We start from the raw sequence: 57,671 nt of genomic DNA, 5'->3' as shown, positions 1-57,671 counted from the left end.
AACTATCAGCATTGAACAAACCTATTTTAGATCGTTTACAATAAGTAGACGTTTTTATAGCTCAGGTGCCAACTGGCAGCTTTTAGGCAAAAAATGGCTCGAAAAGCACCCAGTCTGGGGAGCTCTTAAAATCAATGACTTAACCCTGCTCTGGCGAGTAGGGTTTTTTGTTTCTCAAAATCTTATCAAAGAAGAAACCCTAACGAATTAGCCAAGTAAACAATTTATTATGATTCTTTATCACTTTATTTGCTCACCTCAATTTAGAGGAATCAGGATTCACTTAGTGTGCTGAATGTTTGGAAAATAAAAGAATGCAATCCCGATTGTTTCAATAATTTTCTTTTTATAGCTAACTATTTATCAACTTTAAACAATTAAAGGGATAATTTGCATTGATTCTCCGTTATTCTTTCTGCATGATCCCAAAAGGCTTTTAATTTAGGTATGCCAAAAACAAAGTTTGCTGCTACTAATTATAATATTTTAAAAAGAATTAATGATCTGTGGTTTAGGCTAATAGGAAGTCCGTCTATGTTCTCTTTAGAGAGCAGAATATTTCACTCAATTAGTGTAGGCTTAATTATCCTGGGTGCTGTTTATGTACCGTATAATTTTTTTGAAGGGCTTTATATTGGTTCTGTATCAAGTTTTTTAATTGCGGTATTTTTTTCTTACCAGTATTACAATTCCCGTTTTTATGGCAGGAAACACAGTAGCGTTTTATTTGGTTTAACGGGTATCTTTATTTTTTCAGTCAATTATTTTGCCAATTCGGGCATCAACGGTTCAACAGATTTAATATGGCCTGCATACCTGTTGCTGGTATTTGCCATTTCGCCTTACCGGCAGCATATAGCTTGGTTAATTGCCTATATAATATGTTTCCTGGTACTTCATATCGTAGCGTATCAATATCCATTATTGGTAAAATATCCTTTTAGCGCAGGCAAGGGTGAGCTGATAGACAGGGTCACAGCCTTCCCCATACCTGTGATAGCAATTTATATCATTATCAGGTTCATCAGGAAAAGCTACGATAAAGAAAAAGTTACCGTAGAAGAAAAAGCATTAGCTATTGAAGTACGAAATGAACAGATATTGCTGCAAAAAAATCAGTTGGAGCAAAGCGATGCCGAAAAGAATAAGTTATTGTCTATCATTTCACATGACCTGCGAGCTCCTCTTATTCAAATACAATATTACCTCGAATTACTAAATGAAAATGAGGTTGATAGCCTGGCACGCCCTGCATTAGAGAGAGATTTGCTTGCAGCCACCAACAATACCATGGATATGCTGTCGAACCTGCTGCATTGGTCCAAATCTCAAATGGAAGGTCCAGCCGTTAATTTATTAAGCCTAAACCTGTTTTCGGCAATAAAAAGCACCTTGGAAATGGGTAAAATACAGGCCGAAAAAAAACACATTTCTTTCAACTACCATATTGAACCTCAGGTAATGGTAGTTGCCGATACGGATATGCTGCAATTGGTGGTACGTAACCTTATTAGTAATGCCATTAAATTCACTTCTGATGGAGGTGTTATCAATATACTAACTCAATTGGTAAATCACGAATGTAAACTAACCGTTAGTGATAACGGAAAGGGTATTGATCAGCACAAACAGGAAAAAATATTTTCTATTAACACCGAACCCGGTTTTGGCACAAATAACGAAAAAGGCGTTGGTTTAGGCCTGCTGTTATGTAAAGAATTTATTGAGCGCCAAGGCGGCAGAATAGGTTTCGAAAGTGTTTTTGGGCAGGGCTCCAGCTTTTTTATTTTTATACCGTTGGCTTGATACGGATAAATCTCAATTGTTTATGCCTGCGAGTTCTTCGAAATTTTTTTTTGGTGCGCCGCAAGTAGAACATTCATAGCTATCTAAACTTTCAAAAGGTATTCCCGGTGCTATTTCATTCAGCGTATCGCCATATAATTCGTCATAGATGGTAAAGCAGCTTTTACACTGATAGACAGTTTTTTGACTAGTTGTTATAATTACATCTTCAACTTTTTTAGGCGATGAAGCTATATGAGCATTGCTTTGCTGCTCATAAAATACGTTGCAAAGTGCAATCAAGTGCCTGCTAAGATCTGCCCTGGAAACGCCCTGTTTATAGCTCACAAATTCGCGGGTATTGTGGTTAAAGTCACGCGTATGCACAATTTCAAAAATATCGGGCTTACGCTCACGGATCATTATAGAACCATAAATGCCCGATTTTGGTGATCTTTTTATGGCAAAGCTCAACCGGTAAGTCCGGAGGTCGGCCTCCTCAAATTCGCGTACCAATTGTTGTTTCAGGCTTAGGCATTGGTCGCAAAGGTCTTCTACCTGCCAGTTAAGTTCATTTGAAGCATGCCGTATGTTTATCCTGTATTTGTTTAGCAGGTTGCCCCATAATGGCCGGTGTTTTGTTTCGATATTTTTTATGAGCAACGATTTCCAGGGGCTTATATATAGCTGGCCTACACGGGTTTGCATACACAGGTTGCATATTTCCATTAAAAAACCAATATCGAACAGTTCATTACGACGGTATATGCCCAGCCAGTTTTTATTTCCATGCCTATTAAAGCCTTCATAATAAGGTAAATGAAATTCGGGGATTAGGAGTGGCTGATCTATCTGCTGAATTACAAACTGGTTATCGGCAGTAACCAGCTGGTATAACCTATCGGCGGCAATCTCAGCCTGATCATAAAAAAGTTGTTTGTTGGTAAATATCACTTCCTGCACCGCCTTGCTCATGGCCGGGATATCGTCTGAATATACCAGTACCGGCCAGTAGTACAGGGTGTTGGTTTTAGGGAATCTGATATACAAATACCAGTAATTACTTACCGGCGAAGCAATAAAATTTAGGTTGCCGGAAAAGAAGGGCACAAAGGTTTGGTTGCTATCAACCAGGTTTATTTTGAGTAGGGGCTTGTGGCTAAACAGGTCAAAAATGTCTTTATAAACACCTTCTTTAAGCCAGTTTTCGTGGTTGAAAATGCCGTCGGCTATGTATGAGCTGGTGATGTTGGGATGTATGTCGGTATCAATTTCATATTCAATGCCCGCGCTTAGCATATCAAACTCCATGTTCTCGAGTTGATCTGTACTGATCTCAAAATACAACTGCTGCCGGTTTCCAAAACGTACATCAGCCGCTCCGGCATTTTGGGCAATAACCAAAAACTCATAAAAATCGCCTGCAGATGTTACCCCGCCGGGTAGGTTCACCTTAATGAGTTGTTTTTTGTTCATGCCGATTATGCTTTAATTAGTTGTAGTTGCAAAACCTCTTCAAGTAAACGTTTAACCTCTGGGCGACATGAACCGCAGCCCGTGCCCGCACCTGTTTGGCTGCAAACATCGGCAAGCTGGGTGCAGCCCGATGCCACTTTATTGCGGATATTATCGGCCCCTACGTTATTGCAGCTGCATACCAGTTTACCCAAAACGGGTTCGGCTGTTTTGCCGCTGCGTAAAAGTTTCAGTCGTTTATCACTTAGCTCGGTTTTGTTGGCTATTAATTCTTTGAACTCCTGAAACTCTCCTTTATCACCTATGAGTATGGTGCCAACCAGCCTATCCTGGTGAATTATGCACTTTTTGTAGTACCGCTTTGCCTTATCAATAAATACCACTTCCTCGTAATCTTTATAATCCGGACAGTCGGATAAGCCTATGCTGCACAAATCAAACCCGTGAATTTTTATGATATTCATAAAAAGACTGCCTTTGTAGTAACTGGCAATATCGCCGTTCATGTAGGCAGCCACTACGGCGGCTTGCTGCTCGGCGGCTGCAGTAATGCCGTAAAGTGTTCCGTTAAATTCGGCAATTTCACCAATGGCGTAAATAGAAGGGTCGCTGGTAAGCAGGCGCTCGTTAACAATAACGCCGCGCTTGCAATCAAGGCCACATTCTTTGGCTATCTCCAGGTTGGGCGTTGTGCCAATGGCCAGGATCATAGCGTCGCAATCAATCTTATGGCCGCTTTTTAAACCTATCCCCGTTAATTTCGACCGGCCATAAAACAGCTGCACTTCATCGTCATAAAAAATATCACAGCCCTGATCTACCATTTCCTCGTGCAATAGCCTGCTGCCCAGTTCATCTAACTGCCGGTTTAAAAAGCGCGAGGTACGCTGAATTATGGTAATGGTGATCCCTATTTCGCGCAGCGAGGCAGCCATTTCCAAACCGAGCAAACCACCGCCCACAATTACCACATGGCCGTTGCGGGGTACGTGCTTTTTAAAGTTATCGGCATCGTTGCGGCTGCGCATACTGAAGATGCCCGGTAGGGTTGGTACGTTTTTTGGAATTGCCGCGCGGCTACCGGTTGCCAGCAGCAATACATCGTAATAAGTTTTTATGCCCCTGCTATCCAGTACATATTTATTGGCGCGGTCTATGCGTTCAATACTTACGCCGCGTAGCAGGCGGATGTTAAATTCAGGTTCTTCTTCGTCTGTCATTTTCACCAGCTGTTCCCAGCGCTGCTCTCCGCTAATGTAATCGGGCAGCATAACGCGGTTGTAAAAGGGATGGTCCTCCTTACTAAAAATGGTGATCTCATCGTCGCGGTTCAGTTCCCGGTATGATCGCACAAAGCCATGCGCGCCTGCGCCTGCACCAACCACTACAATCCGCTGAAACGGCTTTTTATATTTTTGAACGCTTACTGCGCAGTATTTAAAATCGGGCTCTTTGGATATTGGGTCTACCATATCATTGGTAACATTGTTAACCCGGTGCATATCGTTATTTAAAATTTTGCCCCAATGCATGGGCATAAAAACAACACCCTGTTTTATTTCGGGGGATATTTTAGCTTTTACCCTAACCTCGCCGCGGCGCGATGTGATGATGGTAACATCACCTTCCTGTACGTGTAACGCGGCGGCATCGGAAGGGTTTATTTCCATAAACGACTGCTTAATATGCTGGTTAAGCTTGTTCACCTTACCGGTTTTGCTCATGGTATGCCATTGATCGCGGATGCGGCCCGTGGTAAGGATGAACGGAAAATCATCATTGGGCGCTTCGCTGGTTAAAGTATCGGGAACGGCGCTGATGAGGGCGTTGCCATTATAGGTATAAAACTTTTTGTCGGTAAATAAACGCGGTGTGCCGATTACCGCGTTGCGCTTTTTGTAGGGCCACTGTACCGATCCCTGTTGTTTAATAATATCATAACTCAGTCCGCTGATATCGATGTTGGTTTTGGCGGTGAGCCTGGCGTGTTCTGCATAAATTTCTGAGGGGCTTTTAAAATCAAAACCTTTATAGCCCATTTTTTGCGCAAAACGGCAAATGATCTCGCTGTCAGCAATAGCCTCGCCCGGTGGGTCGAGCACTTTGTTGAGATAGCTGATGCGCCGTTCGGAATTGGTCATGGTGCCTTCCTTCTCGGCCCATGCTGCGGCCGGGAGTATCACATCGGCGTAAGCTAGGGTTTCGGGTTTGTTGCTGATCTCCTGTACTACCACAAATTTTGCTTTTTTTAGGGCTTCCTCGGCCAGCCGAACATTGGGGAGGCTGGTTAATGGATTGGTACACATGATCCAGATGGCTTTTAACCGACCGTCATTTAGCGCCTCAAACATTTCTGTAGCGGTGAGCCCTGGCTTGGCGGCAATCTCAGTTCCGCCCCAAAACTTTTGTACCTCTGCCCGGTGAGTTGCATTGGCCAGGTTGCGATGGGCAGGCAGCAGATTGGCTAATCCGCCTACTTCGCGCCCGCCCATGGCATTTGGCTGTCCGGTTAATGATAAGGGGCCCGAGCCCGGCTTACCAATATGACCGGTTATTAAATTGAGGTTTATAAGACTTAAATTTTTGTTTACCCCAATGGCGCTTTGGTTAAGCCCCATAGTCCACATAGTGATAAAGCCCTTGGCTTCGCCGATATATTTGGCTGCCAAACGGATATCCTGCTCGCTAACACCGCAAATACCTGCCGACTGGGCAACGCTGCGTTCAAATACAACTTTGCTGTATTGTTCAAAACCATCGGCATGGTTGGTAATAAAATCAACATCTATATCGCCATTTTCTATTAAAACCCTGCCAATAGCGTGGTTAAGGGTAATATCCGTACCGGGATTTAGCTGCAAATGCAAATCGGCAATGCCGCAGGTATCCGTAACACGCGGATCAACCACTATGAGCTTAACATGAGGGTTGGCTGCTTTGTGCGCTTCAACCCTTCGCCATAAAATAGGATGGCACCAGGCCGGGTTGGCACCGGTTACATAAAAGCAATCGGCCAGTTCAATATCATCATAACAAAGGGGTACGGTATCTTCGCCCAAAGCTATCTTATAGGCCGCCACCGCGCTGCTCATACACAGGCGCGAATTGGTGTCGATGTTATTGCTGCCGATGAAGCCCTTTATCAGCTTATTAACCACGTAGTACTCCTCAGTTAAACATTGCCCCGAGGCATAAAACGCCACCGAATCTGGTCCGTATTTATAAATAAATGTTTTAAAAACGGCTGCCGTACGCTCCAGTGCCGTATCCCAGCTTACCCTTTGCATGGGCATATTTTTACTGTAGCGCATTTGGGGGTACAGCAGCCTATCTGTTTTATCATTGACGGTGTAGTGCAGGTTCATGCCTTTGCTGCATAACATCCCCTTGTTTACAGGGTAATCCTTATCGCCCTCAAGGGTAATGCTTCCGTTTTTCTCCTTATTTATAACAACGCCGCAACCCACACCGCAATAACAGCAGATGCTTTTTAACCCATTATTTGATCGCTTTTTTAATGACATTGTTTTTTTGGGGAGCTGAAAGCTTATTTTAATTTTATAGCCCCTCTCCTTTGGAGAGGGGCTGGGGTGAGGCTGTTAAGCCATACTACCAGCCAATACAGGTTCGGCAGTTTTTATTGTTTGTTTTTGAAAACGAGTGATGAGTATTATTACCGATACCACCATAACCGTAATGCCGATGTAGGTGAATGCCTGTACATAGGTTATAGACTCGGATTTGAACAGGAAACCAAACAGCATACCACCCAGGTTACCGCCCGCGCCAACAATGCCACTCACCATACCCACATTTTTGCTGTTGATGAAGGGCACAATACCATAAGTAGCCCCATTTGACATTTTAAGGAACAGCGCAAACGAAAGCATGGAAATAATGGCAGCCACCAATGTGCCAGAATGCGCGAAAAGTACCAGTCCGGCACCCTCCAACAATAATACACCGGCGAGCAATAAACCTTTGCCCCGCATCCCAAATTTACCGCCTACTTTATCAGATACCATACCGCCCAGTGCACGGGCAAACAGGTTCATAAAACCAAAGATGCCGGCCCAGAAACCGGCCGAACTTTGCGACAGGTGAAACGTATCTACAAAATGCAGCGAAGCCACGTTATCGAAAGTTATTTCCATACCAAAACACATGGCGTAAGCCATAGTTAAGGCCCATACACGCCAATCGCCAAGGATAGACCAATCTGTTTTTGAGGGATTAGTTTTTGTGTAGCCCACCTCATCATAATTGCCATCGGGGGTATCCTTTGTATATTTCTGGTAGAGGAAAGCAATGATGAGCATCATTACACCCGGCACTATCATGGCATAGCGCCATGCCTCGGCCTTAGTGTATCCAAAGCCAACTATAGCTGCGAATATAAGTGGCATTACCATATTGGTTACCCCGCCGCCCAGGTTACCCCAGCCACCTGTTACCGCATTTGCCGTTCCTTTTATTTTGGCGTCAAACATCATTGATGTATGGAACTGCGTAATTACAAATGACGAACCTACAACACCTATTGCCAATCTGAACAATAAAAAAGAAGTATAATCATGTGCAAGGCCCACTAAAAATACGGGTAATGAGCCTACAAGCAATAGCCTGACAGCCGTTTTTCGCGGACCCCAGGTGTCGCAGAGCTTACCGATAATGAGGCGGGCTATAATAGTAGCCGTTACCGATGCAATAATGGTATTGCCTACCTGTGCCTTGGTTAAATGCAGCTCGGCGCGGATAGTTGGCATCAGCGGCGCCAGACCGAACCAACCAAAGAAGCACACAAAAAACATGAGCCAGGTAATATGAAAGGTTTTCATTTGAATCCCTTTCAAAGAGAATATATTGAGTTTAGTAAGTTGATTTTCCATAATGGTTTTTTTAGCGAAAAGCTGAAAGCATAAGGCCGAAAGCTTTTAGTGTTTTAATTTAATTGTTACCATTTTTTAGCCTTGAGCCTTGTGCTCTTAGCTTTAAGCTTATACGTTATTTATTCAAAAATTCGGGTTTGATATTTATTTGCAGATAAGCCCATACTGGGTTTAGCTTGCTGGTGCCGGGTGTTAATGCCTTGGCATACTCCATGCTGCGGGTTGCCGCCATGTAGGATAAACCCAAATCAACATTGGTAAACTTGTTGAGTTTATAACCCGCGGTAGCATCGAACTCGGTACCCAGGTATTTGCCGATAGCTTTACCGTCTGTCCCTTTTTGGTCCTGCGCCAACAGGAAGTAATGATTATCCAGTTCGGCATTAAAGCGTTTGTTATCTGAAATATATTTTATTTTGAAGTAAGGGTTGCTCAAACCACCTGTGGGTGAGCCGCTTGAGGCATAAAAATAGTCCATGTATCCCCAAAATTTGTGCGGGGTGCCATACAGCGGATCAAAACGGTGATTGGTTTTTGATGTAGATAACGCGTCATTGCCCGATAGATAATCCCAGCCGGCGATGTAGCTTAAATTGGCGCCTTTGTATAATAAGGATGCGGTGTAGGTGTAGGCACTTAGTTCCAACCCGTCCTTATCATGGCCGCCCTGGTAGTAAAAACCACCTGTCAGTGCCCATTGATCTTTACCGCCAAAAACAGGATTGATTAGTAAGCCGGTGGTGTAACGGGTGTTTACGCCTGTCTGGTTATAATGCCTGCCGTACACATAGCCCTCGTCTGTACCCGAAATATTTTTTACCGAGTCGAGCTTATACTTGCCAAACTGGTCTGTTAAAAAAAGGCCCGAAACTTTTGTTTTACTGATTTTTTTGGCAACGTATAGATATTCAAGCGCCTTATAATTCTGATTTAATCCGTTTGTTCCCGGCGGGTTTAAAAAAGCCGGGTTGCCGGTTTTTGAGCTAATGCCTGCCGCGTTTATCAGGGGGATAAAGCCGGCTGGGGTATTTACGAGGTTGCCTTTGCTATCCTTTACAGTAGCGGGCACGTTGGCCGGGGTATAATAGGTGCCATTATAATTAACAGCATCAGACCTTTGGTTGAAGGCGGCGCCCAGGTCTGCCTGCCAGCCGTGCTCAATCATTTTAAAAACAATGGCATCGTGCCGTCGGCCCTGTTGTATCCAGTCGGTAGCGCCTAATAGGCGTTCATCGTCATATGATAATTCCTGGCGGCCAATTTTTATGGCGAAGTAATCAAGCGGGGATATTTTAAAGGCTGTATCTTTTTTATTGGAGAGGATAAGCTCGGCCCAGGCCTCGTGAAGACTCAGCCTGCTGCCGTCATTTACGGTTATGGTTGATGCATCCTGGCCCCAAAGCCTTACATCCTGCATCGTTGTTTGAAAAATAAGCCTACTGCTTTTATAATTGAAGGTAAGCCGCGTTCGCTGGGAGATAAAAGCGGCATTTTTGTTACCTATTGGCTCTAAAGTTCCGTAACCATCACGTAATTCGCCCCTCGTTTTTAGCTGACCTGATAAGGTTAGCTGTGCCGAAGCGTTATAGGAAACAAAACATGATATAATTAATAGAATTTTGCCAAGAGTGTATTGATTACATACATTTTTGTACATTTGAAATGGTTTTTTATTTGTTAAAGCGATTAAAAACTATACTAACCCTGTCTGGGAATGCGACCTCCCGGCAGGGCTTTTTTTATATTTTTTTGATTTTCATCATAGGCGACTTCTTTTTTAATTATTGATGCAATTAATTATCATAAATATATCTTATTTAATGGATAATTTCAAATAATTGAATTGTAAAGTTGATTTTTGTGATTTAAATCATGTAAATATCTAATTTTTACAAAAAAGTTAAATTTACTGTGGTAAAAAATAGTCAAAATATGGCTTTGGTAATTTTTTATTGAATTTTAAATAAAATTTATTCAATAAAATCTCTTTGAAGTGATTATTTATCTAAAGTAGAATGCTAAAAGCGCTAAAATTTCAAAATAATTATAATTTTAATGCACTTTTGCATTGAAAAATATTATCAGAACTACAATATTTAATGAAGAAGACTACACAATGCGATGTGAATACTTGTTTTTTGTGTAAAAACTGTATTAAAGAATGGCTGCCGGCTATTTCGGCCAACAAAAAGAATATCAACGTTAAAAAAGGGCAGGTTATTTTTAGTGAGGGTGACCCGGTTACCGGGATATATTTTGTTTACGAGGGTAATGTAAAGGTTCATAAAAAATGGGGGGCGGATAAAGAGCTTATTATTCGCTTTGCAAATAAGGGTGCGATATTTGGTCACCGGGTTTTGGGTGGACAGGCATCGCATTATCCTATTTCGGCAACAGCGCTGGAGGCAGGGGTTGTTTGCTATGTTGATATGGAGTTTTTTGAAAGTACGCTGAAGGTAAATTCGCAATTTATGTATCAGTTGATGCTGTTTTTTGCTGATGAGCTGCAGGAGGCCGAGCGGAAGATGCGCAATCTTGCCCACATGTCGGTAAAAGGAAGGGTTGCCCAGGCGCTTATCTCCCTGAAAAAACAGTACGGTGTAAACCAGGAGGGGCATGTTGATATTGAACTTACCCGGCAGGATCTGGCATCTTATGCGGGGGCTACTTACGAAACTGTTTTTAGGGTAGTAAATGAACTTACGCAAGAAAAACTGATTACTACAAACGGAAAAAAGATAAACATCACCAATGAGGGAAAGTTATTTCTTTTAACCCAGGATACCGACCTGTAGCCTCAGGCTATGCCGACAAAAACTTTGCCGTCGGCCACTTTTACCGGGTAGGTTTTAATCGCCAGCTCTTCTTCGCCTATGCATTCGCCGGTAAGTAATGAGAATGCTTTTTTGTGAAAGGGGCAGGCTACCTTTGGTTCGCAGGCATCGCCGGTGCTGCCAATCATACCGCGCGAAATTGCCATTTGCTGTTTATGCGGGCAAAGATTTTGCGTGGCATACCATTCGCCACGACGGGTGAAGTTGAATATCGCTATTTGCTCATCGCCATGTTTTATGCATGAGCCGCCATTTTCGGGTACGTCATCAACATAACAAGCAAGTATCCATTCAGTTGCTATTGCTGTTTCCATTTAACATTTGATTAAAAGGGAGTAAAGTGGTATTATTTTCACCGCCTCGTTTTTTGAATTTTAACTTTTGAATTTTTAATTAACACCCTACCATTCCCTGGCCTTAACCTGTTGGCGCATGGGCTCAAACAGTGCATGTGGGTCTTTTTCGTCGGGTGCGTTTATGAAATGGGCAAAACGTTTGCGCATGGCTGGGTCATTGATGGCTTCCTTCCATTCGCAATGATAGGTATCAACCAGTGATTGCATTTCTTCTTCCAATTGTGCCGCAAGGCCCAGGCTGTCATTTATAATTACATTTTTCAAATAGCTCATGCCGCCGTCGAGCTTATTTAGCCAGGTTGCGGTACGGGTTAGCTGGTCGGCGGTTTTTATGTAAAACATCAGGAACCTGTCGAGGTATTTTACCAGTGTTTCCTTGTCAATATCGGTTGCCAGTAATTGCGCGTGCTGGGGTTTGGAGCCGCCATTGCCGCATACGTATAAATTCCAGCCTTTTTCTGTGGCTATAATGCCAAAATCCTTTGATTGGGCTTCGGCGCATTCGCGAACGCATCCGCTTACGCCGCCTTTTAATTTGTGAGGTGCGCGGATGCCTTTGTACCTGTCTTCTATTTCGATGGCGAAGGTTACGCTATCATGCAGGCCAAACCGGCACCAGGTGCTGCCTACGCAGCTTTTTACCGTACGCAGTGCTTTGCCGTAAGCGTGTCCGCTTTCAAAGCCGGCATCAATCAGTTCCTCCCAAATTAACGGCAGGTCGCTCAGGTGTGCGCCGAACAGATCGATACGCTGGCCTCCGGTGATCTTAGTATACAGCCCGTAACGTTTGGCTACCTGCCCGATCACTATTAATTTATCGGGCGTAATTTCGCCACCGGGGATGCGGGGAACTACCGAATACGTGCCGCCCTTTTGAATGTTGGCCAAAAAACGGTCGTTACTATCCTGAATAGCTTCCTGCTTCACTATAACATCATTCCATAGGCTGGACAGGATACTGGCCACAACAGGCTTGCATACTTCGCAGCCGTCGCCTTTTCCATAATGATCAAGTACGAGGTCGTAATTTTTTAAACCGTTGATCTTAACCATGTCAAACAGCTCCTGTCTTGAATAATCAAAATGCTCGCAGATGGTGTTTTTAACATACTGACCATTGGCTTTCAGTGTACCGGCAATCAGGTCTTTCACCAGTGGTATGCATCCGCCGCAGCCGGTGCCCGCTTTGTTGCATTTTTTCATGCCGTCAATGCTGGTTATTCCCTGCTCATTTACTGCCGAACAGATACTTGCCTTGCTTACCGCCTCGCATGAGCAAATAAGCGCGTCGTCGGGCAGGCTCATGATGCCTGCGCCTGCATTGGCCTCGGCACCGCGCAAACCGAGGATCAGATCTTCAGGATCTGGCGGGAGTATCATTTTATTGTTGACGGTTTGCAGCAGCATATTGTAAGCGTCTGCATCGCCAATTAAAATACCGCCTAAAAGATTTTTGCCGTCATTGGTTATGTTTATGCGTTTGTAAATTCCCTTGTGGGTATCTTCAAACAAAATGGTGCGGCAGTCGGGCTCGGTAATAAAGGCATCGCCAAAGCTGGCTACATCTACACCAATAAGCTTTAGCTTGGTGCTCATATCGTAACCGTAGAAGGATTTATCCGCCTGGGTTAAATGAGCGGCCACGATGTCGGCCATCTCATAACCCGGCGCAACTAAACCATAAATCATTCCCTCGTATAATGCACACTCGCCAATGGCATAAATATGTTCATCGCTGGTTTGCATTTTTTCGTTCACTATAATGCCGCCGCGGGTGCCCACATGCAGGCCGGTTAGTTTAGCCAATTCATCCCGCGGGCGGATACCTGCCGAGATCACCAGCATATCAACAACCAGCAGGCTATCGTCATTAAATCGCAGGGCTTCTATTTTTTTATCTCCAACAATAGCGGCAGTGCTTTTATTTAAGTGTATGTGCAGGCCCAGTTGCTTTAATTTCAACTGCAGCATATTGCTACCTGCTGAATCAATTTGCCGCGGCATAAGGCGTGGCGCAAATTCAATTACGTGCGGTTCGGCAATGCCCAGGTCCATGAGTGCTTTTGCGGCTTCCAGACCAAGCAGGCCGCCGCCCATTACAGCGCCCGATCTGGCGTTTACGGCGCAGGCTTTTATCAGTTCCAGGTCTTCAATGGTTCTATAAACGAATACGCCGTCTTTTTCGATGCCGGGAATATCGGGCACAAAGGCCGATGAGCCGGTTGCCAGTACCAGGTAATCATAATGTAGTTTTACGCCCTTTAAGGAATGGATTGTTTTTTCGGTTTTGTTGATCTCCTGGATAGGGTCATCAAGGTGCAGCTGGATATTGTTTTCGGCATACCATGATAAGGTTGAAAGCGAAAGGTCATCGGCGGTTTTGTCGGCGAAATATTCGCTGAGGTGTACCCTGTCATAAGCATGACGCGGCTCCTCGCCAAAAACAATTATTTGGAATTGGGATGATCTGGCTAAAAGTTTCTCGCAAAACTTATAACCTACCATGCCGTTGCCAACAACAATAATGGTTGGTTTTGACATATCGATTTTTTTAAATGTTAAAGCAATTTTCAACTTAAATACATTTAACTGCGACCTCAAATGCATTTACATCACAATTATAATTAAAAAATGGTAAATAAAAAATTTTAATCCAGTATTTTATTAAATAAATCATGTTTATTGTTAATTTAATTCATATTTTAGAGTTATAAATATGTTTTATGTCATTTTTAAATGATTTTAAACTGTAATTTTTGACAATTTGTTAAAATGGTTCAAAAATTTGTCTTCATAAATTGATTTTTTGTCTTGAAATTAAAAATAATGGAAATTGTATCCCAAAAACCTGAATTGTTTGTACTTGGGGCTGGTCCCGGCGATCCGGAATTGATAACTGTTAAGGGATATAAGGTTTTACAACAGGCAAAAGTGGTATTATATGATAACCTTGCCAATAAAGAACTGCTTGACATTTGCAATGCCAGCTGCGAAAAGGTTTATGTAGGCAAACAACCTTACGGCGATTATACACCGCAGGAAACCATTCACGAGCTTATAAGGCATTATGCTTTTACCAACGGGAGCGTGGTGCGGTTAAAAGGAGGCGATCCATTTATTTTTGGTCGTGGGTTTGAAGAGATCATTTATGCGCGCGGGCAGGGAATAGAAACCCATTATATACCGGGTATTACCAGTATGCAGGCTTCGGGCTTTGAAGATATCCCGCTTACGCACCGTTCGGTAAGCGAAAGTGTATGGATGGTTACCGGCACAAAAAAAGACGGCCGACTTTCTGCTGATCTGGCCTGTGCCATGCAAAGCAATGCCACCGTTGTTATATATATGGGCATGAAAAAGCTGGATGAAATTGCGCAAACCTACGTTAGTGCAGGTAAAGGACAAACCCCTGCGGCTATTATTCAGCATGCATCGCTGCCGCATCAAAAACTGGCTAAAGGCCAGGTAAAGGATCTTGCTGCTATGGCGCTGGAAAATAAACTTACCTACCCGGCATTAATAATTATTGGCGATGTAGTAAACCTTAACAATCAATAGGAGAAGCATTATGAAGATCAGGATAAAAGGAAATTCGCTCAGGTATAGGCTTACCAAAACCGATGTTGAACGTTTTGCGCGCGATGGCTACCTGGAAGAAACAACAGACTTTGGCACGCAGGTACTCAAATATGCGCTAAGGCGATCAAGCAACCTAAACTTAACCGCCAGCTTTAATAATTGTACCATAACCATGCACATGCCGCACGCCATGGTAAACGAATGGGCAAACACCGAACGCGTAGGCTTTGAAACCAGCAGCGACCGGTTTTACCTGCTCATTGAAAAGGATTTTAAATGCCTGGATAACGTAGCCGAAGATCAGAGCGATAATTATCCAAATCCTTTGAGCTTAAAAATGTGATTTTGTGTGTTAAACTATCTCGGCCTGTAGTTACCCCGATTTATTATTTTGTAAATACAAGGTTTAGTGAAACGCCTATCTCATCGGTAATGATCTTATCTGTTAAGGCGGCAATGAAATCCCATGATTTGGGTTTTGGCTGAAAATCAATGTGCCATTTAACCCGGTCTATTTTGGTTTCGGCGGCGGCATTAACAATATTTCCCTTCTTTTTTATGATAGCGGTAAATTCAATAGGGTTTGTAATTCCCTTCATAGTAAGCTCTCCGGCTACCTTAAAAGTTGTTGATTGGCCAACACGCATTATCTTTTTGATATTTATGATGGCTGAGGGGTATTTGACAGTTGCAAAAAAGCCGTCGGTTTTTAAACGGTCATCTACTTTTTTGTTTCCGTCGGGGTTATGATCTGTACTCTTCATGCTATTCATATCAAGGCTAAAGGCCGCGCCCATCGGCTCGCCCCCGGCAGAATAACTGAGGCTGCCCGAGTTAAAAAGCAGGTAGCCATAATGGCCGCCCATTGTTTTGCGGGCATCCCATAAAATTTTACTTTTTTTGATATCCAATTGGTAGGTTTGCTGTGCATTAGCGGCCAGTTGAAACATAAACAATGTTAGGATAATTGCAGATTTTTTTAACATAACATATAGGGTTTTGAGCTGCAAACCTATTCATACACAGTAAGTTTGATATGGTGATTATTGTAAATAAAATTGTAAACTTTGTAAAATAAACCAGCGCAGCTATGGCCAGTTATAAAACACGTTTAGATATCAATACCAAATACCTGCTGGGGCTTACCGCCCTGTTGCTGACAACCATGATATGTGCGGCGTTTAGCTTTACCGGTAACGACGATTTTGACGTAGCACGACAGGGGATAATGCTTAGGGAAATAGGACATGAGATCCTTTTACATTCGGGAGATAGCACATCGAGGGTGTTGCCGGTAAAGAAAGTGGCCGAAAATGAATACCAGATCAAGTTTGAAAATGATTTTACCTTTCAGTCAGATTCTTTGGTTAATATAATAGGCCGCTCGCTGGCAAAAAACAACCTGGCGCATAACTACATTGTAAATGTGTTAAACTGCACCGGGAAAGATATCATATTTGGCTACGCCATATTTAAAAATAAAAAGGACAACATAGTGCCCTGTAAAGGCCGTAAGCAACCTAAAGGCTGCTACCTGGTTACTATTAAATTTCAAAGCAACAGTATAAGTACTCCTCAAAAAGGGTTATTGATAGGCGGCATACCTTTGCTGGCTTTCATAGGGCTTGTTATTTCAAGATCTGTTAAAACCCGGAAAAGCAAGCCTGAGAACACCGGCGTTGAAAAGGATAGCTTTGAAATTGGCAAAACATTGTTTAAACCTCAAAAGCGCCAGCTTATACATGCCATAACCACTATAGAACTTACAGCGAAGGAAAGTAAATTGCTGCTGATATTCGCACAATCTCCCAATATCATTATCGAGCGAAGCAGGCTTCAAAAAGAAATATGGGAAGATGAGGGTGTAATTGTGGGCCGCAGCCTGGATATGTTTATATCAAAACTGAGGAAGAAGCTGGAGAGTGACCCAACCATCCGGCTTGTAAACATCCATGGTAAAGGCTACCGGCTTGAAGTTGGGGAATGATATCCCGCTACTGCGGCAAAAAAATAAAGCTGATACGACACGCGTATCAGCTTTAAATAAATTTACTCAATAGCTTAAGGTTAACCCGGCACCAAGCCCCATATCGCTGTCGTAATGGCTCGATATAGAGAAATATTTGGTGGCGATATACCTGAAACCTGCGGCGTACTCCTTATCGGTATTGGCCATAATAGTGAAACGCAGACGGCTGGTTAGGGGTATATCGTCCCTCCCTAATTGAAACCTGAGTTTACCATTGCCATCTATACGTGCATCGGCCACAAATAGCATGGGTAGGGTATAGGCTAAACCGGCTACTACTGTATGCCTGTTGTTTTTATTACTTGCCTGGCCAAACAGGTTGTTTTCCGTGCTGTTTTCCTTTTTATAGTGATAATCAAAACCGCCGTAAGCGTATAGCCATTGCATTTGGCCAAAGTAACGCCCAATCATGGTTTCGCTTTCATAACCTTTTTTGTCATTTAAGCCTAAATGCCAAAGGGTAGAGAGTTTCCAGCGGGTGTTGGCTAAATAGGCGTTGCCATCGCTGCCGTTACTTTCCAGGCCCAGTTTGGCCGATGCGTAAAAATGCTGGTCATCTGCGTATATCTTTTTAAGGGCCAGCGCCGGATCTGGCAGCTCGGGGTTGGGCGGCGAGTTTTCATAACTAAAAATACGGCCCATACCGCTCATCATGTGGTACAGGATATGGCAATGGAAAAACCAATCGCCACTTTCGGTAGCGCGAAACTCAATGGTATCCCTTTCCATGGGCATAATATCCAACGTGTTTTTTAAGGGCGAATGATCGCCCTGCCCGTTCAGCACCCTAAAATAATGACCGTGCAGGTGCATGGGATGCCGCATCATGGTGTTGTTATAAAGAATGATGCGGACGTTTTCGCCCTGCTTTATCAAGATCTTGTCTGACTCCGAAACTGTTTTGTTATTGATGGTCCACACATAACGGTTCATGTTGCCGGTAAGATTAAACCTGAGCAATTTAGTTGGTCCCGCGGGTAAAGTAGTAACCTTGGTTGACCTCAGCATACCATAATTAAGCGTTGTTATATCACCTGCCGAACCGCCCATATCCATGCCCGCCATATCGTCCATTTTATCGGGAGGCATTTTCTTTTTTGAATCGGCTGGTTTGGCATCGCCAGTAATTTCCGGATACATCACGGTGTTCATATCCATGACCTGGTTGGTCATCACCATTCCGTCCATTTCTTTCATATCGCCGTTCATGGCCATCATACCGTTCATCATTTTCATCCCCTCAAAATATTTGAGTTTAGGCAAACGGGTTGCAGCATGTTTAGTACCTGTGCCAAGCCATAACGAGGTGTATTTGGTTCGGTCTTCAGGGGTGGCTAAAAATTCATAGCTGCCATCTTTAGGTACTGTTACTTCCACATCATAAGTTTCTGCCGATGCTATAATCAGCCGGTCAACTTCAACGGGTTCAACATCTTCGCCGTCATTGGCTACCACGGTAATTTTTCCGCCTGCATATTTAAGCCAGAAATAGGTAGATGAGCCACCATTAACAATGTGCAGCCTCAGCTTATCGCCGGCTTTAAACTGTGGCGCCTGGTTTTCAACCTTGCCATTGCTAAAAAAGCGGTCGTACGCCACATCACTTACATCCATTGCCAGCATCCGTTTCCATTCGTTGGCTACCTTGGTTTTAAAATGACCTTCCTTAATGGCTTCAAGGTAGTTTTGTGTGCTGCCCTTGCGAATAGCGTACCAGTCTGTAGCGTTATGCAATGATCGCTGTACCTGCTCGGGGTTTTCATTAACCCAGTCACTCAATACCAAAGTGTAGTTTTTTACTGGGGATGCCTGTTTTTTAAGGATCACAAAAGCGCCATACATGCCGCTCTGTTGCTGGGTCATGGTGTGTGAATGATACCAGTAGGTGCCATTTTGTACTAAAGGAAACTTATAAAAATGCGTTTCGCCAGCCTTAATGGGCGCGGTAGTAAGGTACGAAACGCCATCATATCGGTTAGGTAATATTAACCCATGCCAGTGGATCGACGTTTCCATCATCATTTGATTATGCACATAAATTTCGGCGGTATCGCCCTCAGTAAATGTGAGGGTAGGGGCCGGGATTGATCCGTTTATAGCCATTGCGGGCCTTGTCTTGCCGGTAAAGTTTACAGTTGTATCTGCAATGTATAGGTGATAAATAGCATGGTTGCCAACCTTTGTATAAAAAGGCATCTTTTTGTCCGCCATATCACTGCCGGCTTTCATGGCCATACCATGTTGCGCCAATACAAAGCCCGGCCAGAATAACCCGGCGAGCACTAATAATTTGATCTTCATCTGAAATTATTTTGTAGCGGGTGCCAAAGTTTCGGTGGTTTTGCCGCAGGTAAGCATTTGTTTGCCATAATAAGGGTTTTTAACCGCTGATGTTTCGCTTAGCCAGGTGGCTTTTTTCATGGGGCAGTATTGCTCATATATGGCTGTGCTATTCAGTTTCAGGCCTTTTACTACTTCATACATGTTTTTTGACAGGTTTGTAAAATGCTCGCGTTGATGATCAATGGCATCGCTTTCGCTGATGTGCCTGCTGTCAAATTCTAATTTGTTGGCGTATGCGGCCCATAATTTCTTTTGCTCAGGAGTTAGTTTATCTGCAGGTACCGCGGTAATGGCGGTCAATAATTCCTTGGCATTGGTTTTAGTGGTGGCATTATTATCGGCGGTTAGCGCGTTTTTAACACCCAGGTACGTGGTTATTACCTTGTTAACAGCAGCATTTGCGGTTAAATCCTGCGCTTTGGCAGCGGTAAATACTATTAAAAGAGTGAAGGATAATATGATGGATTTAAAAGTTTTCATAATGTGTAATCTTTAATTTATTTAATTGTTTCGTTCGTTTTGTATTGCTCCGTATTGGCCGGGTGTTGGGGTCGGTACGTTTTAAATTGTGCAGATGGGTATGCACTGTTATTATAGCCAATTTATAAACAATCTTGCAAACAATGGTTTAACCGAAAGGAAATTTCCTGTAATTAACGCAGACTTTTGCCAAATTATAAATGCACAAATGCCATGCCGCGAAGATTGCCGTACAGCTTAAATCACACTCGAAGGGAACGAAATAAAATAGAGATTGACCTGCCGCTTTTACCCGGTGGTGCTTTGCCATTAAACCATGAAGTATGGCTAATGTTGGCGTTGTAACCTATATAACCAACAATTAGTTGCTGGTGCACTAAAATAGCCGTTTGGGTAAACTGTAGCTCAAAGCCGGGTTTCAGGTTTTCCTTAACCACGTAGGTGCCATGCTTTTTACAGCAATCACAATCCTTGCCGTCATCGCAGTGCTTTTTAGCGCCGTGCATGGGCACATTGTTGTGTGCCATAGTCATGGCGGGCTTTGTTAAAAGTTTTTCGGCAGCGCAATGAACAATACAAACAAACATCCCTGTTGTAAGTAACAGGTAAAATGCCGTCATACTGAAAATTGCCGCTTTTTTCATGTGCATTACAAAGTTAACCTATTCTTTTAACTACTTATTTATAGAATTTTGTTTAATTGTTATATAATTTCAATCATCTTATGTTTAGCACCGGCATTTATTGCCTTAGCACCAAACGCAAGATAATGCCTTCCTATTGCCTTTAATTATGATTATCGAATAGTCTGCTAACTTTCCTATTCTGTCGGTTATTTTTGGCTATATGTCGGTTTTTTAAAATGCTGTTAAAGTATTTCTTTATTTGGTGGGGATTAGAATTAAGATGCTGCCGGTGGTAATCGTAAAAGCTAAATAGAGCAGCCCTTAATTGTGTAGAACATAATTGTATAATTATGAAAGATTTAAGCGATTCAAGTGTGTTTTTTAAAACGATAGACCAGGTTGTTACTCCCATCATTATAGAGGCTAATACTACTGAAACAAACACCATTTATTTTAATAAGGCTTTCAAGGATGAAATTGGATATAACACCAATGAGATAACTGATAGGGCAAAATGGTGGAACGCTGCATACCCCGAACCCGCGTATCGAATGGAGGTAGTTTCGGTATGGAGTAAAATGGAAGTTGCTGCCGTAAACCAGGAGAAACAACATATCAATTTGGTTTCAAAAATATGCTGTGCCGATAAATCATTAAAATGGTACGATGTTCATAGTGTTGTTGTGGGGCAAATGAAGCTCATCACTTTCTTAAACATTAACAGGGCTAAGGAAAAAAATGAAAGCCTGATAAATACTATCCAGCAAAAAAACTTGCTGCTTTCCATCCTTACACATGATATCCGGTCACCCTTAGGGAACATAAAAGGGCTTTTGGATGCCTATAAAATGAATTGCCTCAATAAAGCCGAGATAGCTGATGTGTTTTCGATGCTCATTGGCCAAATTGATTATGTCTTGAACATGATAAACACTACCCGGCTGCGGATTGGTACCGAAACCGGGGTTTTTAGGTTTTGCTCTGCCAAAATAAACATAAATGATTTTTTGGACAGGTGTAATCAAGTTTTTAATTACACACGCATTAATCAACATATCAATTTCGTTTTTGAAATTCCAGCATCTGATATTATTTATTATGATCGTTTTATTTTAGAGATCATTTTCAGGAACATTATTGATAATGCCATTAAGCATACTCCTCAAAATGGCACAATTAAAATCTCGCTCATCCATCACGCAAAATACTCCAGTTTAATGGTAACCGACTCGGGCAAAGGTATGACGCGCGCGCAGATGGAAGCTATAACCAATAATATTAACCAAAGAGATGCCGGGAGGGAAATTGTTGACGGGTTTGGGTTAGGACTTATCAGCGCCAAAGAAATATTGGAACGGCATCGGGGAAAACTGGCTATCTCCAGTTCGCCGGCCGGTGGTACCTCATGTGAAATAATGATATATAACTGATTATTGGGGAGCTAAGTGATTTTGAAGAGCGGGAGGGTAATTAAAGGTTTAATGGGTTTAGTCTTTATTTTAATGGCGGGCACAGGTCATTCGCAACAGGTATCAAGGCAAATTGATAGTATAACTACAAATCAACAGGCGGGTTTGGGGCAACAGCAAAATTGGGAAACAAGCAAGGTGTGGTTAACAGGGGTAATGCTATTTGTGTTTGTTCAGTTGGTAGTAGTGGTTGTTGTAACATTTTATATAACTGGCAGGTTAAAAAAACGATTAAAGGTAATTGCTGCCAGGGTTGATGAGCTAACTAAAGAAACCGAAAGTAGCACCACACAAAGAAAGATCGAAGACCTGCGGGAGATAGTACAACTGGCTATGGAAAACAATCCGCTTTTTTTAAATCGGTTTAATGAGTTCGATCCTGGATTTGTGAAAAGGATATTTCATATAGCGCCAAACATGGTAGCTGTAGAAATTGAGATGTGTATCCTGCTGCGGATTAATTTTGATACCAAGGAGATAGCGCGTTTTACAAAAAGCTCTGTTCGTTCGGTAGAAGGGAAAAAACGCAGGATCCGAAAGAAATTGAATATCCCATCTGCAACAGATATTAATGTTTGGATGACCAATGTATAACGTATAATGCCTTTAAAGTTCAATGTTTAATAGGTTGATTTTCAGGTAATAGATATGCGTGGGTAAATGTGGGTAGCAGTTGGCTACTCCTAAAAGGTTTAGAATTAGTTTTTTTGCAGGCGATAAATCGCCCGGCGAAAAGATGTTAATGAAAATTTATGAATAATAGCGATAAGTCTTTTTTACGATGCCGGAAGTGTTCGGAGCCATTTCATTTTAAAATGCCCAGGAATTGGTTTGGAAGGAATTTATTATTTTTTCTGCCAATCAAACGATATTTCTGTGCTAAGTGTCTGAAATCCCGTTACCGGATCATGACTACGGATACAGAGCGCACATTCAGGGTATGAGTTAAATATCTTTTGCTTTTGCGGTATACTATTACCTACCTATAACCCCCAGGCTTTGAAAAACCTTACTGATTCTGCCGATTTCCTAAAGATTGCGGACCTTATCGTTACACCCTTAATTGTCGTAAAAAACGCTTCGTCCAATCCAGATCACCTGTACTTTAATAAGGCTTTTATTACCCAAATTGGGTATACCGTAAATTCGGTGCCCAATTTAACTGCCTGGTTTGAGAAGGCCTATCCAGATGAGCATTACAGGAACGAGATCATCTATTGCTGGAACAAAAGGAAGGCAATCTCCGAAGAGCGCGGCCATTCAAATTTTCATTTAGAAGCCAGGGTGTTTTGTGCCGATGAATCGTACTGCTGGTATGATATTTACGAAACCCAAATAAATAATTTAACCATTATTACTTTTCTCAACATAGATGATATGGAGAAAAAAAATGAATTGCTCATAAACGCAATTCAACAAAAAAATTTACTACTTTCAATCATTGCGCATGATGTACGCGATCCGTTGTTGAACATAAGAACATTGCTGGATAACCTATCCTATAAAAACCTGGATTTAGAAAAAAGAAAATTTGATAAGATAGTTTCAGACCTTGATCTGCGGGTAGACAATGCCATAAATATTGTTAATTCTACCCTTTTGCGTATCGGGATTGAAAGAGGGGTGTTTATTTTTCAACCCGACGTAATTGATCTGGAACTCTTTTTGAAGAGGCGTTATGAAGATTTCAGCCGTCGTATGGAAGAAAAGAACATACAACTCATCTTTAAACTTGAGCATCCGAAGGCTATTTATTATGATCGTTTTATATTGGAAATAGCCTTTGTAAATATTATAAATTACATTATAAATGATAACAAGCAAAATAGCGATATCATTATTTCAAACGTTGACGAAAAGCGGTTTTCGAGTTTGATAATTACTGATGAAAGGTTACGATACGAACTGGACAACAATATAACGTTACCCGGTAACCATACTTTTGTAAATGAAAAATCTGATAATTCGGGGTTAATAGGTGCTCAGAAGATAATTGAAGAAAATGGCGGTCAGTTATTAACGCACAACAAAAGTTACAATGGCGCGGCCTGGGAAATAAGAATAAACAAACAAGATGTTTTATAAAGGAAAATCTACTTCAACTGAAATTAAAGGTACATCAAGAAAAATTCTCATTGCATTTATTGCATTGGTAATTACGCTTGTAATTGTTGCCTTATTTGTAAATAATTCAATATCCGGTAAATTAAACTCGCTATCAAAACTAACCCTGAATCTTGAGTATGACCAGGCAAAATCACAAAGGGCCATACTGTTACTTCACGAAGCGGAAGACGATTTTCAGGCCTCGCTTTTAACTGCCGACGCAGCAAAAAGCAATGACTACAAAACCAAGCTCTCGCGTTCCTTTATCCTGATTGATAGCTTGCTTAAAGATAATATTGATACCGCAAAATTAACAAGTGCGCAACGGGCCAAGGTAAGGTATCTGTATTTAAAGAAACTAAAGCTATCCAACAGCCTGTCTGTGTTAAAGCATAGTTTTGATTCACTATTATCAGCCAACTCGGGTTTAAACAGGTTAAGTGATAGTATAAATAGCCATATCCCTTCGATTCATGCGCAAAAGGAGAAAATATTTAAAAGCAGCGATACAGTAAAAAATGAAGCCAGGGTCAATAAAAAAGGACTTTTTGCAAGAATAAAGGATGCCATAGCCAATAAAAATGCTGGGGTAACTAATCTAACAGTTATCAATCATAACCGTACCAAGCGCATAATTGATTCTGTAAACAGGGCCACCAGGCGCGATAAAAGCCTTTACGGGCAAAAGCTGCAGCAATTGCAGCAACGCAATTCAAAGCTGTTTAGCACGCAAAAGCAATTGATACTCCTTAATATGAATATCAATAGCGAGTTAGAGAGGATAGTTAACGATGTAAATAATATTAATACAGGTATTATAAGTGAACTTAAAGAAAATGCCCTTAAAAGCTACAAGGAAACTACGGCATTATTAAATAGGTTTTACCTGGCATCGTTATTCCTGGTATTGGTATTTGCTACGCTGCTTATTGTGTTTATAATTAATTTGAACCGGGCCGAAGCGTATTTGCTTCGTGAAAATGAGCGGTCGGTAGGTATGGCGCAGCAAAAAATGGATCTGTTGCTGCACATGAGCCATGAGATCCGTAATCCGCTTACTGCTATCAATGGCTTTTTATATATTTTTAGCCGGTCTAATCTGTCAGTTAAACAAGTTGATATGCTTGGTTCTATAAGGCTATCGTCAGATATGCTGCTGCATACTTTAAATGATACGCTTGATGCCGCCAAAATGGAAACCAATGAATTTAAGATCAACAGCGATCCATTTAACGCCGATCATATTTTAAGACAAGTAATTGAAAGCATGGAATTTAGTGCGGCAAAAAAGGAACTCAAACTCAACTATGTTTTTGAGGGAGATACCGAGGGTATGATTTTGGGCGATAGTTTCAGGCTTAAACAGATAATGATTAATTTATTAAGTAACGCCATAAAATATACCAAACAAGGCGGGGTTACAGTGAGCGCCAGCCTATCCGAAATAAATGAGGAACATAGGCTGCAAGTAAACATAACAGATACCGGAGCCGGCATTAGTGCCGAGCAGCAGGCCCGGCTTTTTTCAAAGTATTATCAAACCAATTCGGCTAAGGGACAAACGGGTACAGGTTTGGGGCTTTACATCTGCAAACAATTAATTCAGCTACAGCATGGCGAGATTAATGTAAAAAGTAACGAAGGCAAAGGCAGTACCTTTAGTTTTTACATACCATACAAAAATAGTTCGATAACCAGGGGGGAAACAATGACCGATAAACTCCTTTGGAAATTAAATGGCATAAGCATATTAGCGGTCGACAATAATGAGCTTGGCTTAATATTCCTTAAAATGATGACCAGCAAGTGGAATATTAAATTTTACCAGGCCCCTAATGCAAAAGAGGCTTTAAAAGTAATTACCCAGGAGCCCATAAAAATTGTACTCATCGACTCACAAATGAAAGATGATGAGTTAATAACAGCTATTAAAAAATTGAAAGCACCGGCCGATAAGCCGCCCATAATTGTTATCAGTAGTGAGGAGTCGCTATCCGATACAGAGAAATATTTAAAGCAAGGTTTTGCAGGTGTTGTTATTAAGCCTTTTGTGGAGGCAGAGCTGATAAAACAAATTGTATTGGCGTTGGGATTATAAGCATTCCCGTACGTTGTGGAAAGGGATACGCCAAGTGAGAAAAAAATCACACGTTTTTTTGTTAAATCCTGCAGGCTGTTAATGATAATTGTTATAAATTGGGGTAGGTTTTAACGTTTAATTACATTATATGACGCATAGTGTAATTAAAATTTAGCTTCAATTTTATTTGCTCAAAGGTTGGTTTTAATTTTGTTTACCTGTTGTTGTTTATATGTTCACCTATGTCAATAAATTGTATCATTGTAGATGACGATGAGTTTGCTATCGCTCATCTCAGGGTATTTATTAATCAGATCCCGTTTTTAAATCTCCTAACCTCTTATCAATCACCTTCTGCGGCACTTACAGCCATGGAAACGCACGATATTCAACTCATATTTATGGATATTGATATGCCTGAAATGAGCGGAATGGAATTTGCCCGGATGCTGCAAGCTACCCACGGCACAGCTGCCCCGCGTATTATTTTTATAAGTGGCTATGAGCGCTACGCTTTAGAAGGATATAAAGTAAACGCCCTCGACTATTTACTTAAACCCGTTACTTACGAAGATTTCCTGAAATCGGCATATAAAGCCAAAACTCATTTCGATGAAAAGGAAAAGCAGGCGCCGCACGCCGAGCATTATGTAATTAATGAGTTTATATTTTTAAAGGTAGAGTATGAAATGGTGCGTATTTACCTTAAAGATATACTGTACGTAGAAGGTCTTAAAGATTATGTTAAGATTTTTTTGGTTGGAAACAGCGGTTATATTAAAGCCTTAACCACCATGAAAGGTTTAGAGGAGAAACTGCCCACGAATGGCTTTATAAGAGTACACCGCTCTTTTATTGTAGCAGTTGATAAAATAGACTCCATAACCAAAAATACCATAAAAATAGGTAAAATCATGATCCCAGTAACAGAACAGTTTAAGGATGAGTTCAGGAAATTTGCACATCAGTGGCTTTAAATATTTTGAATAGCTAATTATACTTAAGCTTGGTCTAACCGATCTGCCTTTCCGTCTGCTATAGTAAGCCATCTGTCGAAACCTTTCTTTTGGTTTATTATCTGTCTTTTTCTTTGTTGGAAAATCCGCCTGAATACAGCACGATTTCAACAAAATAGTATGATAGATTTCATTTTACAGCAATTTATACCAGCAATAATTGTACTGTCTTGGACGGGTTGCGGTTTCTTATTTATTATGTTAGCGGCCGATCTTAAACCCAGCCCAATTGAGCATAAATCTTCGTCGGATATAATTAAGCGTAACGATAATTCTGTTATATGAGGTCGAAGGAGTTGGAGTTACAGGGCAATTTTACGCAAACGGTGGTAGCAGTGCTGGCCCATGATCTTCGGCAGCCCTTCGCCACGCTGGTAATGACCGCCGATATGCTTAAACATACCAAAAAGCCAATGTCGGCAGATGAAATGCATTTGCTTTTTGAGGGGCTGCGTAACACAGCATCAAAAAGTATGGAACTGCTGGATGGTTTACTTTACTGGGTAAAATCAACAGACGATAGTTACACTATAAAAGCACAGCCGCTACTGTTACATGATCTTATACATGAGGCCAACAGTTTGTACCTGTATGATCAGCTAAATAAGCACATAACCTTATATAACATTGTTCCCGAGCGTCAGTTAATTTATGCGCACAAGGAAATGCTGCAGTTCATTAATCGTAACATTTTAAGCAACGCCACTAAATATTCTCCAACCGGTGGCATCATTGGGGTAACCTGCAGCGAAGATGAAGATTGGATAACCGTTGCCTTTACAGATCAGGGTAATGGCATGACCACCACACAGCTCAAGGCGCTATTTTACATGAAGGATGATTGTACAAATACAAGCAACCATTTAAAAAGTGCAGGCATTGCCATGAGTATTTGCAGAGATATGATACTGAAAATGAACGGAAAGATCTGGGCAGAATCTACGCCCGGCGAGGGGGCGGCTTTTTACTATGCCGTTCCTAATAAGCCCCTATAATTAATATGGTAAATTACAACCTCACTGTTTAAGTACATCCCCTTTTATTGCCTTTCTGTCGGTGCAGGTTAACCGTCTATCGAAACTATTATAAACGATATGTACAATTTATTTTATTTGTACCGAAAATTAAACGCATAAAAAAGCCTAACAATTATCTGCACAATTTATTGAACATTAAATGAATACAAATATTTTACCCAAGTTTTTTGCCGAGTTTCTTGGCACTATGGTATTAGTTTTAATGGGTTGCGGCAGTGCCGTAATTGCAGGTGCTAATGGTACAACCGGCGTAGGCCTATTAGGGATAGCCTTCGCGTTTGGTTTATCAGTTGTGGCTATGGCCTATGCTATAGGCCATATATCCGGCTGCCATATTAATCCGGCTATAACCATAGGTATGGTTGTGGCCGGTCGTATGAAATCAAGTGAGGCTATTCCATATATTATAGCTCAAATATTAGGGGCTATTGCGGGGGCAGGTATTTTGCTGCTCATCGCATCAGGTAAAGAAGGGTATAGCATTGCCGTAAATGGTTTAGGTCAAAATGGTTATGACGCCGCTTCGCCGGGGCACTACAGTTTACTGGCCGGTTTTATTGCCGAAACCATATTCACCTTTATATTTCTGCTGGTTATATTCGGTGCTACATCTACAAAAAATATACATGGAGGCTTTGCCGGTTTATCAATAGGGCTAAGCCTGGTACTTATCCATATTGTGGGTATCCCGGTAACCGGCGTATCTGTAAACCCGGCCCGTAGCATTGGGCCGGCGTTGTTTACCGGAAATATAGCTATCAGCCAGTTATGGCTATTTATTGCAGCACCAGTTTTAGGCAGCGTTTTAAGTGCGGTTGTTTGGCGTTATCTGCTTGAATCTAATTAAACTGCAATTACCCGGGCGACCTGATTTTATAGCGCATGTTATAAATCAAGTCGCCCGGGTAGTTTTTTAAATCCCTTTTCTTCTTTTTAGCTCAAAAATTTGTAATATTCTGCCTAAAGCATCTCGCACAGGTAGCCGTAAGTATTCAAAAGATCGATCACACATTTTGGCGATATATCCTCGCCTTCAACACGTAAAATATTGTCGCAATCATCCAAATCAAAGGTTATGCAACTGTTGGGCACTTGTTTTTGAATGATATAAATGAGCACTTCAGACTCATCCATATCCTGCACATTTGTTTTAAATACTTCAACCATTATATGAATTATTTTAGTGATAGAAATTTATGTTGATGTGTTACTGTTATTAAAAACGGTAATTAATGCCGGATTGAAACGTTACTCCCGGTTTCTTTAGCTCCTCAAGCGGAACACGATTATTGAGGTTATTAAAAGGTGCCCAATTAACCTTCTGATCTTTGGAGTACAGATCTAACCTTTGAGTAAAGTTGTAACCTGCACTTGCTTGTATGGTAAAGTTTTTAGCCAAACTGTATTCATAAAAGAGGGATGACTTCATTTGCTGAACCTGGAAATAATCGGAGTTCATTTTTTTTGATAAACGGTATGATCCCCCGCCAATTCCAAAATCGGTATTTATGCCGAAAGCACTTTTACTGCTTAACTGGTATTTGAGCTTTTCAGAAACCGGTATAGAACCTGATAGGCTTAGCTTGTCGGTAATATTCCAATCTATCCCAATTATTGGTAAAAGCAATGACCCGAAAAACTGACGCGAGTAAACGGCGCCTATAGAGTAAGAGAACTTTGCAGATGTTCGGATTTTTAACATGGCCGCCGCAGTATAAAGCATATCATCACCAGATACATCTTTCATATCCGACGACAGCGTTGGAATAAGCGATACCATCAAGGCGTATTTGGCCGATAGCGATTTTTGGAAAATAAGCGGTACCGAAACGGAATAAAACTTTGTGCCGCCAAAATCGTTCCCCAGCCCGGATAAGAAAAGCTGGTTATAGTTTACTCCGGCTAAAAAAAAGTCGAGCTTGCCATTTTCAAAGTGGTTATATACCGGCAACATAACTGCAGTGTTTACCTGCTGTATGTTCATTTTTGTACCTTTAACGGTAAATGGCGAATAGGCGTAATCGGCCTGAAATGATCCTATTTGGGGTTTAAATGAACTGTTCGGCTTTGGAATGGAATCCTGTTGCGCGTGAACGGATAATGTGAAGACTGTTAAAAATATAGTTATGATTTGAAGGGTAGTTGCTTTCATGATTAATTGTGTGGGGTGTTTTGATTTGTTAAACAGGTAGCGGCAGATCAGTCCGCATGCCTGTTAATGAGTTTAATTGAGTTGTTTTTTTAAGTGTAGCTAAACGTTTTTCGTTAATTCAACCCTAAAACACGCTGCCAACTGCTTACCCTGACTGCTTATTGAAATAAATTTTAGTTTTAATCACACTTTTGTAAAAGAGCACCCGGTTGCAGGGCACAGCTTCAATAAACACACATGAAATACTTAATAATTGGAATTTTAGCACTTATAACTATTACCGCCTGTACGCAGCCGGATAATAAAAATGCAGGAGTTAAAAAGGACAGCCTCGGTGCAAACAAACCCTTGCCCAAAGCCCCTGCACCGGTAACCGACAGTGCTAAATTAATGCACCATCTTGATAGCCTGCCACCGGTAAAATTTCCCTACCTGTCTGAGTGGTACAACCGTACTTTTCCTGTTATTGACCTGTCGGAGTTTAAAGTGAAGAAGCTGTTTGATGTTAAGTTGAAGCTTATACCAACCCAGGCTGGCGGCGGCGCAATTGATTATAACGAGGCTGATACCACCTTTAATTTAACTGACAGCAACTATAAAGCACAATGGAATTTAATAGCCAAAACACCCCGGTTTATGGTAGTTGAGGTTTATGGAGATGGTGTGCAGCTGGTAACTTTAACTTACAAGCTCAAAGTAATAGATGCCATAAACTCGGCTGCAGCCCAGGGCAATAATCATTGGAATGCAAACCGGCAGTCGGTTATCAGTAAAAACTTAACAATTGTACTTCAGCATGAATACAGTGTGCAGGTAGATGACGAAAATCACTTCGATACAGAAACCGAAGAAGAACAGCATTGGTTTATCAACAAAAACGGATACTTCAGGGAAAAAATTAATAGGAGAAATTAAATATCGGCCTCCTGTTTATATCGCCAATCCATTTATATCTGTTGATAAAACCTCGCTCATATAATCAAAAAACGGACGCATGTTTTTGAAGGTGAGATTAACCTGTGTTAAAAACGATTCGCTTAACGCTTCTTCGTCTGTAAAAGGTTTCATCAGCAAAAATTGTTTATACCTGAGCAGGTCGGTGGCCTTATGACCAGGTTCAAAGCCTTTAGGTGTAGTTTTTAATTGTTCGCCCCTCAATGTGCCAAACGTGGTGGTGAATGATTCGTCGGCCAGTATTTTTCGTAAAGGCGCATCGTCAAAGGCAATGTCCTGCCTTATCAGTTTAAGATCCTGTGGTTCTGGTGCCCAAAAGCCGCCGCCAATAAATGTATTTCCCGGTTCAATATGGAAATAGTAACCACCCCGGCGATGCTTACCCAGGCGTTTAAAATTACCGCTCCAGTTTGTTTTATACGGCGTTTTGTTATTGCTGAAGCGGGTATCCCTGTAAATACGATGAAGGCTCTTTTTACCGGATGGTGTTTCAATTTGGTCATGCGTGTTAAGCTCCTGCAACAGGGCATCTGCAAAAAGCGCTATGGAATTTTGTTGTTCCTGAAAATTAGCTTTGTGCAGGTTAAACCAGTCCCTGTTATTGTTGTTTTTCAGCTCATTTAAAAAATCAAAGCCCGATGTAGGTATGTGTACTTGCATTGCAGAATATTTGCTGTTTGAAACTATGGTGTTTAAATAATCCCGAACAAATATAGCCGATGCAAGAAACAGGATTAACATATGGTTCTAATTTTTTAAGGGAATGCGGTTTTATATTTACCCCGTTTTGGTACAATAGCTTACTGTTTTGGATAACTTGCTTTATAAATTTGGTTTCAACTTTAGGGCAATTTTTTTAGATTTGATGACCAATGTTTTAAGTCTAAAGTTTTAAATTATTCTGCTTACTTTGTCTTTTTTAAAAGTGTCAATATTACAATTTATTTATGAGGCCATGTTAAGCGGGTACTTTTTACGGTTAACAAGCACTCAATCCCCAATAATAATAAACTATTTCAACAGCTAAAATTCCCTTAAATCGTATGTGTTTCAGAAAACAATTATTTGCCCTGTTAACCGGTATTGTATTAATAAGTCAAGCCCCTGTTTTTGCGCAGACAAAGCATGAATTTGCACTGGGCGATTCGGCCTTTATGTTAGATGGCAAACCCTTTCAAATGATCAGCGGCGAAATGCACTATCCCCGGGTACCCCGTGAGGCCTGGCGTGCCCGTATGAAAATGGCTAAAGCAATGGGCTTAAATACTATTGGTACTTACGTGTTTTGGAACCTGCATGAACCTCAAAAAGGCAAGTTCGATTTCAGCGGAAATAATGATGTTGCGGAGTTTGTAAAGATTGCCCAGCAGGAAGGCCTATGGGTTATCCTGCGACCAAGCCCATACGTATGCGCCGAGTGGGAGTTTGGCGGTTACCCTTACTGGCTACAAAACGAAAAAGGTTTAGTAGTGCGCAGCAAGGAAGCGCAATATTTAAAAGAGTACGAAACCTATATTAAAGAAATAGGCAAGCAGTTGGCCCCGATGCAAATAAATCACGGCGGTAATATCCTCATGGTGCAGATAGAAAATGAGTACGGATCATACGGCAGCGATAAGGAATACCTGGATATCAACAGGAAGTTCTTTAAAGAAGCTGGTTTTGATGGCCTGCTGTATACTTGCGATCCCGCTGCCGATCTGGTAAAGGGACATCTCCCTGGCTTGATGCCTGCGGTAAACGGTTTAGATGATCCGGCCAGGGTGAAAAAGCTTATCGGCGATAACCACGGTGGCAAAGGCCCATATTACATAGCCGAATGGTACCCGGCCTGGTTTGATTGGTGGGGAACAAAACACCACACCGTACCTGCGGAGCAATACACCGGTAAACTTGATGCGGTATTAGCAGCCGGTATCTCCATCAATATGTATATGTTTCATGGCGGCACAACCCGGGCCTTTATGAATGGCGCAAACTATGATGATCAATCTGCCTATGAGCCACAGATCAGCAGTTATGATTATGATGCCCCGCTTGATGAAGCTGGTAACGCCACACCAAAGTTTATGGCTTTCCGCCAGGTAATAGAAAAGCACCTGCCTGCCGGTCAGCAGTTACCTGCCGTTCCGGAGGCTAAGCCTGTTATACAAATTCCAGCGGTGTCGTTTACACAAACCGCCGTGCTGCTTAATAACCTGCCCGCACCAAAAGCAAGCGTAAAGCCGCTAACATTTGAAGACCTGAACCAGGATTATGGCTTTGTATTATATCGCACCACAATAACCGGCGGTAAAACCGGCTTGCTAAAGCTTCAGGAATTACGGGATTACGCCATAGTTATAGTAAACGGTAACACTGTTGGCACGTTGGATAGGCGAGTGAAACAAGACAGTATGCAAATTACCCTCCCTGCCGGTAAAGTAACGCTCGACATACTGGTTGAAAACCTGGGCCGGATTAACTTTGGTAAATACCTGCTGCAAAATAAAAAAGGCATCACAGAAAAAGTTTTATTGAACAATGCTGAGTTAATAGGCTGGAAAATGTACAGCCTTCCGTTTAATGACTTAAGCAAGGTTAAATACCAATCGGCGGCCTATACAGGTACAACCCGGGTTGTTAAAAAGGGATCGTTTAACCTTACAAAAGTTGCCGATACCTATTTGGATATGCGCAAATGGGGTAAAGGGCTGGTATGGGTAAATGGCCACAACCTGGGTAAATATTGGAGTGTTGGTCCGCAGCAAACGCTTTACCTGCCTGCTGAGTGGCTTAAAAAAGGAATTAACCAGGTTGAGGTGTTGGAACTGCTTAAACCTGCAGAAACACAGCTATCGGGTATCGAAAAACCAATTTTAGATCAGCTTTAACAGTAAAATCTGTAAAGAGAAAATATGCAAAAGTTTTTGATCATTATTTGCTTGTTTACCATACTATCATCAAAAGGCTGGTGCCAGCTGCAAAGCAACACCTCCAATGGTTACAAATTGGTTTGGGCAGATGAATTTAATAACGAAGGTGTGCCCGACAGTACAAAATGGGGATACGAACACGGTTTTGTGCGTAACCACGAAGCACAATGGTACCAGCGTGAAAACGCGGTTTGCCATAAAGGCTTGTTAGTTATTGAGGCAAAAAGGGAGCGCCTGCCTAATCCCAATTATTTGCCACAAAGCGATAATTGGAAAACCAACAGGGAGTTTATGGAATACACATCAGCCAGTATCAATACGCGTGGCCTGCATAGCTGGCAATACGGCCGTATGATTATGCGCGCCCGTATACCGGTAGATGCCGGTTTGTGGCCCGCTTTCTGGACGTTGGGGGTTAGTAAACCCTGGCCGTCAAACGGCGAAATAGACATTATGGAATATTACCGTAAAATGCTCTTGGCCAATATAGCTTGCGGAACAGCAACGCCCAATACAGCAAAGTGGCATAGCACCAAAACCCCATTAGATTCGCTGGGTAAAGATTGGAGTAAGAAGTTTCATGTGTGGCGAATGGATTGGGACGAAACAGCGATAAGTTTGTATGTAGATGATCAATTGCTAAACCGTGTTGCGTTAAAGGATTTGGTTAATCAGGATAGCAGTCAATTTAACCCTTTCATGCAGCCGCACTATATCCTGCTTAATTTTGCCATCGGCGGCGATAGTGGAGGCGACCCATCGGCTACCCTATTTCCAAGCCGTTATGAAATTGATTATGTAAGGGTTTATCAGAAGTGATATGTCAATTATTATAAAATATAAAAAGAAAAACATGTTCAAATCAACATTATGTTCATTATTGCTTGCAACGCTGGGGTATTCGGCATTAGCGCAAACCGCCGAAACTCCGCAATGGCGACCAGCCTATCACTTCACCCCCAAAAAAAACTGGACTAATGACCCCAACGGATTAATATTTCTTGACGGGCAGTATCAACTATATTATCAGCATAACCCTTTTGAAAACAAATGGGGCCATATGAGCTGGGGCCACGCTACAACTACCGATTTTGTGCACTGGAAACACCTGCCCGTAGCCATTCCCGAAATTGTTACTAAAGACACTACTACCTGGATCTATTCCGGGTCTGCAGTGCTGGATAAGGATAATACCAGTGGCTTCGGCAAAAATGGCAAGCCACCAGTAGTAGCTATTTTCACTGCCGATCAGCCAACGCAGCATAAAGAATCACAGTTCATCGCCTATAGCAATGACGGCGGTATGTCATACACGCAATACGCCAAAAATCCGGTTATTGATCTGAATAAGAGAGATTTTCGTGACCCCAACGTTTGGTGGCACGAGGGTACAAAGCAATGGATCATGACGGTGGCTATGGTTGATGAACACATGGTACGCATCTATGGCTCAAAAAATTTAAAGGAATGGACAAAACTGAGCGATTTTGGTCCGGCTGGATATGCAAAAAATGGTTGGGAATGCCCTTTTATGGTGCCCCTTGCTGTTGATGGCGATAAATCAAAAATAAAGTGGATGCTTTCAGTATCGTCTGGTGGAGATCATGGTCCGCTGATGCAGTATTTTGTGGGTGATTTTGATGGCACTACCTTTAAAAGCGATAACCCAACAGGAACAGTTTTCAGTATTGATAATGGCGATACTTTTTATGCAGGTATTCCCTGGAGGGTTGAGGGTAAAAGCACCCTGCTGGGCTGGCTGCAAAATGGCCACCCGGAAACTTCCCCATGGAAAGGCCAGATGTCTATCCCGCGTGATCTGTCTTTACGTACCACTGCGGATGGTGTGCGGCTGTTTCAGCAACCCAGCAGCGTAATCCAAAACTCACTGAACAAACTATCAAAAAGCCATGCGGAGATCAGTAAGAAAACCATAGGCGATGATCTTAAACTGCCGCAGGCGGGTAGCAGCAATTCTTATTGGATTGAGGCAGAATTTTCCCTTAACGATGCTAAACAGGCGGGTTTTAAAATAGCCCAAAGCGCCGACGGGCAAAAGACAATTACCGTTGGCTATGATGTAACCAAACAACAACTATTTATTGATTGCAGCAGTGCAGAAAAGGATAATAAGTCAAAAGAAAACCTTATTCAAACAACTGAACTTAAAATAACCGGCGGCACAGTTAAACTACAATTACTGGTAGACAGGTCATCAGTTGAACTATTTGGCAACAATGGCGAAAAGGTAATATCAACCATGATATATCCGGATGTTACCGCAACCGGTGTATCAGCCTTTGGTGCGGGCGCAAAAATTACCCGCTTAAAAGTTTGGGATATGGGTAAATAGTAAAACATCATGAATCGTCCTGAAATAGGTTGACGGACTTACGATAGTCCCGGTTACGAAAGTAGCCGGGATTTTTGTTGTAAACACTTTCCCGTGTTTTCATATTCCAAGATAAGTGTGGCCGATGATTGTTGTGCAAATCTATGTCCCGCCGACCTTTTCATAATATCAACTGTATATAAAAACAGACAGTAAAAACGTCCTTTAATGGCTCTAAAAGCTGTTTTTGCAGCTGATACACTAATTTAACGGCTTTAATAGCGTATTTGTCAGCGGCCTTATATCTACTGGCATAATATTGGTATTTACTCAAACATCAAACATTAGCCAACATGAAAAACTCAAACGACTCAATATTACTAACTCTGGCGTTAATCGCCATCGACATGGAATTGAAAGCTATTTTAGAAGAGGATTTGCACCAATTCAGGGCTAAGCAAGCCGGCCAGCAAATACAACAGCCAGTTCAACAAGCGGCTTAACTATATATACATCTACCTATGTGTTCCCTGATCAAAGTTTTGCTTTGGCCAGGGGCTTTCTATTTACAGGGCTAATTTTTGATCTATTTAGCCGCTTTTACGCCCTCACTGGTCATCACCACGCGCTTTATACTGCCATCTTTATTGTAATACAAATAATCAATACATACCGACCGGTGAAAACTTCCAGCATCAGCGGCAAGCGCACCATTGTGGTAAATAAAATAGCTTTTTCCCTTAAAATCAATAATAGCCTGGTGGTTTGTGTTTGAATTACCTGCCAGCTCATTAATAATGCCTTTATAAACCCAGGGACCGTTAATGTTTTTACTCATGGCGTAGGCTATCTTTTCAGGAAACTCGTAAGCATAAGATAAATAGTACCAGCCATTGCGTTCGTGAATCCACGGTGCTTCAGTATAGTGGGGCAGATCGATAGTTTTAATTTCGCCGTCCAGTTCGGTCATGTTGGCTTTTAGTTTGGCGTAGTAGCAAACACCATTGCCCCAGAAAAGGTAGGCCTGCCCGTCCTTATCAATAATAACCGAGGGGTCAATATCATCCCAGGGATGTTTAGCTGCTTTTGTCATGTCGTTGGTTACCAATGCGGTGCCGCGGGCATCTTTGAAGGGGCCTGTCGGACTATCGCTTATGGCCACACCAATGGCCTTGCCGGGAATGGTGGCATGGTCAACAGCTACGTACCAATAAAACTTTCCGTCGCGCTCAATTACCTGCGACGCCCATGCATCGGCCCTGGCCCATGCAAAATCTTTCACGTTCAACGGTGAAGGATGTTCCGTCCAGTTCACCATATCTGATGATGAAAAACACGTCCAGTTGTGCATTACGTAGCCATTATGATTAGTTGGTGCTTCGTCATGCCCGGTATATAGGTATACCTTGTCCTTATAAACCATAGCTGCGGGATCTGCGGTAAACTCATGGCGGATAATGGGATTGCCATTTGCATGGATCACGGTATCTTTCAATATATTAGCTTTGGAAACCGTTAAGCAACTTGCTGCTATTGTTATGGTTAGTATGTATTTTGCTATTTTCATGTTGATTGTTTTATTTGTTTTCCTCAATTACCGGCCATCCCTTAACCCAGTTTAGTTTTTGCAGCCGCAGCTTCGAAATTCCCCTGTCTGCAGCATCGTATCCGTGGAAGATGATGTAATCGGCACCGTCAAAATGGGCTACGCCATTGTGGCCCACGCCGTACCAGTTCTTATCGCCTTCTAATAGTATAGTGCCGCCACCTTTATTCATGGCGATGCCGTTTTTATCGAGATATGGACCTTTAAGATTTTTAGACCTCCCAATGATCATCTTGTAGGTGCTCTGCGGTCCTTTGCAGCAGTAATCTATTGAGGCAAAAAGGTAAAAATACTTTTCGTGGGCATAGAGGTATGGGGCTTCAATGGCGTTTCCGCCAGCGTCGACAGGATTTCCGGCTATTGGTGGCAGGTTTTCAGACGGGGATTTTTTTCTGGTGGCAATGGTAGGCAGACTGTCGGTATTGTCGGCAATGCCCAGCCGGTCTGGATTGAGTTTTACCAGTTTCAATCCATCCCAAAATGAGCCGAACACAAGGTAGGGTGTACCGTCCTTATCGGTAATTAAATTAGGGTCGATAGCGTTCCAGTTGGTTTTTCCGGGAACAGATTGGAATACCTTGCCATGATCTGTCCATTTATAAGCCGGATCATTGGTATGGAGTGTAGTGTTGGTAGCCACCCCTATGGCCGATGTGTTTTTGCCAAATGCCGATACCGAATAGTACAGGTAATACAGGCCATTGTGATAAGAAATATCTGGCGCCCAGATGTGCCCTTTAAAACCAGGGATGGCATCAACGGCCCATTGCGGCGCTTTGTCAAACACCGGTTTTTCGGGTTTCCAATGTATCTTATCAACAGACGACCACATAGCTATGCCCATGCCGGTGCAAAAAATAGTATAAGTACTATCGTGTTTAACGATCACAGGGTCGTGAACAGAAATATTAGTTCGTAAATCCTGGGCGTAAACATTAACGCCCAGGAATAAAACGACCAATTGCAAACCAAAATTCTTCAACTTATTTAGTTTTTAGCCTGATAACCTTTAGGGAATAAGGCTCGATATTCATTTTTAATACTTTGCCACTTAATGAAACAGTGCTTTGCACCGGACTTACTGCTGTTGGGTTTTCCAGGGAATTCACTGCGTCGCCATTATCACTGCGGAGGGTGGTTACGGCAACCTGCTTTTGATAGCCGGCACCGCTGATGTTAAAGCTGGCGATTTGGGCCGATGCGCCACTATTCACAAATTTAATGATGAGCTCGTTTGTAGTCTTATCCAAACTGGCGGTAGCGTAGCAGCCATCCTGCCCGGCAACCGACTCTTTGTTCAGCGTAAGCGGTACCACATCGGTGCCTTTATTTAGGGAGAAGAGTTGCTGCACGTAGTAATTCGGCGTGCCGTAACTATTCAAATTGTCAAACCAGATCAGATCCGGAGTCCACTGCCAGCCGTCGACATGGGCAAATAAAGGGGCATAGGATGCCATTTTTACTACGGCGGCGTTGCGCTCAAGCCCGGTCATGAAAGCAGCTTCGGCTATGGCGCAGGTCCAGTTGTTTTTATTATCCGGACTAACCGTGGCCACGCTTTGTGCAGCATATTCCCCGGCGAAGATCTTAGGGCCCTTACGGTCGTAATTATCATAGCGGCGCGCGTTATCCAAAAACCATTTTGGGGCGCGGTAATAATGTTCGTCTAAAATATCGGCGTTTAAGCTGCGGAATGTTTTGTTCAGCAGGTCAAACTTGTCGCCTTCGGGATCGGGGCCCAGGGCCGATACTATTTTTATATCCGGGTATTTATCCTTAATGGTTTTAGTAAAAACCTTCCAGCGCTCAATATATTGCTCGCCCCATTGCTCGTTACCAACGCCCAGCATTTTCAGGTTAAACTTACCGGGGTGACCAAGATCTGTACGAAGTTTGCCCCATTTAGTGGTAGCATCGCCATTGGCAAACTCAATAAGATCCAAGGCATCCTGGATGTATGGGTCAAGCTGGTCCATCGGCACAATTTCGGCGGTGTTAAACTCGCAGGCCATACCGCAGTTAAGGATAGGCAGGGGCGATGCGCCGATGTCCTCGGCAGTCATGAAATATTCCATAAAGCCCAGGCCAAAGGTTTGGTAATAATCAGGAGCGGGACGATGCTTAAACTCAGTATTCCAACGGTTAATGATGTTTTCGCGTTTATCAATATCGCCAATTGTTTTTTTCCATTGGTAGCGGTTGTTTAAATCGCGGCCCTCTACGATACAGCCACCGGGAAAACGAAGGAAACCGGGTTTCATATCGGCGAGCTTTTGCACCAGGTCGGCACGTAAACCAGCAGGACGGTTTTTCCAGGTATGCTCCGGGAACATCGAGATCATATCCAGATCAATAATACCTTTGCCGCTTAGCCAAACATATAGCTGCGCTTTTTTTACCGTAGCTGTTGATTTGAATTTTACGCTGTAACGGCCCCAGTTCTTGTCTGTTGGCAGCAATTCGGCCTTGCCTATAATGGCATCATTATCGCCGTGTAGTTCAATATTTAGTTTTACGTTGGCATCACCTTCCTGTTTGGCTATCACCGAAAAGGTGTAATCCTCGCCCTCTTTAATGCCCATACCACGGAAACCTTCGTTGGAGATGCCGAAGCTTCCTGCATCCGTGTTAACATATGTTTTAATATAATGCGGGTTCTCCGGCCTTTCTGCCGACCGGTTGATCACCTCAATGCGACCATCACCGCCATCTTTTTTATGCTCCGTCCACGCGGCCAGGGGCATATTAAACTCAAACGAACGGTTTTTTACCAGCTCTGCATATACACCGCCATCGGCAGCAAGGTTAATATCCTCAAAAAATATCCCGTACATGGTTGATGGGATAGGCGTTATGATCTTATCTGCCTGTATATTATAGGTGTGTGCAGGTGTATTTTGGGCATTTGCCGCCAGTAGCGTGCCCAATGCACAAACGGTTAAAAAGGTGTGCTTTATCATTATGGGTTTATTTGGTAGCTAAAGCTAAAAATAAAATTTAAATTAAGTGTGTTTTTAACAATCATTATTTTTTCTTCCCCCAGATAGCTGTACCTGAGTTATCCAAACCGGTAAAAATAATGGTAGATACTACCTTGTTTTCCCAATCCCTTTCGCGCTCGGTCTTGAGTTTGTAGGTATCGCCGCTGCCGTATTTCAGTTCGATATAAGGGGCGGTAAAAGTCCATTTATCTGCGGCGTTTCCGTTTATGGTTCCTGCGGCATCCAGTTTAAATTCGGTAGCTACCTGAAAATTCGGATTGGTTTGTTCATCGCTGTAACCGGGTACTATATGGTAGTTTAACGTTATTTTTTCATAGGTGCCGGCAATATCGGTGCTGGCGATGGCAGCCTGATCTACGTTAGCATATCGCTCTGGCGATACCACCGGCCAGCCATCGGGCGTCCAGGAAATTTTGCGTACGTGCAGGTCCATATAAAAGGAATTAACCCCTGGTCTGCCCTGGTGCGCCATAAAATACTGGCCGCTGCCGTTGTCAAATACAGCGCAATGCGCGGTGCCCTGCCAGCCGCTTTGGTTAGCAAACTGATAAGGTGCCAGTATCATAGGCCCATGATCTTCGTTGGTGTTAATATCGTGCCCGTTGTAGTCATAAAAAGGGCCTGTAGGGTTATCGCCCCTGCCAACCCTTACGTTGTATTTGGTTTGCAGCCAATCGTAAGAGATAAACAGGAAATATTTTTTCAGCGTGGGGTTATATATTACTTCGGCACCTTCAATGTTGCCGTTGTATTTACCGCCCGTAAAGCCACGGTTGGCAATCCGTTTCCCCTTATCGCCTGTTGTTTCGGCCAAACCGGTAGTTGCATTAAGCTTTAACATATAGATGCCATCCCAGGCCGATCCGTAGTACATATACTCGTCGCCGGTTGGGGCGGTAATAACTGTTGGGTCGATAGCATTGGTTTGGATGCTGGCATCATTTGCGGATGTTACCACGAGGTCTTTCTCCGTCCAGGGGCCTTCGGGGGATGAAGCTGTTGCCATGCCGATAACGCTTAACCGCGCAACTGCCGATGAAAGTGAGTAATACAGCCGGTATTCCGCACCAACCTTCATTACATAGGGCGCCCATAAAGCATTGAACGGCGTGCCACCCTTTGAGCTGATAAACTGTGAACCCTTTGCCGGAAGCGAATTAAATACCCAGCCCACAAACTCCCATTGCACCAGATCTTTCGACCGGCGAATTTGCAACCCTGAACGTACATCGGTACCAAAAGCAACATCGGTACTGTAGCAGTAATAATAATCGCCAAATTTTTTGATGGATGGATCATGTACATTATAAACCGTCCATTTTTGGTAATAGGCAAACGATGCTATATCACCGTAAGTATCGGTTATGGAATTAATATCAAAGGCAGTTGGCGTGATGGGCTTTACCACCACGGTATCTGTTATTTTGGGTGCAGCTCCCTCTTTTTTACAAGCGGGCAATAAACCGGCAGCTAAAAGCAAAGGCATTAATAACCTTAACCTGTTCATGTTTTTCATAAATAAGCTCGACTAAGTTTTTTTGAGAAAATACCCTCCCGGCTTACTGGCCGGGAGGGATACCTTTATTAATTTGCTGGATTAGGTTTCAGGTTTTTATTTACATCCAGCTCGGTTTGTGGAATTGGCAGGTACTCGTTACCTGCGGTCCACGAATTAAACTCGGGATCATGGCTTTTGAGTTCGGCAAGTTTATCTGCTTTGTACAACCAGCCCCAGCGAATGATGTCATTAATACGCTGCGCTTCAATAGCAAATTCTAACGCCCGTTCGTGACCTAATTGATCGCGCATTTGCTCTTTGGTCATGTTGGGTTTGGTAGTTGCCAGATCGGGCAGGTTGGCACGGTTACGTACTTTTTGAATGTATGGATAAGCCGCCGAGGTTTGATCCATCTCGTTCAAAGCTTCGGCATACATCAACAGCACATCTGAATATCTTAACACCCGATAGTTGATACCCGAATTTTCGATACCATTGTTTTCATTGGTGAAACCCGGGATACCATCATGAGTATATTTGCGCGGATAAATATTGGTTTTTGGATTGTTCCACGGGCCAAAATAAGCCAACTCGGATACGCCCGGCTCATAGGATGCAATTGTGGCCAACAAGCGGGGATCTAATTTACCGTCAACAGTTTTTTCCTTTTTAAATTCCTCGTAAATCCAGTTGGTTGGTAAAAAGTCAGAATAGCCAAAACCTTCCATAGCATAGGTATGACCTATTGACGATACCTGTTTCCAGTTTGCATTTGGTTCGCCGCCATAGTTGCCTGCGGTACCGCCAACAGTATTAGGATCGGCAAACTGAACTTCAAACAACGACTCGGCATTGTTCTCGTTAGTTGGCTTAAAGTTATCCCTGAAATCTGTCATCAGGCTATAATTGTTTAATTCGGGGCCATCTATCAGTAATTTAAACTCAGCTGCTGCATCGGTCCATCTTTGGCGATATAAGTATGCTTTACCCAGCAAGCCCACAGCCGCACCTTTAGTAGCACGCCCCTTTTGCCCCTGATCTGCGCCGCTTACGTTGTCGTAAGTTACCGGCAGCATATCTATTGATTTTTTAAAATCATCATAGATCTGGTTCCAAATGTCGTCCTCAGATGCAGTTGCCGGGTAATAATCTTTCTGATCTTTTGGTACAGTGGTAATAAGCGGCACTACTTTGTAAGTGCGGGCCAGGTTAAAGTAAGCCAGTGCGCGTAAAAAATAGGCCTGTCCTAATAGACGTTTTTTCAAACCCTCATCCATAGTAATATCCGGTACGTAGGTTAAAACCTGGTTGGTGCGGTAAACCCATTGGTAGTGCTGCGCCCAAACCCATTGCACCGGCCCGGATGTTGTTGGGATGGTAAAGTTTGCTACCTGGTCAAGATCGCCCCAGGGACTATCACCTTTAAAATCGTCGCCGCGGCCATCGGTAAGGGCGGGGTACATACGCATGTAGCTGCCATCCTGTATCATACTGTTGTAGATAGCTACCACACCGGCAGTAGCGTCGGCGGCTGTTTTCCAATATTGGGTTGATGTTTGTGCGTTTGGATTTTGAAGGTCCAGCTTTTTATCGCAGCCAAAAAAGGATGCGATTAATATGATTATGGTGAAATATTTAATTTTTTTCATGTTGATTCAATTTACCTGGTAAACAAATTGTTAAAAACCTACCTGTACGCCCACTAATATGGTCCGCGGTTTAGGGAACGATCCGGCATCGAAGCCCGGGTTGAAAACACCCGAAGTAAAATCGGGGTTAAAGCCCTTGTAACCCTGGAACGAGTACAGGTTTTGACCGGTAACATATATCCTTGCATTTGACAAGCCCTCAATAATTCCCTTTTTAAAAGTATAACCTAACGATACGGTATTTATGCGCAGGTATTTACCATTCTGCAGCCAACCCTTACGGTTTGAATCGCGCTGGTTTTGGTTAGGGTCATTTTGTACCACACGCGGAATATCCGTATTGGTGTTAGTTGGTGTCCAATGGTTCAGGATATCGGTGCTGCGGTTAATGTAATCCGTGGTCAGCATCAAATCGCGGTACAGGCGGCTGTTTATTAAAAAGCCCGAGCTGCCCGATGTAAATACCGACAGATCAAAGTTTTTATAGCCGGTAGTAACGTTAAACCCGTAATTTAATTTAGGAATTGCGCTGCCCAGGTAAGTACGATCATCGGCATTGATTACGTTATTACCGTCCAGATCTTTAAATTTAATATCGCCGGGGGCTGTTCCCGCCTCTTGTTTGGCATGGTTAGCTATATCGGCAGCGTTTTGAAATATACCTTCTGCAACATAACCAAAATGCTCACCTACTTCGCCGCCTACGGCTGTTTTTGAACCTACGCCGTAAATTGGTTCGTTATTACCGCCAAGTGCAAGCACCTTGTTTTTAACGGTTGCAATATTGGCCGATATATCTAAGGTAAAATCGCCGGTTCTTTTATGGTAAGCGGCAGATATTTCAATACCCGAGTTACGCAGTGTGGCCGCATTAATTAAAGGGGCCTGGTTTACAGAGCCGGTAGAGGCCGGGATAGGTACGCCAACCAATACATCGGCCGATTTGCTGTTATAATATTCGGCAGATAGATCAAACAAGCCATTCAGCAATGTTGCATCAAACCCAAAGTTTGCTGTTGTACGTGTTTCCCATTTTATGTTTTCTGATACGAGGCTGGTAGTTAAACCACCGGTAACTTTTGTTCCCTGGTTATCGCCACTGCTGCTAAAATTGTATACAATATTGGGATTGATGTAAGAGGTGTACAGGTAATTGCCGATATTCTGATTACCCAACTCGCCATAACTGGCCCTGAATTTAAGATCGCTGATGATATCTTTAGGAACGGTAAAAAACTTTTCGTTGGTGATACGCCATGCCAGCGCTGCCGATGGGAAGTAACCAAACCTGTTTGATGGGGCAAAGCGCGATGATCCGTCCCGGCGCAGTGTGGCGGTTAACAAATACCTCGAATCGAAATTATAATTTAACCTGCCAAAATAGGAGGCAAGCGTACTTTCGGCACTTGAACCTGAGGTTGTTTTATTGGTTCCGTTATCCAGCTGGAGATAGGGCTCAACAACGTTTTCGGCATGGCCGCTAAACGTGCGGAAATTATCCTGCTGGTATGATTGGCCTAATAAAACATCAACAGTGTGTTTGCCAAATGCCTTGTTATAGGTTAAAGTATTTTCGATAATGCCGGTTGTGTATAAACGCTCTGTATTATCAAGACGCGAGATACTCTGGTTAAAAAAGTAACCCAGATCAAACGGTGGCTGGTACGAGAAATCATTAGCCACTACTTTATCATAACTTAAGTTGATTTTGTACTTTAAACTATGCCCGTTGGTTTTCAGTAAGGTAACCTCGCCAAAGGCGCTGGCCAGCACGCGGTCAACATCGGTATAGTTTTTAATGAGCGAGTTAATGCCAACTGCGTTAAGCGAAATAACGTTTTGAACGCTGGAGAGGATACCGCCATAGCCGCCTACCTTAGTAGGGTCATATAGTTGTTGCGTAGGCACAGCCTCAATAAGGTCAATAATAAGCGGCGGCCTGTTACCGGTAAGGATATCTGAACGGTAGGTTAAAGCGTTTTCATGCGAATGCGAATAAAAAACAGATTCGCCAAAGCGGAAGATGCCTTTGTCGCCGCTGGTATTTACACGGGTAGAGTAGCGGTCATAAGTGGGGCCATTACCAACAAATGTACCCTTGTTGCCAAAGTAATCTAACGATACGTTGTAGGTAAAATGCTCACTGCCGCCAGAAAAATTAATATCGTGGTTTTGACGGTTCCCATTTTTTTCGCCAACCTTTTGCCAATCGGTATTGGTATTGGCAACGTAAACTGATGAAGTTGGGTCGTTACCTGGGATAAGCGGTAAGCCCGCATTGGTATTTACCTCGTTAATTACGGTTTGGTATTGTACGCGGTTAAGCACCGGTATCTTTTGCCAGATTTTATCAACGCCGTAATAGGCGCTGTATTCAATTTTTAACGGCGTACCCTTTTTGCCTTGTTTGGTGGTGATGATAACCACCCCATTTGCAGCCCTCGACCCATAAATTGCGCCTGCTGATGCATCCTTCAATACCTGCATCGATTCGATATCGTTGGGGTTAAAATCGCGTGGTGAATTGCTCATCGGTACACCATCAATAACATATAGCGGTGCCGCATCGCCAAAGGTGCTGAAACCCCTGATGCGCACGCTCGGGAAAGCACCTGGCTGCCCATCGCTGTTAACAGTTACACCGGCAACGCGCCCCTGCAATAGTTGCGAGAGGTCATTAGTTGATAGTTTCTTGGCTTCTTTGGCATCAATGATACCTACCGCGCCGGTTATATCTTTACGTTTAACGCCGCCATAGCCTACTACAATAACCTCATTTAATGAGTTTGAAGTTTCTTTAAGCTGTATGTTAAGCGTGGTATTGCCATTAAGCGGTACTTCCTGCGTGGTATAGCCCACAAATGAAAATACCAGCACAACGTTGTTGGCATTAGCATCCGGGATGTTCAATACGTAGTTGCCATCAACTTCGGTTTGGGCGCCCACGTCGGTCCCTTTAACTTTTATACTTACACCGGGCATTGGCTTACCGGCCTCATCAATAACCTTACCTGTTACTTTTAAAACCGACAAGGTGCCGCCTTTTTCTGACAGGATAACCAGGTTGTTTTCGCTTAAGCGATATACCAGGTTGGTATTCGCCAGCAAGGCGGTCATCGCCTCATCAAGCGAAGCGTTGGTGATGGTGAGGCTTGTTGGCGAAACGTTTTTAGCCAGCACATCATCACTGTACAAAAAGCGATAGTCGGATTTCTTTTCAATTTCCTTGAAAGCTTTTTTTAAAGACACATTCTGGAAACTGACGTTTATTATACTCTGACCATATCCTTTTGCAAAGCTTTGCAACGATGACACAATCACCAGGGCAAGGATAAATTTAAACATAAGAAAGATTTTCAAAAATTGGTTCAGCCGCACTTGGTTAATGCGGTGTGCATTTTTTTTCATAATTTAGCATTAAGGTTGTTTAACTATTTGGTTTTCTAAAAGGGCTGGTAGTTAATCTTTTACCACATACACGGGGGGATGCTTCAACATTCTCCCGTTTTTTATGGCTTAAGGTTTTTAATAATTATTTAAGCATAGGCCTGTTTAATTAATTTGATTAAATGGGTTAATAAACTAAAATTTGATTGTTGTTGGTTTTATAATGGAAATATGTAGTGCCCTGGAGGGCTTTTAAGGCTTTTGTTATCGATTCATTCTGGAACCTGCCGGTGAATCTTATCTTCTTCAGATCTTCGTTTTTAAAACTAATGGCAACGTTATAGCGGCGTTCCAGCTTTTGGGCCAGGCTGCCAAAATCTTCGGCATCAAAGGCAAGCTTGTTCTCAATCCACAAAGCTTCTGATGGCAATGTATCCTGCTTTATCTGGTGAATACGACTTAGCGCTATCAGTGGTACATCTTCATTTATATCATTTTTTGACGAGGCTGCGGCGTTTAGCGCAGGCTGCTCATTATTAATGGTAAGCTTGTCGTTAGCTTTTAAAATGATCTGTTTCTCCGGGTTTTTTAATATGGTAAGTTCAATTTTCCCGCGCAACAGCGATGCCTCCGAGGTTCTGTCGTTAGTGTAGGCCCGCACATTAAATTTGGTACCCAGTACTTTTATGCTGATGGTTGGCGTGGTTACAATAAAAGGGTGCTGGGCATCTTTCACCACATCAAACAAAGCCTCGCCGGTTAAGGAAACCTTGCGCACATCGGTGCCATAGCTGGCGGCGTAAACAAGCTTACTGCCTGAGTTTAGCCATACCTTGCTGCCATCGGGCAGCTGCACTTTGCTTATGCCGTTTTGAGGGGCAGTAATTTCGCTGGTTTTATCGCCATCGGGTATGTTTTTATCCCTAAAAACTATAAACACAACGGCCATACTGGCGGCAACAACAAGCGAAATTATTTTTATGAATTTTATAATGCCGCGTTTGGGTTTGGCTGGCTCTGTAATATCGGCAGCAGGTTCTGCTTCGGTTTCTATTTTGTCAAAAACATCAAGCTTGGTTTCAAAGGCTTTCCATTTGTTTTCCAACTTTTCGTCGGCAGGGGTCTGGTTTGTTTTTTTCCAGATATCTTCCAGCAACGCAAGGGGGTATTGGTCTTCAACCTGCTGCAGCAATTCTTCCAGTTCGCGCAGTTCTTCGGATGAAGCTTCGCCACTTAGTTTTTTACCAATAAGAATCCAGATGTTGTTGATCATTATTTAAGCCTCTAATCATAAAGACCAGAAATAACGGAAACACCCTGGTGAAAAATAAAATAAATTTTTAGTGATAATTTTTACGGTTGGCACAAAGAGATCATATTATCTCTTTGTGCTAACAAAAGCCGTATTTTTTGCGGTAACGGTAGTTTGCCGTTGTGAGCGTTCGATGCTTTGGGTAAGCTGTTTAAGGGCATTGCCCATGTGGTATTCAACGGTTTTAACCGATAAATCTAACAGATCGGCTACCTCGCGGTATTTAAGGCCATCCTCTTTTACCAGCTTAAAAACCAGTCGGCATTGGTCGGATAGTTTACCAAGGGAGTTATTGATAACCCAGGTTATATCGGCGCAAATCAAATTGTCTTCGCCGCTTGCCGATACATCGATAATTTCAACGGTAATGTCATCAATATTTACCTGCGTAAGCTGCACTTTTGCAATATGGTTCAATGATTTATTTTTAACCGATGTGTAGCAGTAGTTACCAAAATTATTGATCTCCATTAGCTTTGCGCGCTGCATCCACAAATTTAAAAACACATCATCAATAATTTCTTCTGCACTTTCATCTGTTTTTACAAATGATTTGGCAAACCAAAACAGCTTGGAATAATAAAACATGTACAGCCTTTTAAAAGATGCCCTGTTATTGTTCACAGCAATATCAATCAGCAGATATTTTAGTTCGGTTTCAGTCATCTTTCCCAGTATAAATGTATATCAAGGGCTGTAATAAATTTATATTAAACTATTTGGTTGAAAACTTGTAAGTAGTTGTTGTATGGTAAGTTGCACCTGGTTTTAACACTGTTGATGCAAATGCAGGCTGGTTTGGTGCATCCGGAAAATGCTGTGTTTCTACACAAAACGCCGAACGGTGCGGATAAGCTTTGCCACCCTTGCCATCATTGGTTTGGCCGGTTAAAAAATTACCCGAGTAAAATTGGAGACCAGGTTCTTCTGTATAAATATCCATTACAATACCGGTTTCGGTGCTGCTTACTGTAGCTACAGATTGTGTGGCATCGTGCTTATTCAGCGCAAAGTTATGGTCATATCCTTTACCGTTCTTCAACTGCTCGTTGCTTTCGTTAATGTCCTTGCCAATTTCCTTGGCCGTGGTAAAGTCGAACGGTGTGCCTTTAACTGGCAATAGTTTGCCTGTTGGTATTAGCGTGGTATCAACCGGGGTAATCGCATCGGCATTAATTTTTAATACGTTGTTGGTGATGGTGCTGCTACCCTCGCCGTTAAGGTTAAAATAGGCATGGTTGGTTAAATTAACCACGGTATTTTTATCTGTAGTGGCGGTGTATTCAATTTTCAGTGCGTTATCATCGGTAAGGGTATACACCACTTTAACGGTTAGCGTACCAGGGTAGCCACCCTCGCCGTCCTTTGATACATAAGTAAGATCAAGCGATTTATCATCGGCTTGTTTGGCATCAAATACCTGGGCATAAAAACCCTTAAAGCCGCCGTGTAGCGTATTAACACCATCGTTAATATCTAATTGATAAGCTTTACCATCTAAAGTGAATTTGCCTTTGGCAATACGGTTTCCGTAGCGGCCTATTATAGCGCCAAAAAATGGTTCTTTTGGCTTTTGGTAAGTTTTTAAGCTATCGTATCCTAAAACCACATCAGTAAAAGTGCCTTTATTATTAGGTACCAAAAGGCTTACTATCCTGCCGCCGTAATTGGTAATGGCCACGCTTGCGCCTTTGCTGTTTTTTAGAGTATATAGTTTAACGGGTTTGCCGTTTACATCGCCTTCAAAGTTTTTAGCATCAATGCTTGCAGTTTTTACCGAGGAGGTGGAGTCCGAATCGGAAGTTTTTTTTGCAGATGGTCCGGCGCAGCCCATAAATAATGATAGCCCAAGGCTATATAATAAAAAGTGCTTTTTAGTTACTGTTTTCATACTGATTTTGGTGCGTTTTCGCCGTTTTTCATGTACGTTATCATTGCTGATCGTGCCGTATTTAACGGTTTTTAACTGTTTACAATTGGTACTTTGGTTTATTATCGGAAGGCCTTTCGGCTCCTAATTAAAATCTAAGGTAGAATAAAAAAATTATTATTGTATAAAAAACAATTAAAAATAAAATTAATTTTATTTGTGTAAGCTATACACCTATAAAGCCTTATAATTGCAGCTATTAACGGATTTTTAAGTAAGTATTTTACTTGAGAGGTAGTTAGGTTGTTCAAAATAATTTTATCACGAACCTGGTTTTACTAAAAATAGATGCACAAATACTCCAAACAAACCCGTCTGCTATTAGCCGTTGACTGCATTATTTTAGGGTTTGATGGGGAAACTTTAAAGATCCTGTTGATAAAAAGAGATTTTCAACCCGAGAAAGGGAATTGGAGCCTTATGGGTGGTTTTGTACAACCGGAAGAAAGTATTGACCAGGCCGCAAACCGTAACCTTAAACAGTTAACAGGTTTACAAGGTGTTTATTTAGAGCAGCTTCATACCTTTGGTGCTACTAAGCGCGATCCTATTGAGCGTACGGTATCTGTTACCTACTTTGCACTTATAGATATTAACAAGTACCAAACACAGCTAAGTCAGGACTATCATGCCGAGTGGTTTCCGCTAAAACGCACGCCAAAACTCATCTTCGATCAGCAGGAAATGGTGGAGGCCGCCAGGAAACAGATCCGTTATAAGGCAGCAATGCACCCCATATTATTTGAGCTTTTGCCAACAAAGTTCACCATTCCGCAGCTGCAAACTCTTTATGAAAGTGTTTTTAACACCGCTATTGATAAGCGTAATTTTAGCAAACGGGTGCTGGCCACTGGTTTACTAATTAAACTCGCCGATAAGGACAAAGCGGGCTCCAAACGCGGTGCTTTTTATTATCAGCTGAATATGCAAAACTATTATGCTAAATTTCAGGCTATTATGAATTTTATCCCTAATCCGGATACATTATAAACAGTCACTTTTTATCTCCCGTTTTGATTTTTTTTTAAATGTTTTTTAGGAAAAATTTTTTATTTCAAAAAAATAAGTGTTACTTCAACACGAATTATCAAACCAATATGAGTAAAGACCAATTTGTGATTGGAGTGGACTATGGTTCAGACTCTGTTCGCTCCGTATTAATAAACGCCCTCAACGGCGAAGAAATAGCCTCATCTGTATTCAATTATCCTCGCTGGCAGGATGGTTTATATTGTGTACCATCTGAAAACCAGTTCAGGCAACACCCGCTTGATTATGTAGAGGGGCTGGAAACTACCATTAAAGACTGCCTGCAAAAAGCAGGGGGCACCGAAGCTGCAAAAGCAGTTAAGGGTTTATCAATAGATACCACCGGATCAACCCCTGTAGCGGTAGATAAACACGGTACTCCGCTTGCTTTAACCCCGGGTTTTGAGAAAAACCCTAATGCGATGTTCATTTTATGGAAGGATCATACTTCGGTAACCGAGGCCGCCCAGATCAATGAGCACGCCACAAAATTTGATACTAATTATCTTAAATATGTAGGCGGCATCTACTCATCAGAGTGGTTTTGGGCCAAGCTGCTGCATATTATACGTGTGGACGAACAGGTGCGTCAATCCCTGCACTCATGGGTTGAGCATTGCGATTGGATTCCGTTCCTGCTAACCGGTGGTACAGATGTTAAGGAAATTAAACGCGGCCGTTGTTCTGCGGGGCATAAAGCCCTTTGGGCCGAAGAGTTTGGCGGTTTACCACCCGATGATTTCTTTTCATCGCTTGATCCGCTGTTGAAAGGCATCACATCAAAACTATTTACCGAAACCTATACTGCCGATAAAGCCGCCGGGCATTTAAGCCAGGAATGGGCCACGCGTTTGGGTCTGTCTACCGATGTAGTGGTAGGTGCCGGTGCTTTTGATGCGCATATGGGCGCGGTGGGTGGGCAAATTGAGCCTTACCACCTAAGCAAGGTTATGGGTACCTCAACCTGCGATATTTTAGTGGCCCCCTCTGCCGAAATTGAAGGTAAATTGGTAAAAGGTATCTGCGGACAGGTTAATGGTTCGGTTATTCCCGGCATGGCTGGGCTGGAAGCCGGGCAATCTGCCTTTGGCGATACTTATGCCTGGTTTAAAAATGTGCTTTCGTGGCCGTTGAATAACCTGCTGTCGCATTCAAAAATAATTGATGCAGCTACCGCCAGTGCTTTAAAAGCCGAAATGGCCGAACTCATCATTCCTGAATTAAGCAGGCAGGCCGCGTTAATACCGCTTGATTTTGATAACGAACTTTCGATAGACTGGTTTAATGGTCGCCGTACGCCGGATGCCAACCAGGAGTTAAAAGGCGCGATAAGCGGTTTAGGTTTGGGCAGTGATGCACCACGTGTTTTCCGTTCATTGGCCGAGGCCACCTGTTTTGGTGCAAAAAGCATTGTAGACAGGTTTGTAAGCGAAGGCATCCCGGTTAAGGGTATCATTGGTATTGGCGGTGTAGCAAAAAAATCGCCGTTTGTAATGCAAATGATGGCCGATGTGTTGGGTATGCCTATCCGTATTCACCAGTTTAAACATACCTGCGCTTTGGGCGCGGCAATGTTTGCGGCGGTTGTAGCGGGCATCTATCCAACGGTTGAAGAAGCCATGCAAGCTATGGGCCGCGGTTTTGACGTAGAGTATTATCCCGAAAAAGCAAATGCTTCGCTATACCAACGCAGGTTTAAACAATACCATGACCTGGGCGATTTCATCGCTAAACAAACTGCTGCTAAAACATCGGCACAAAAACTATCAAACGCAATAATAGCATGAGCAAATATCAGCATATAAAAGAAAGCGCCTATGCTGCCAATATGCAGCTGCCCAAGCTGGGGCTAGTACTTTTTACCTTTGGCAACGTAAGCGCCGCCGATAGGGAATTGGGTGTTTTTGCCATTAAGCCAAGCGGTGTACCTTATGAAGATCTTTCGCCGGAGAAAATGGTGATCGTTGATTTCGACGGCAACACTATCGAAGGCGATCTGCGCCCATCGTCTGATACTAAAACACACGCTGTTTTATATAAACACTGGGAGCATATTAACGGTATTGTGCATACACACTCTACCTATGCCACTTCCTGGGCGCAATCGCAAAGGTGCATTCCTATATTTGGTACCACTCACGCCGATCATTTAACTACCGATGTTCCCTGCGCGCCGCCCATGCACGATAGCATGATAGAGGGCGATTATGAATACCAAACCGGTTTCCAGATCATGGATTGCTTTAAGGAGCAAGGCTTGGATTACCGCGAGGTTGAAATGGTATTGGTAGGCAACCATGCCCCTTTTACCTGGGGTAAAACCGCCGAAAAGGCCGTTTACAACAGTGCAGTTTTAGAAGCCGTTGCACAAATGGCTTACCTAACCGAGCAGATAAATAACAATGCCCCGCGTTTAAAGGATTCGCTTATCAAAAAGCACTTTATGCGTAAGCACGGTCCCGATTCTTATTACGGCCAATAATTTTTATACCTGTTTTTATATGAAATTAAGTAATGTAATAGTTTTTGTTGCCTGTTTGCTTAGCATTAAGGTATCGGCGCAGGTAGCCGCCACGCCGCCTATGGGCTGGAATAGTTACAACTGTTATGGCTCGGCCGTACATGAAGATGAGGTAAAGGCCAATACCGATTACATGGCGCAGTATCTTAAACCCCATGGCTGGGAATATATTGTGGTCGATTTTTTATGGTCATACGATAACCCACCGGGCAGTAACATTGGAAACCCTTTTCAATTGCGTTTGCAGGATGGCTCATACCTGCCCTGGCTTACCATGGATAAGTGGGGAAGGTTAACACCACAGCCAACTAAATTCCCTTCGGCATTTGGTGGCAATGGCTTTAAGCCCTTGGCAGATTATGTACACGCTAAAGGCTTAAAGTTTGGTATTCACGTAATGCGTGGCATTCCGAGGCAGGCCGTATGGGCAAAATCGCCGGTAAAGGGAACCAACGGTATCACTGCCGATATGGTAGCCGATACTAATTCAAAATGCCCTTGGATGAACCACATGTACGGGTTGGATATGAAAAAGCCTGGCGCTCAGGAATACCTGAACTCGCTGCTGGAATTGTATGCTTCATGGGGTGTAGATTTTATTAAGGTAGATGATCTTTCGCGCCCGTACAGTACGGCTGAGGTAGAAGGTTACAACAAAGCGATAGCCCAATGTGGCAGGCCTGTTGTGTTAAGTCTATCGCCCGGCGAAACACCGGTTGCGCAGGCTGTCCATGTAGCAAAAAACGCAAACATGTGGCGCATGGCCGATGATTTTTGGGATAACTGGAAAGAGATATTACACATGTTTGATTACGCCAAAAGCTGGGAAGGTGTTGGCGGTCCTGGTCACTGGCCAGATTGCGATATGATACAAATTGGTAAGCTAAGTAAGCGCGGTCCGGTAGGGGAGGAACGTTACAGCCGCTTTACCGAGGATGAGCAGTATACGCACATGACCTTCTGGAGTATTTACCGCTCGCCCCTGATGCTAGGCGGCAATCTGCCCGAAAACCGGGAACTGGAACTAAAACTATTTACAAACGATGAGGTATTGGCTGCAAATCAAAAAGGAGAGAACCCGCGCCAGCTGTACAAAAAAGATGACGCTATGGTTTGGTATTCACACATTCCTGGTAGTAAGGATATTTATGTTGGCTTATTCAACATTGGCGATAAAAATAAAAGCATAGCCATTGATTTTGCTACCATTGGCCTGAAGGGAAAAATCAAAGTACGCGACCTATGGAAAAAACAAGATCTCGGTCAGTTTAAAAATAACTATCAGCAAAACATCAACCTGCACGGCGCAGCCTTGCTGCGGCTTTCACCAACAAAATAATTAAGTATTTAAAAATCAATAATTCAACAACTCAATAATTCAAAATTACATATATGATCGATCTTAAAATATTTGAAGTTTGGTTCATTACAGGGAGCCAGCACTTGTACGGAGAAGAAACATTAAAATTGGTTGCCGAGCATTCACAGCAAATAGCTGCGGGCTTAGATAGTTCGGGCCAAATTGCGGTTCGGGTGGTTTACAAACCGGTTGTAAAAACTACCGAAGAAATTTATGCTACCCTGCAGGCAGCCAACACTACAGAAAACTGTATAGGTGTTATTACCTGGATGCACACATTTTCACCGGCCAAAATGTGGATCCGCGGACTAAGTATCCTAAAAAAACCGATGCTGCACCTGCATACACAATTTAACCGCGACATTCCATGGAGCAGTATTGATATGGATTTCATGAACCTTAACCAAAGCGCCCACGGCGACCGCGAGTTTGGTTTCATTGTATCGCGTATGCGTATTAACCGCAAGGTTGTTGTTGGCCACTGGCAAGATCCTGAGGCTTTAGCTGAGATTGACGCCTGGGCACGGGCGGCGGCCGGTTGGTACGATTGGCAGGGTGCAAAGTTTGTGCGCTTTGGCGACAACATGCGCTTTGTTGCCGTTACCGATGGAGATAAAGTAGAAGCGGAGCTGAAATTTGGCTTTTCTGTAAATACCTATGGTATTGGCGATCTGGTAGCGGTTATTAACGCAGTGAGCGAGGCCGATATCACAGCCCTTACAAACGAATACGAGGCTACTTATACCATGGCCGACGACCTTAAAAAAGGCGGTGCCAAATATGCATCGGTTTACGAGGCAGCGAAAATTGAAATAGGCTTGCGCAAGTTTTTGGTTGAGGGTGGCTTTAAAGGTTTCTCAGATACTTTCGAAGACTTGCATGGCATGATCCAACTGCCGGGTATAGCTGCCCAGCGCCTGATGGCTGATGGTTTTGGCTTTGCCGGTGAGGGCGATTGGAAAACTGCCGCCCTGGTACGCGCCTTCAAAGTAATGGGCGCCGGTCTGGCCGGGGGTAACGCCTTTATGGAAGATTATACTTACCATTTTGACCCAAGCAATGCACTGGTATTAGGTTCGCACATGCTGGAAGTTGATGCTTCATTAGCTAATGGCAAAGCATCATTGGAGGTGCATCCCTTAGGTATTGGCGGCAAGGCTGATCCTGCGCGTTTGGTATTTAACGTGGCTGGCGGCGCGGCGCTTAACGCATCTATTGTGGATATGGGTAACCGTTTCCGTTTGCTGGTTAACGAGGTTGAGGCCGTTGAACCAATTGCCGATTTGCCAAATCTGCCAGTTGCCCGTGTACTTTGGAAACCACTGCCCGATATGAAAACAGGCTGTGCAGCCTGGATCTATGGCGGCGGAGCGCACCATACGGCCTACAGCCAAAACCTTACTGCCGAACACATGCAGGATTTTGCAGACATGGCCGGTATTGAGTTTTTAAGGATAGGCAAGGATACCACCATTCCGCAATTCAGAAATGAGATCCTGTGGAATGAGGTGGCTTATAAATAGGAGAGCCTCACCTAAGTCCTCTCCAAAGAAGAGGACTTGGTAAACTTGGTTATGATACTTAAATAATAAATATGTCATTGCGAGGAACGAAGCAATCGCGAACCGTGCAAATACTAAGCAGAGGATGAGATTGCCGCGCTACGCTCGCAATGACATATTGGATAGCAGCGGATACCGGCCCGTAATTAAGGCCAGAAGCAGTATGAGCGCATAGCCCGGACCGAAGGTAACGCCCATTTGAGGAGCAAGGATTTGAAGATTAAGGAACAAAGACGGAAACGCAGGTGATACCGCGGACACTTTAGAAAGGCGGTGGGCATGTGCGATTCCTTCCTTGGGGAAGGAGGAGGAAGGGGTTTAGCCAGCATTCAAATGTGAGCTAAACGTAGAAACCCC

The 57,671-nt window shown here is 42.9% G+C and carries 45 protein-coding genes (1 of these 45 cut by a window edge); 23 read left to right on the top strand and 22 right to left on the bottom strand.

All coding sequences use genetic code 11. From position 1 onward, the window contains the following. Both BLS59_RS13845 and BLS59_RS13840 read left to right on the top strand, forming a co-directional pair. Positions 1–44: the 3' portion of a glycoside hydrolase family 35 protein gene (locus BLS59_RS13845; protein ID WP_091149863.1), read on the top strand. Its footprint begins 1,780 nt before the window's first position; only the last 44 of its 1,824 coding nucleotides appear in the window; its start codon lies beyond the left edge, outside the window; it ends in the stop codon at positions 42–44. Positions 45–447: 403 nt separating this feature from the next. Beyond that, complete coding sequence (locus tag BLS59_RS13840) at positions 448–1,806, top strand: HAMP domain-containing sensor histidine kinase (RefSeq protein ID WP_091149862.1); 1,359 nt, start codon at positions 448–450, stop codon at positions 1,804–1,806. A 12-nt stretch (positions 1,807–1,818) separates the two neighbouring features. Here the strand turns inward: BLS59_RS13840 and BLS59_RS13835 are convergent, their stop codons facing one another. The 4 genes from BLS59_RS13835 to BLS59_RS13820 form a co-directional block, all read right to left on the bottom strand. Beyond that, on the bottom strand, positions 1,819–3,261 hold the full coding sequence (locus BLS59_RS13835) for a rubredoxin (protein WP_091149861.1): 1,443 nt from the start codon (positions 3,259–3,261) through the stop codon (positions 1,819–1,821). Positions 3,262–3,266: 5 nt separating this feature from the next. Next, complete coding sequence (locus tag BLS59_RS13830) at positions 3,267–6,785, bottom strand: nitrate reductase (protein ID WP_091149860.1); 3,519 nt, start codon at positions 6,783–6,785, stop codon at positions 3,267–3,269. A gap of 75 nt (positions 6,786–6,860) precedes the next feature. Then, positions 6,861–8,150: an MFS transporter gene (locus BLS59_RS13825; protein ID WP_091149859.1), complete on the bottom strand. Its 1,290-nt coding sequence runs from the start codon at positions 8,148–8,150 to the stop codon at positions 6,861–6,863. Between the two features lie 115 nt (positions 8,151–8,265). Next, the gene (locus BLS59_RS13820; RefSeq protein WP_091149858.1) at positions 8,266–9,807 is read right to left on the bottom strand and encodes an alginate export family protein; all 1,542 of its coding nucleotides are present in this window, start codon (positions 9,805–9,807) and stop codon (positions 8,266–8,268) included. A 442-nt stretch (positions 9,808–10,249) separates the two neighbouring features. Here BLS59_RS13820 and BLS59_RS13815 point away from each other — a divergent pair, with 442 nt between their 5' ends. Continuing rightward, complete coding sequence (locus BLS59_RS13815; protein ID WP_091149857.1) at positions 10,250–10,945, top strand: Crp/Fnr family transcriptional regulator; 696 nt, start codon at positions 10,250–10,252, stop codon at positions 10,943–10,945. Positions 10,946–10,947: 2 nt separating this feature from the next. On the opposite strand, the gene nirD is transcribed toward BLS59_RS13815, so the two are convergent. Next, positions 10,948–11,298, bottom strand: coding sequence for a nitrite reductase small subunit NirD (nirD, locus tag BLS59_RS13810; RefSeq protein WP_091149856.1), 351 nt, complete (start codon positions 11,296–11,298; stop codon positions 10,948–10,950). 87 nt (positions 11,299–11,385) lie between these two features. Continuing rightward, on the bottom strand, positions 11,386–13,881 hold the full coding sequence (gene nirB / locus BLS59_RS13805; protein WP_091149932.1) for a nitrite reductase large subunit NirB: 2,496 nt from the start codon (positions 13,879–13,881) through the stop codon (positions 11,386–11,388). Between the two features lie 285 nt (positions 13,882–14,166). On the opposite strand from nirB, the gene cobA reads away from it, so the two are divergent. Both cobA and BLS59_RS13795 read left to right on the top strand, forming a co-directional pair. Continuing rightward, positions 14,167–14,898: a uroporphyrinogen-III C-methyltransferase gene (gene cobA / locus BLS59_RS13800; protein ID WP_091149855.1), complete on the top strand. Its 732-nt coding sequence runs from the start codon at positions 14,167–14,169 to the stop codon at positions 14,896–14,898. Between the two features lie 10 nt (positions 14,899–14,908). Continuing rightward, a complete protein-coding gene (locus BLS59_RS13795) occupies positions 14,909–15,262 on the top strand; it encodes a DUF7009 family protein (protein ID WP_091149854.1) in 354 nt (117 codons plus the stop codon). A 43-nt stretch (positions 15,263–15,305) separates the two neighbouring features. Here the strand turns inward: BLS59_RS13795 and BLS59_RS13790 are convergent, their stop codons facing one another. After that, positions 15,306–15,905, bottom strand: a complete 600-nt coding sequence (locus BLS59_RS13790; RefSeq protein ID WP_091149853.1) for a YceI family protein — start codon at positions 15,903–15,905, stop codon at positions 15,306–15,308. Between the two features lie 104 nt (positions 15,906–16,009). Here BLS59_RS13790 and BLS59_RS13785 point away from each other — a divergent pair, with 104 nt between their 5' ends. Next, positions 16,010–16,906, top strand: coding sequence for a winged helix-turn-helix domain-containing protein (locus BLS59_RS13785; RefSeq protein ID WP_091149852.1), 897 nt, complete (start codon positions 16,010–16,012; stop codon positions 16,904–16,906). Between the two features lie 66 nt (positions 16,907–16,972). Here the strand turns inward: BLS59_RS13785 and BLS59_RS13780 are convergent, their stop codons facing one another. The 3 genes from BLS59_RS13780 to BLS59_RS13770 all read right to left on the bottom strand — a co-directional run bounded on the left by BLS59_RS13780 (position 16,973) and on the right by BLS59_RS13770 (position 20,415). Continuing rightward, entirely contained in the window at positions 16,973–19,249 is a 2,277-nt protein-coding gene (locus tag BLS59_RS13780; protein WP_205411265.1) for a multicopper oxidase domain-containing protein, read from the bottom strand. A gap of 6 nt (positions 19,250–19,255) precedes the next feature. Continuing rightward, positions 19,256–19,771 (bottom strand): DUF3347 domain-containing protein, encoded by a 516-nt coding sequence (locus BLS59_RS13775; protein ID WP_091149851.1) that lies wholly within the window; start codon positions 19,769–19,771, stop codon positions 19,256–19,258. A 242-nt stretch (positions 19,772–20,013) separates the two neighbouring features. Then, positions 20,014–20,415: an HYC_CC_PP family protein gene (locus BLS59_RS13770; RefSeq protein ID WP_091149850.1), complete on the bottom strand. Its 402-nt coding sequence runs from the start codon at positions 20,413–20,415 to the stop codon at positions 20,014–20,016. Between the two features lie 332 nt (positions 20,416–20,747). Between BLS59_RS13770 and BLS59_RS13765 the strand changes: the two genes are divergently transcribed. The 7 genes from BLS59_RS13765 to aqpZ all read left to right on the top strand — a co-directional run bounded on the left by BLS59_RS13765 (position 20,748) and on the right by aqpZ (position 28,952). Beyond that, a complete protein-coding gene (locus BLS59_RS13765; protein ID WP_091149849.1) occupies positions 20,748–21,827 on the top strand; it encodes a sensor histidine kinase in 1,080 nt (359 codons plus the stop codon). A 51-nt stretch (positions 21,828–21,878) separates the two neighbouring features. Continuing rightward, positions 21,879–22,460: a helix-turn-helix transcriptional regulator gene (locus tag BLS59_RS13760; protein ID WP_091149848.1), complete on the top strand. Its 582-nt coding sequence runs from the start codon at positions 21,879–21,881 to the stop codon at positions 22,458–22,460. A 405-nt stretch (positions 22,461–22,865) separates the two neighbouring features. Continuing rightward, on the top strand, positions 22,866–23,951 hold the full coding sequence (locus tag BLS59_RS13755) for a histidine kinase (RefSeq protein ID WP_091149847.1): 1,086 nt from the start codon (positions 22,866–22,868) through the stop codon (positions 23,949–23,951). After that, positions 23,941–26,070, top strand: coding sequence for an ATP-binding response regulator (locus BLS59_RS13750; RefSeq protein ID WP_091149846.1), 2,130 nt, complete (start codon positions 23,941–23,943; stop codon positions 26,068–26,070). The genes BLS59_RS13755 and BLS59_RS13750 overlap by 11 nt, the downstream gene beginning before the upstream one ends. A gap of 224 nt (positions 26,071–26,294) precedes the next feature. After that, positions 26,295–27,029, top strand: a complete 735-nt coding sequence (locus BLS59_RS13745) for a LytR/AlgR family response regulator transcription factor (RefSeq protein WP_091149845.1) — start codon at positions 26,295–26,297, stop codon at positions 27,027–27,029. A gap of 320 nt (positions 27,030–27,349) precedes the next feature. Further along, positions 27,350–28,063, top strand: a complete 714-nt coding sequence (locus tag BLS59_RS13740; RefSeq protein WP_091149844.1) for a sensor histidine kinase — start codon at positions 27,350–27,352, stop codon at positions 28,061–28,063. Between the two features lie 181 nt (positions 28,064–28,244). Further along, complete coding sequence (gene aqpZ / locus BLS59_RS13735; RefSeq protein ID WP_091149843.1) at positions 28,245–28,952, top strand: aquaporin Z; 708 nt, start codon at positions 28,245–28,247, stop codon at positions 28,950–28,952. Positions 28,953–29,065: 113 nt separating this feature from the next. Here aqpZ and BLS59_RS13730 read toward each other — a convergent pair whose 3' ends face one another. Both BLS59_RS13730 and BLS59_RS13725 read right to left on the bottom strand, forming a co-directional pair. Beyond that, entirely contained in the window at positions 29,066–29,272 is a 207-nt protein-coding gene (locus BLS59_RS13730) for a hypothetical protein (protein ID WP_091149842.1), read from the bottom strand. Positions 29,273–29,321: 49 nt separating this feature from the next. After that, positions 29,322–30,257 (bottom strand): DUF6268 family outer membrane beta-barrel protein, encoded by a 936-nt coding sequence (locus tag BLS59_RS13725; RefSeq protein ID WP_091149841.1) that lies wholly within the window; start codon positions 30,255–30,257, stop codon positions 29,322–29,324. A 237-nt stretch (positions 30,258–30,494) separates the two neighbouring features. Between BLS59_RS13725 and BLS59_RS13720 the strand changes: the two genes are divergently transcribed. Further along, a complete protein-coding gene (locus tag BLS59_RS13720) occupies positions 30,495–31,172 on the top strand; it encodes a hypothetical protein (RefSeq protein WP_091149840.1) in 678 nt (225 codons plus the stop codon). 15 nt (positions 31,173–31,187) lie between these two features. Here BLS59_RS13720 and BLS59_RS13715 read toward each other — a convergent pair whose 3' ends face one another. After that, complete coding sequence (locus BLS59_RS13715) at positions 31,188–31,952, bottom strand: DUF2461 domain-containing protein (protein WP_205411264.1); 765 nt, start codon at positions 31,950–31,952, stop codon at positions 31,188–31,190. Positions 31,953–32,254: 302 nt separating this feature from the next. Between BLS59_RS13715 and BLS59_RS13710 the strand changes: the two genes are divergently transcribed. The 4 genes from BLS59_RS13710 (at position 32,255) to BLS59_RS31610 (ending at position 36,961) form a co-directional block, all read left to right on the top strand. Continuing rightward, complete coding sequence (locus BLS59_RS13710; RefSeq protein WP_091149839.1) at positions 32,255–34,084, top strand: glycoside hydrolase family 35 protein; 1,830 nt, start codon at positions 32,255–32,257, stop codon at positions 34,082–34,084. A gap of 24 nt (positions 34,085–34,108) precedes the next feature. After that, a complete protein-coding gene (locus tag BLS59_RS13705; protein WP_091149838.1) occupies positions 34,109–34,945 on the top strand; it encodes a glycoside hydrolase family 16 protein in 837 nt (278 codons plus the stop codon). Positions 34,946–34,979: 34 nt separating this feature from the next. Next, positions 34,980–36,479 carry a glycoside hydrolase family 32 protein gene (locus BLS59_RS13700; protein WP_091149929.1) on the top strand — a complete coding sequence of 500 codons (1,500 nt, stop codon included), beginning with the start codon at positions 34,980–34,982 and terminating at the stop codon, positions 36,477–36,479. Between the two features lie 332 nt (positions 36,480–36,811). After that, the gene (locus BLS59_RS31610) at positions 36,812–36,961 is read left to right on the top strand and encodes a hypothetical protein (protein ID WP_162842631.1); all 150 of its coding nucleotides are present in this window, start codon (positions 36,812–36,814) and stop codon (positions 36,959–36,961) included. An 83-nt stretch (positions 36,962–37,044) separates the two neighbouring features. Here BLS59_RS31610 and BLS59_RS13695 read toward each other — a convergent pair whose 3' ends face one another. The 9 genes from BLS59_RS13695 to BLS59_RS13655 all read right to left on the bottom strand — a co-directional run bounded on the left by BLS59_RS13695 (position 37,045) and on the right by BLS59_RS13655 (position 50,803). Beyond that, positions 37,045–38,025, bottom strand: a complete 981-nt coding sequence (locus BLS59_RS13695; protein ID WP_091149837.1) for a glycoside hydrolase family 43 protein — start codon at positions 38,023–38,025, stop codon at positions 37,045–37,047. A gap of 10 nt (positions 38,026–38,035) precedes the next feature. Then, positions 38,036–39,046 (bottom strand): family 43 glycosylhydrolase, encoded by a 1,011-nt coding sequence (locus BLS59_RS13690; protein WP_205411263.1) that lies wholly within the window; start codon positions 39,044–39,046, stop codon positions 38,036–38,038. 1 nt (position 39,047) lies between these two features. After that, positions 39,048–41,024 (bottom strand): alpha-L-arabinofuranosidase C-terminal domain-containing protein, encoded by a 1,977-nt coding sequence (locus BLS59_RS13685; protein WP_091149836.1) that lies wholly within the window; start codon positions 41,022–41,024, stop codon positions 39,048–39,050. A 64-nt stretch (positions 41,025–41,088) separates the two neighbouring features. Beyond that, positions 41,089–42,573: an arabinan endo-1,5-alpha-L-arabinosidase gene (locus tag BLS59_RS13680; protein WP_205411262.1), complete on the bottom strand. Its 1,485-nt coding sequence runs from the start codon at positions 42,571–42,573 to the stop codon at positions 41,089–41,091. 77 nt (positions 42,574–42,650) lie between these two features. Further along, a complete protein-coding gene (locus tag BLS59_RS13675; RefSeq protein WP_091149834.1) occupies positions 42,651–44,213 on the bottom strand; it encodes a RagB/SusD family nutrient uptake outer membrane protein in 1,563 nt (520 codons plus the stop codon). Positions 44,214–44,243: 30 nt separating this feature from the next. Next, complete coding sequence (locus BLS59_RS13670) at positions 44,244–47,558, bottom strand: TonB-dependent receptor (RefSeq protein ID WP_162842630.1); 3,315 nt, start codon at positions 47,556–47,558, stop codon at positions 44,244–44,246. 229 nt (positions 47,559–47,787) lie between these two features. Next, entirely contained in the window at positions 47,788–48,873 is a 1,086-nt protein-coding gene (locus BLS59_RS13665) for a FecR family protein (protein WP_091149832.1), read from the bottom strand. 105 nt (positions 48,874–48,978) lie between these two features. After that, positions 48,979–49,578, bottom strand: coding sequence for an RNA polymerase sigma-70 factor (locus BLS59_RS13660; protein WP_091149831.1), 600 nt, complete (start codon positions 49,576–49,578; stop codon positions 48,979–48,981). A gap of 49 nt (positions 49,579–49,627) precedes the next feature. After that, positions 49,628–50,803, bottom strand: coding sequence for an aldose epimerase family protein (locus BLS59_RS13655; protein ID WP_091149830.1), 1,176 nt, complete (start codon positions 50,801–50,803; stop codon positions 49,628–49,630). A gap of 327 nt (positions 50,804–51,130) precedes the next feature. Between BLS59_RS13655 and BLS59_RS13650 the strand changes: the two genes are divergently transcribed. From BLS59_RS13650 to araA, 5 genes are all read left to right on the top strand, one after another. Then, entirely contained in the window at positions 51,131–51,832 is a 702-nt protein-coding gene (locus BLS59_RS13650) for an NUDIX hydrolase (protein ID WP_091149829.1), read from the top strand. Between the two features lie 107 nt (positions 51,833–51,939). Further along, positions 51,940–53,658 carry a ribulokinase gene (locus BLS59_RS13645; RefSeq protein WP_091149927.1) on the top strand — a complete coding sequence of 573 codons (1,719 nt, stop codon included), beginning with the start codon at positions 51,940–51,942 and terminating at the stop codon, positions 53,656–53,658. Then, entirely contained in the window at positions 53,655–54,353 is a 699-nt protein-coding gene (locus BLS59_RS13640) for an L-ribulose-5-phosphate 4-epimerase (protein ID WP_091149828.1), read from the top strand. The genes BLS59_RS13645 and BLS59_RS13640 overlap by 4 nt, the downstream gene beginning before the upstream one ends. A gap of 19 nt (positions 54,354–54,372) precedes the next feature. Further along, positions 54,373–55,731 (top strand): glycoside hydrolase family 27 protein, encoded by a 1,359-nt coding sequence (locus tag BLS59_RS13635; protein ID WP_091149827.1) that lies wholly within the window; start codon positions 54,373–54,375, stop codon positions 55,729–55,731. 53 nt (positions 55,732–55,784) lie between these two features. Beyond that, positions 55,785–57,275, top strand: coding sequence for an L-arabinose isomerase (araA, locus tag BLS59_RS13630; protein ID WP_091149826.1), 1,491 nt, complete (start codon positions 55,785–55,787; stop codon positions 57,273–57,275). Positions 57,276–57,671: the final 396 nt, after the last annotated feature.

It is taken from the genome of Mucilaginibacter pineti (assembly GCF_900101875.1).
GTDB classification, from domain to species: domain Bacteria; phylum Bacteroidota; class Bacteroidia; order Sphingobacteriales; family Sphingobacteriaceae; genus Mucilaginibacter; species Mucilaginibacter pineti.
This window is presented reverse-complemented; position numbering and strand designations above follow the sequence as displayed.

Bases quoted from the DNA above. Each gene is read 5' to 3' on its own strand.
- BLS59_RS13645 (WP_091149927.1), top strand. From the start codon at position 51,940: ATGAGTAAAGACCAATTTGTGATTGGAGTGGACTATGGTTCAGACTCT.
- cobA (WP_091149855.1), top strand. From the start codon at position 14,167: ATGGAAATTGTATCCCAAAAACCTGAATTGTTTGTACTTGGGGCTGGT.
- BLS59_RS13815 (WP_091149857.1), top strand. From the start codon at position 10,250: ATGAAGAAGACTACACAATGCGATGTGAATACTTGTTTTTTGTGTAAA.
- BLS59_RS13700 (WP_091149929.1), top strand. From the start codon at position 34,980: ATGTTCAAATCAACATTATGTTCATTATTGCTTGCAACGCTGGGGTAT.
- BLS59_RS13775 (WP_091149851.1), bottom strand. From the start codon at position 19,771: ATGAAAACTTTTAAATCCATCATATTATCCTTCACTCTTTTAATAGTA.
- BLS59_RS13660 (WP_091149831.1), bottom strand. From the start codon at position 49,578: ATGACTGAAACCGAACTAAAATATCTGCTGATTGATATTGCTGTGAAC.
- BLS59_RS13650 (WP_091149829.1), top strand. From the start codon at position 51,131: ATGCACAAATACTCCAAACAAACCCGTCTGCTATTAGCCGTTGACTGC.
- BLS59_RS13710 (WP_091149839.1), top strand. From the start codon at position 32,255: ATGTGTTTCAGAAAACAATTATTTGCCCTGTTAACCGGTATTGTATTA.
- nirD (WP_091149856.1), bottom strand. From the start codon at position 11,298: ATGGAAACAGCAATAGCAACTGAATGGATACTTGCTTGTTATGTTGAT.
- BLS59_RS13835 (WP_091149861.1), bottom strand. From the start codon at position 3,261: ATGAACAAAAAACAACTCATTAAGGTGAACCTACCCGGCGGGGTAACA.
- aqpZ (WP_091149843.1), top strand. From the start codon at position 28,245: ATGAATACAAATATTTTACCCAAGTTTTTTGCCGAGTTTCTTGGCACT.
- BLS59_RS13780 (WP_205411265.1), bottom strand. From the start codon at position 19,249: ATGAAGATCAAATTATTAGTGCTCGCCGGGTTATTCTGGCCGGGCTTT.
- BLS59_RS13730 (WP_091149842.1), bottom strand. From the start codon at position 29,272: ATGGTTGAAGTATTTAAAACAAATGTGCAGGATATGGATGAGTCTGAA.
- BLS59_RS13685 (WP_091149836.1), bottom strand. From the start codon at position 41,024: ATGATAAAGCACACCTTTTTAACCGTTTGTGCATTGGGCACGCTACTG.
- BLS59_RS13715 (WP_205411264.1), bottom strand. From the start codon at position 31,952: ATGTTAATCCTGTTTCTTGCATCGGCTATATTTGTTCGGGATTATTTA.
- BLS59_RS13720 (WP_091149840.1), top strand. From the start codon at position 30,495: ATGAAATACTTAATAATTGGAATTTTAGCACTTATAACTATTACCGCC.
- BLS59_RS13765 (WP_091149849.1), top strand. From the start codon at position 20,748: ATGAAAGATTTAAGCGATTCAAGTGTGTTTTTTAAAACGATAGACCAG.
- BLS59_RS13635 (WP_091149827.1), top strand. From the start codon at position 54,373: ATGAAATTAAGTAATGTAATAGTTTTTGTTGCCTGTTTGCTTAGCATT.
- BLS59_RS13760 (WP_091149848.1), top strand. From the start codon at position 21,879: ATGGGTTTAGTCTTTATTTTAATGGCGGGCACAGGTCATTCGCAACAG.
- BLS59_RS13785 (WP_091149852.1), top strand. From the start codon at position 16,010: ATGGCCAGTTATAAAACACGTTTAGATATCAATACCAAATACCTGCTG.
- BLS59_RS13830 (WP_091149860.1), bottom strand. From the start codon at position 6,785: ATGTCATTAAAAAAGCGATCAAATAATGGGTTAAAAAGCATCTGCTGT.
- BLS59_RS13770 (WP_091149850.1), bottom strand. From the start codon at position 20,415: ATGAAAAAAGCGGCAATTTTCAGTATGACGGCATTTTACCTGTTACTT.
- BLS59_RS13740 (WP_091149844.1), top strand. From the start codon at position 27,350: ATGAGGTCGAAGGAGTTGGAGTTACAGGGCAATTTTACGCAAACGGTG.
- BLS59_RS13675 (WP_091149834.1), bottom strand. From the start codon at position 44,213: ATGAAAAAAATTAAATATTTCACCATAATCATATTAATCGCATCCTTT.
- nirB (WP_091149932.1), bottom strand. From the start codon at position 13,881: ATGTCAAAACCAACCATTATTGTTGTTGGCAACGGCATGGTAGGTTAT.
- BLS59_RS13840 (WP_091149862.1), top strand. From the start codon at position 448: ATGCCAAAAACAAAGTTTGCTGCTACTAATTATAATATTTTAAAAAGA.
- BLS59_RS13695 (WP_091149837.1), bottom strand. From the start codon at position 38,025: ATGAAAATAGCAAAATACATACTAACCATAACAATAGCAGCAAGTTGC.
- BLS59_RS13820 (WP_091149858.1), bottom strand. From the start codon at position 9,807: ATGTACAAAAATGTATGTAATCAATACACTCTTGGCAAAATTCTATTA.
- BLS59_RS13725 (WP_091149841.1), bottom strand. From the start codon at position 30,257: ATGAAAGCAACTACCCTTCAAATCATAACTATATTTTTAACAGTCTTC.
- BLS59_RS13745 (WP_091149845.1), top strand. From the start codon at position 26,295: ATGTCAATAAATTGTATCATTGTAGATGACGATGAGTTTGCTATCGCT.
- BLS59_RS13670 (WP_162842630.1), bottom strand. From the start codon at position 47,558: ATGTTTAAATTTATCCTTGCCCTGGTGATTGTGTCATCGTTGCAAAGC.
- araA (WP_091149826.1), top strand. From the start codon at position 55,785: ATGATCGATCTTAAAATATTTGAAGTTTGGTTCATTACAGGGAGCCAG.
- BLS59_RS13680 (WP_205411262.1), bottom strand. From the start codon at position 42,573: ATGAACAGGTTAAGGTTATTAATGCCTTTGCTTTTAGCTGCCGGTTTA.
- BLS59_RS13790 (WP_091149853.1), bottom strand. From the start codon at position 15,905: ATGTTAAAAAAATCTGCAATTATCCTAACATTGTTTATGTTTCAACTG.
- BLS59_RS13640 (WP_091149828.1), top strand. From the start codon at position 53,655: ATGAGCAAATATCAGCATATAAAAGAAAGCGCCTATGCTGCCAATATG.
- BLS59_RS13825 (WP_091149859.1), bottom strand. From the start codon at position 8,150: ATGGAAAATCAACTTACTAAACTCAATATATTCTCTTTGAAAGGGATT.
- BLS59_RS13665 (WP_091149832.1), bottom strand. From the start codon at position 48,873: ATGATCAACAACATCTGGATTCTTATTGGTAAAAAACTAAGTGGCGAA.
- BLS59_RS13705 (WP_091149838.1), top strand. From the start codon at position 34,109: ATGCAAAAGTTTTTGATCATTATTTGCTTGTTTACCATACTATCATCA.
- BLS59_RS13655 (WP_091149830.1), bottom strand. From the start codon at position 50,803: ATGAAAACAGTAACTAAAAAGCACTTTTTATTATATAGCCTTGGGCTA.
- BLS59_RS31610 (WP_162842631.1), top strand. From the start codon at position 36,812: ATGAAAAACTCAAACGACTCAATATTACTAACTCTGGCGTTAATCGCC.
- BLS59_RS13795 (WP_091149854.1), top strand. From the start codon at position 14,909: ATGAAGATCAGGATAAAAGGAAATTCGCTCAGGTATAGGCTTACCAAA.
- BLS59_RS13750 (WP_091149846.1), top strand. From the start codon at position 23,941: ATGTTTTATAAAGGAAAATCTACTTCAACTGAAATTAAAGGTACATCA.